67 protein-coding genes, 3 tRNA genes and 1 riboswitch (1 of these 71 running past the window's edge) are annotated in these 55,126 nt (G+C 29.3%); of the genes, 30 read left to right on the top strand and 40 right to left on the bottom strand.

Annotated elements, in window-relative coordinates; genetic code table 11:
• Nucleotides 1-46: 46 nt before the first annotated feature.
• Nucleotides 47-541, top strand: coding sequence for a phosphoribosyltransferase family protein (locus tag SY27_RS06130; protein WP_045968188.1), 495 nt, complete (start codon nucleotides 47-49; stop codon nucleotides 539-541).
• Here the strand turns inward: SY27_RS06130 and SY27_RS06125 are convergent.
• The gene (locus tag SY27_RS06125; RefSeq protein ID WP_317236291.1) at nucleotides 533-1,048 is read right to left on the bottom strand and encodes a shikimate kinase; all 516 of its coding nucleotides are present in this window, start codon (nucleotides 1,046-1,048) and stop codon (nucleotides 533-535) included. The two genes, SY27_RS06130 and SY27_RS06125, sit on opposite strands and share 9 nt — an antisense overlap.
• 129 nt (nucleotides 1,049-1,177) lie before the next feature.
• On the opposite strand from SY27_RS06125, the gene SY27_RS06120 reads away from it, so the two are divergent.
• From SY27_RS06120 to SY27_RS06105, 4 genes are all read left to right on the top strand, one after another.
• Nucleotides 1,178-1,250 (top strand) — tRNA-Lys (locus SY27_RS06120).
• 25 nt (nucleotides 1,251-1,275) lie between these two features.
• A tRNA-Lys gene (locus SY27_RS06115) sits at nucleotides 1,276-1,348 on the top strand.
• 43 nt (nucleotides 1,349-1,391) lie between these two features.
• Nucleotides 1,392-1,473 (top strand) — tRNA-Leu (locus SY27_RS06110).
• A gap of 290 nt (nucleotides 1,474-1,763) precedes the next feature.
• Nucleotides 1,764-2,264 (top strand): ecotin, encoded by a 501-nt coding sequence (locus SY27_RS06105; RefSeq protein WP_045968184.1) that lies wholly within the window; start codon nucleotides 1,764-1,766, stop codon nucleotides 2,262-2,264.
• 148 nt (nucleotides 2,265-2,412) lie between these two features.
• Here the strand turns inward: SY27_RS06105 and SY27_RS06100 are convergent, their stop codons facing one another.
• The 6 genes from SY27_RS06100 to SY27_RS06075 all read right to left on the bottom strand — a co-directional run bounded on the left by SY27_RS06100 (nucleotide 2,413) and on the right by SY27_RS06075 (nucleotide 6,030).
• Nucleotides 2,413-3,003, bottom strand: coding sequence for a TetR/AcrR family transcriptional regulator (locus SY27_RS06100; protein ID WP_045968182.1), 591 nt, complete (start codon nucleotides 3,001-3,003; stop codon nucleotides 2,413-2,415).
• Nucleotides 3,004-3,019: 16 nt separating this feature from the next.
• On the bottom strand, nucleotides 3,020-3,766 hold the full coding sequence (locus SY27_RS06095) for a nitrile hydratase (RefSeq protein ID WP_045968180.1): 747 nt from the start codon (nucleotides 3,764-3,766) through the stop codon (nucleotides 3,020-3,022).
• A gap of 265 nt (nucleotides 3,767-4,031) precedes the next feature.
• Nucleotides 4,032-4,559, bottom strand: coding sequence for a DUF4252 domain-containing protein (locus tag SY27_RS06090; protein ID WP_045968179.1), 528 nt, complete (start codon nucleotides 4,557-4,559; stop codon nucleotides 4,032-4,034).
• A 4-nt stretch (nucleotides 4,560-4,563) separates the two neighbouring features.
• On the bottom strand, nucleotides 4,564-5,088 hold the full coding sequence (locus SY27_RS06085; RefSeq protein ID WP_045968177.1) for a DUF4252 domain-containing protein: 525 nt from the start codon (nucleotides 5,086-5,088) through the stop codon (nucleotides 4,564-4,566).
• Nucleotides 5,089-5,096: 8 nt separating this feature from the next.
• A complete protein-coding gene (locus SY27_RS06080; RefSeq protein ID WP_045968175.1) occupies nucleotides 5,097-5,534 on the bottom strand; it encodes a hypothetical protein in 438 nt (145 codons plus the stop codon).
• A complete protein-coding gene (locus SY27_RS06075; protein WP_045968173.1) occupies nucleotides 5,515-6,030 on the bottom strand; it encodes an RNA polymerase sigma factor in 516 nt (171 codons plus the stop codon). Before SY27_RS06075 ends, SY27_RS06080 begins: the two co-directional genes overlap by 20 nt.
• Nucleotides 6,031-6,209: 179 nt before the next feature.
• On the opposite strand from SY27_RS06075, the gene SY27_RS06070 reads away from it, so the two are divergent.
• Complete coding sequence (locus tag SY27_RS06070; RefSeq protein WP_045968171.1) at nucleotides 6,210-7,643, top strand: S41 family peptidase; 1,434 nt, start codon at nucleotides 6,210-6,212, stop codon at nucleotides 7,641-7,643.
• Nucleotides 7,644-7,716: 73 nt separating this feature from the next.
• Here SY27_RS06070 and SY27_RS06065 read toward each other — a convergent pair whose 3' ends face one another.
• From SY27_RS06065 to SY27_RS06040, 6 genes are all read right to left on the bottom strand, one after another.
• On the bottom strand, nucleotides 7,717-8,703 hold the full coding sequence (locus tag SY27_RS06065) for a T9SS type A sorting domain-containing protein (RefSeq protein ID WP_045968169.1): 987 nt from the start codon (nucleotides 8,701-8,703) through the stop codon (nucleotides 7,717-7,719).
• A 26-nt stretch (nucleotides 8,704-8,729) separates the two neighbouring features.
• On the bottom strand, nucleotides 8,730-9,692 hold the full coding sequence (locus SY27_RS06060) for a T9SS type A sorting domain-containing protein (protein ID WP_045968167.1): 963 nt from the start codon (nucleotides 9,690-9,692) through the stop codon (nucleotides 8,730-8,732).
• 12 nt (nucleotides 9,693-9,704) lie between these two features.
• Nucleotides 9,705-10,994 carry a YncE family protein gene (locus tag SY27_RS06055; RefSeq protein WP_052705170.1) on the bottom strand — a complete coding sequence of 430 codons (1,290 nt, stop codon included), beginning with the start codon at nucleotides 10,992-10,994 and terminating at the stop codon, nucleotides 9,705-9,707.
• A gap of 58 nt (nucleotides 10,995-11,052) precedes the next feature.
• Nucleotides 11,053-12,126: a YncE family protein gene (locus SY27_RS06050; RefSeq protein WP_045968165.1), complete on the bottom strand. Its 1,074-nt coding sequence runs from the start codon at nucleotides 12,124-12,126 to the stop codon at nucleotides 11,053-11,055.
• A gap of 5 nt (nucleotides 12,127-12,131) precedes the next feature.
• A complete protein-coding gene (locus SY27_RS06045) occupies nucleotides 12,132-13,955 on the bottom strand; it encodes a TonB-dependent siderophore receptor (RefSeq protein WP_045968163.1) in 1,824 nt (607 codons plus the stop codon).
• A 104-nt stretch (nucleotides 13,956-14,059) separates the two neighbouring features.
• Nucleotides 14,060-16,006 (bottom strand): TonB-dependent siderophore receptor, encoded by a 1,947-nt coding sequence (locus SY27_RS06040; protein WP_045968161.1) that lies wholly within the window; start codon nucleotides 16,004-16,006, stop codon nucleotides 14,060-14,062.
• A 77-nt stretch (nucleotides 16,007-16,083) separates the two neighbouring features.
• Nucleotides 16,084-16,299, bottom strand: a riboswitch (cobalamin riboswitch).
• 62 nt (nucleotides 16,300-16,361) lie between these two features.
• Here SY27_RS06040 and SY27_RS06035 point away from each other — a divergent pair.
• The gene (locus SY27_RS06035) at nucleotides 16,362-16,886 is read left to right on the top strand and encodes an energy transducer TonB (RefSeq protein ID WP_052705168.1); all 525 of its coding nucleotides are present in this window, start codon (nucleotides 16,362-16,364) and stop codon (nucleotides 16,884-16,886) included.
• Nucleotides 16,887-17,040: 154 nt separating this feature from the next.
• Here the strand turns inward: SY27_RS06035 and cobC are convergent, their stop codons facing one another.
• From cobC to SY27_RS06005, 6 genes are all read right to left on the bottom strand, one after another.
• Nucleotides 17,041-17,565 (bottom strand): alpha-ribazole phosphatase, encoded by a 525-nt coding sequence (gene cobC / locus SY27_RS06030; RefSeq protein ID WP_045968159.1) that lies wholly within the window; start codon nucleotides 17,563-17,565, stop codon nucleotides 17,041-17,043.
• Nucleotides 17,550-18,332: an adenosylcobinamide-GDP ribazoletransferase gene (locus tag SY27_RS06025; RefSeq protein ID WP_045968157.1), complete on the bottom strand. Its 783-nt coding sequence runs from the start codon at nucleotides 18,330-18,332 to the stop codon at nucleotides 17,550-17,552. Before SY27_RS06025 ends, cobC begins: the two co-directional genes overlap by 16 nt.
• Before the next feature lie 7 nt (nucleotides 18,333-18,339).
• Nucleotides 18,340-20,016, bottom strand: a complete 1,677-nt coding sequence (cobT, locus tag SY27_RS06020; RefSeq protein WP_045968155.1) for a nicotinate-nucleotide--dimethylbenzimidazole phosphoribosyltransferase — start codon at nucleotides 20,014-20,016, stop codon at nucleotides 18,340-18,342.
• Between the two features lie 231 nt (nucleotides 20,017-20,247).
• The gene (locus tag SY27_RS06015; protein ID WP_045968153.1) at nucleotides 20,248-20,895 is read right to left on the bottom strand and encodes a diphthine--ammonia ligase; all 648 of its coding nucleotides are present in this window, start codon (nucleotides 20,893-20,895) and stop codon (nucleotides 20,248-20,250) included.
• Between the two features lie 5 nt (nucleotides 20,896-20,900).
• The gene (locus SY27_RS06010; protein WP_045968152.1) at nucleotides 20,901-21,407 is read right to left on the bottom strand and encodes a bifunctional adenosylcobinamide kinase/adenosylcobinamide-phosphate guanylyltransferase; all 507 of its coding nucleotides are present in this window, start codon (nucleotides 21,405-21,407) and stop codon (nucleotides 20,901-20,903) included.
• A gap of 182 nt (nucleotides 21,408-21,589) precedes the next feature.
• Nucleotides 21,590-21,952 carry a DUF5522 domain-containing protein gene (locus SY27_RS06005; protein WP_045968150.1) on the bottom strand — a complete coding sequence of 121 codons (363 nt, stop codon included), beginning with the start codon at nucleotides 21,950-21,952 and terminating at the stop codon, nucleotides 21,590-21,592.
• Nucleotides 21,953-22,033: 81 nt separating this feature from the next.
• Between SY27_RS06005 and SY27_RS06000 the strand changes: the two genes are divergently transcribed.
• Complete coding sequence (locus SY27_RS06000) at nucleotides 22,034-23,170, top strand: ABC transporter substrate-binding protein (protein ID WP_045968148.1); 1,137 nt, start codon at nucleotides 22,034-22,036, stop codon at nucleotides 23,168-23,170.
• Nucleotide 23,171: 1 nt separating this feature from the next.
• Entirely contained in the window at nucleotides 23,172-24,194 is a 1,023-nt protein-coding gene (locus tag SY27_RS05995; RefSeq protein WP_082084310.1) for an iron ABC transporter permease, read from the top strand.
• 166 nt (nucleotides 24,195-24,360) lie between these two features.
• On the opposite strand, the gene SY27_RS05990 is transcribed toward SY27_RS05995, so the two are convergent.
• Nucleotides 24,361-24,696 carry a helix-turn-helix domain-containing protein gene (locus tag SY27_RS05990; protein ID WP_045968146.1) on the bottom strand — a complete coding sequence of 112 codons (336 nt, stop codon included), beginning with the start codon at nucleotides 24,694-24,696 and terminating at the stop codon, nucleotides 24,361-24,363.
• Between the two features lie 95 nt (nucleotides 24,697-24,791).
• Here SY27_RS05990 and SY27_RS05985 point away from each other — a divergent pair, with 95 nt between their 5' ends.
• The 4 genes from SY27_RS05985 to SY27_RS05970 all read left to right on the top strand — a co-directional run bounded on the left by SY27_RS05985 (nucleotide 24,792) and on the right by SY27_RS05970 (nucleotide 27,177).
• Nucleotides 24,792-25,415: an FMN-dependent NADH-azoreductase gene (locus SY27_RS05985; RefSeq protein WP_045968144.1), complete on the top strand. Its 624-nt coding sequence runs from the start codon at nucleotides 24,792-24,794 to the stop codon at nucleotides 25,413-25,415.
• Nucleotides 25,409-26,224: a DNA alkylation repair protein gene (locus SY27_RS05980; protein WP_045968141.1), complete on the top strand. Its 816-nt coding sequence runs from the start codon at nucleotides 25,409-25,411 to the stop codon at nucleotides 26,222-26,224. The genes SY27_RS05985 and SY27_RS05980 overlap by 7 nt, the downstream gene beginning before the upstream one ends.
• Before the next feature lie 196 nt (nucleotides 26,225-26,420).
• Nucleotides 26,421-26,774 (top strand): hypothetical protein, encoded by a 354-nt coding sequence (locus SY27_RS05975; protein WP_052705166.1) that lies wholly within the window; start codon nucleotides 26,421-26,423, stop codon nucleotides 26,772-26,774.
• Between the two features lie 151 nt (nucleotides 26,775-26,925).
• A complete protein-coding gene (locus SY27_RS05970) occupies nucleotides 26,926-27,177 on the top strand; it encodes a hypothetical protein (protein ID WP_045968139.1) in 252 nt (83 codons plus the stop codon).
• Between the two features lie 198 nt (nucleotides 27,178-27,375).
• Here the strand turns inward: SY27_RS05970 and SY27_RS05965 are convergent, their stop codons facing one another.
• Both SY27_RS05965 and SY27_RS05960 read right to left on the bottom strand, forming a co-directional pair.
• Entirely contained in the window at nucleotides 27,376-27,732 is a 357-nt protein-coding gene (locus SY27_RS05965) for a hypothetical protein (RefSeq protein ID WP_045968137.1), read from the bottom strand.
• Nucleotides 27,733-27,746: 14 nt separating this feature from the next.
• On the bottom strand, nucleotides 27,747-28,193 hold the full coding sequence (locus tag SY27_RS05960; RefSeq protein ID WP_045968135.1) for a hypothetical protein: 447 nt from the start codon (nucleotides 28,191-28,193) through the stop codon (nucleotides 27,747-27,749).
• Between the two features lie 356 nt (nucleotides 28,194-28,549).
• Between SY27_RS05960 and SY27_RS05955 the strand changes: the two genes are divergently transcribed.
• From SY27_RS05955 to SY27_RS05915, 9 genes are all read left to right on the top strand, one after another.
• Nucleotides 28,550-28,924, top strand: coding sequence for a VOC family protein (locus SY27_RS05955; protein WP_045968133.1), 375 nt, complete (start codon nucleotides 28,550-28,552; stop codon nucleotides 28,922-28,924).
• Between the two features lie 363 nt (nucleotides 28,925-29,287).
• A complete protein-coding gene (locus SY27_RS05950) occupies nucleotides 29,288-29,620 on the top strand; it encodes a metalloregulator ArsR/SmtB family transcription factor (protein WP_045968131.1) in 333 nt (110 codons plus the stop codon).
• Nucleotides 29,610-30,107: an SRPBCC domain-containing protein gene (locus SY27_RS05945; protein WP_045968129.1), complete on the top strand. Its 498-nt coding sequence runs from the start codon at nucleotides 29,610-29,612 to the stop codon at nucleotides 30,105-30,107. The genes SY27_RS05950 and SY27_RS05945 overlap by 11 nt, the downstream gene beginning before the upstream one ends.
• Nucleotides 30,108-30,124: 17 nt before the next feature.
• On the top strand, nucleotides 30,125-30,787 hold the full coding sequence (locus SY27_RS05940; RefSeq protein ID WP_045968127.1) for a DUF998 domain-containing protein: 663 nt from the start codon (nucleotides 30,125-30,127) through the stop codon (nucleotides 30,785-30,787).
• Complete coding sequence (locus SY27_RS05935; RefSeq protein WP_045968125.1) at nucleotides 30,765-31,139, top strand: iron chaperone; 375 nt, start codon at nucleotides 30,765-30,767, stop codon at nucleotides 31,137-31,139. The genes SY27_RS05940 and SY27_RS05935 overlap by 23 nt, the downstream gene beginning before the upstream one ends.
• Before the next feature lie 98 nt (nucleotides 31,140-31,237).
• Complete coding sequence (locus SY27_RS05930; protein WP_045968123.1) at nucleotides 31,238-31,846, top strand: hypothetical protein; 609 nt, start codon at nucleotides 31,238-31,240, stop codon at nucleotides 31,844-31,846.
• Between the two features lie 56 nt (nucleotides 31,847-31,902).
• On the top strand, nucleotides 31,903-32,286 hold the full coding sequence (locus SY27_RS05925; RefSeq protein WP_045968121.1) for a VOC family protein: 384 nt from the start codon (nucleotides 31,903-31,905) through the stop codon (nucleotides 32,284-32,286).
• 611 nt (nucleotides 32,287-32,897) lie between these two features.
• Nucleotides 32,898-34,331 (top strand): hypothetical protein, encoded by a 1,434-nt coding sequence (locus SY27_RS05920; RefSeq protein ID WP_045968119.1) that lies wholly within the window; start codon nucleotides 32,898-32,900, stop codon nucleotides 34,329-34,331.
• Between the two features lie 676 nt (nucleotides 34,332-35,007).
• A complete protein-coding gene (locus SY27_RS05915) occupies nucleotides 35,008-35,424 on the top strand; it encodes a hypothetical protein (protein WP_045968117.1) in 417 nt (138 codons plus the stop codon).
• 461 nt (nucleotides 35,425-35,885) lie between these two features.
• On the opposite strand, the gene SY27_RS05910 is transcribed toward SY27_RS05915, so the two are convergent.
• Nucleotides 35,886-36,344: a tungsten formylmethanofuran dehydrogenase gene (locus SY27_RS05910; protein WP_045968115.1), complete on the bottom strand. Its 459-nt coding sequence runs from the start codon at nucleotides 36,342-36,344 to the stop codon at nucleotides 35,886-35,888.
• 313 nt (nucleotides 36,345-36,657) lie between these two features.
• Nucleotides 36,658-37,410, bottom strand: coding sequence for an arylamine N-acetyltransferase (locus tag SY27_RS05905; RefSeq protein ID WP_045968113.1), 753 nt, complete (start codon nucleotides 37,408-37,410; stop codon nucleotides 36,658-36,660).
• Nucleotides 37,411-37,781: 371 nt separating this feature from the next.
• On the opposite strand from SY27_RS05905, the gene SY27_RS05900 reads away from it, so the two are divergent.
• Together SY27_RS05900 and SY27_RS05895 are read left to right on the top strand one after the other, a co-directional pair.
• Complete coding sequence (locus SY27_RS05900) at nucleotides 37,782-38,561, top strand: ABC transporter ATP-binding protein (RefSeq protein WP_045968111.1); 780 nt, start codon at nucleotides 37,782-37,784, stop codon at nucleotides 38,559-38,561.
• Between the two features lie 142 nt (nucleotides 38,562-38,703).
• Nucleotides 38,704-39,468, top strand: a complete 765-nt coding sequence (locus SY27_RS05895) for a dienelactone hydrolase family protein (protein ID WP_045968109.1) — start codon at nucleotides 38,704-38,706, stop codon at nucleotides 39,466-39,468.
• Between the two features lie 62 nt (nucleotides 39,469-39,530).
• Here SY27_RS05895 and SY27_RS05890 read toward each other — a convergent pair whose 3' ends face one another.
• The 3 genes from SY27_RS05890 to SY27_RS05880 all read right to left on the bottom strand — a co-directional run bounded on the left by SY27_RS05890 (nucleotide 39,531) and on the right by SY27_RS05880 (nucleotide 41,873).
• Entirely contained in the window at nucleotides 39,531-40,508 is a 978-nt protein-coding gene (locus SY27_RS05890; protein ID WP_045968107.1) for a hypothetical protein, read from the bottom strand.
• Nucleotides 40,509-40,518: 10 nt separating this feature from the next.
• The gene (locus tag SY27_RS05885) at nucleotides 40,519-41,070 is read right to left on the bottom strand and encodes a hypothetical protein (protein WP_045968106.1); all 552 of its coding nucleotides are present in this window, start codon (nucleotides 41,068-41,070) and stop codon (nucleotides 40,519-40,521) included.
• Nucleotides 41,071-41,303: 233 nt separating this feature from the next.
• A complete protein-coding gene (locus tag SY27_RS05880) occupies nucleotides 41,304-41,873 on the bottom strand; it encodes a pseudouridine synthase (RefSeq protein WP_045968104.1) in 570 nt (189 codons plus the stop codon).
• Between the two features lie 192 nt (nucleotides 41,874-42,065).
• Between SY27_RS05880 and rmuC the strand changes: the two genes are divergently transcribed.
• From rmuC to SY27_RS05860, 4 genes are read left to right on the top strand one after another with little or no spacing between them, the layout of a single operon-like run.
• The gene (gene rmuC / locus SY27_RS05875) at nucleotides 42,066-43,436 is read left to right on the top strand and encodes a DNA recombination protein RmuC (RefSeq protein WP_045968102.1); all 1,371 of its coding nucleotides are present in this window, start codon (nucleotides 42,066-42,068) and stop codon (nucleotides 43,434-43,436) included.
• A gap of 5 nt (nucleotides 43,437-43,441) precedes the next feature.
• Nucleotides 43,442-43,816 carry a hypothetical protein gene (locus SY27_RS05870; protein ID WP_045968100.1) on the top strand — a complete coding sequence of 125 codons (375 nt, stop codon included), beginning with the start codon at nucleotides 43,442-43,444 and terminating at the stop codon, nucleotides 43,814-43,816.
• A 3-nt stretch (nucleotides 43,817-43,819) separates the two neighbouring features.
• Complete coding sequence (locus SY27_RS05865; protein ID WP_045968098.1) at nucleotides 43,820-44,857, top strand: isoaspartyl peptidase/L-asparaginase family protein; 1,038 nt, start codon at nucleotides 43,820-43,822, stop codon at nucleotides 44,855-44,857.
• A complete protein-coding gene (locus tag SY27_RS05860) occupies nucleotides 44,847-45,398 on the top strand; it encodes an acyl-CoA thioesterase (RefSeq protein ID WP_045968096.1) in 552 nt (183 codons plus the stop codon). Before SY27_RS05865 ends, SY27_RS05860 begins: the two co-directional genes overlap by 11 nt.
• A 7-nt stretch (nucleotides 45,399-45,405) precedes the next feature.
• Here SY27_RS05860 and SY27_RS05855 read toward each other — a convergent pair whose 3' ends face one another.
• Complete coding sequence (locus SY27_RS05855; RefSeq protein ID WP_045968094.1) at nucleotides 45,406-45,702, bottom strand: DUF721 domain-containing protein; 297 nt, start codon at nucleotides 45,700-45,702, stop codon at nucleotides 45,406-45,408.
• Nucleotides 45,686-46,123: a hypothetical protein gene (locus tag SY27_RS05850; protein ID WP_045968092.1), complete on the bottom strand. Its 438-nt coding sequence runs from the start codon at nucleotides 46,121-46,123 to the stop codon at nucleotides 45,686-45,688. The genes SY27_RS05855 and SY27_RS05850 overlap by 17 nt, the downstream gene beginning before the upstream one ends.
• Nucleotides 46,124-46,212: 89 nt before the next feature.
• On the opposite strand from SY27_RS05850, the gene SY27_RS05845 reads away from it, so the two are divergent.
• Complete coding sequence (locus tag SY27_RS05845; RefSeq protein WP_045968090.1) at nucleotides 46,213-47,283, top strand: serine hydrolase; 1,071 nt, start codon at nucleotides 46,213-46,215, stop codon at nucleotides 47,281-47,283.
• Between the two features lie 34 nt (nucleotides 47,284-47,317).
• On the opposite strand, the gene ftsY is transcribed toward SY27_RS05845, so the two are convergent.
• The 11 genes from ftsY to SY27_RS05795 form a co-directional block, all read right to left on the bottom strand.
• Nucleotides 47,318-48,298, bottom strand: a complete 981-nt coding sequence (ftsY, locus tag SY27_RS05840) for a signal recognition particle-docking protein FtsY (protein ID WP_045968088.1) — start codon at nucleotides 48,296-48,298, stop codon at nucleotides 47,318-47,320.
• A gap of 96 nt (nucleotides 48,299-48,394) precedes the next feature.
• The gene (locus tag SY27_RS18490) at nucleotides 48,395-48,547 is read right to left on the bottom strand and encodes a DUF4295 domain-containing protein (protein ID WP_008253891.1); all 153 of its coding nucleotides are present in this window, start codon (nucleotides 48,545-48,547) and stop codon (nucleotides 48,395-48,397) included.
• Nucleotides 48,548-48,555: 8 nt separating this feature from the next.
• Nucleotides 48,556-48,738 (bottom strand): 50S ribosomal protein L33, encoded by a 183-nt coding sequence (rpmG, locus tag SY27_RS05835; RefSeq protein ID WP_045968086.1) that lies wholly within the window; start codon nucleotides 48,736-48,738, stop codon nucleotides 48,556-48,558.
• 26 nt (nucleotides 48,739-48,764) lie between these two features.
• Complete coding sequence (gene rpmB, locus SY27_RS05830; RefSeq protein WP_045968084.1) at nucleotides 48,765-49,001, bottom strand: 50S ribosomal protein L28; 237 nt, start codon at nucleotides 48,999-49,001, stop codon at nucleotides 48,765-48,767.
• A 79-nt stretch (nucleotides 49,002-49,080) separates the two neighbouring features.
• The gene (locus SY27_RS05825) at nucleotides 49,081-50,328 is read right to left on the bottom strand and encodes a competence/damage-inducible protein A (protein ID WP_045968082.1); all 1,248 of its coding nucleotides are present in this window, start codon (nucleotides 50,326-50,328) and stop codon (nucleotides 49,081-49,083) included.
• 15 nt (nucleotides 50,329-50,343) lie between these two features.
• Complete coding sequence (locus SY27_RS05820) at nucleotides 50,344-50,688, bottom strand: Hpt domain-containing protein (RefSeq protein ID WP_045968080.1); 345 nt, start codon at nucleotides 50,686-50,688, stop codon at nucleotides 50,344-50,346.
• Between the two features lie 9 nt (nucleotides 50,689-50,697).
• Entirely contained in the window at nucleotides 50,698-51,309 is a 612-nt protein-coding gene (locus SY27_RS05815) for a fumarylacetoacetate hydrolase family protein (RefSeq protein WP_045968078.1), read from the bottom strand.
• A 53-nt stretch (nucleotides 51,310-51,362) separates the two neighbouring features.
• Nucleotides 51,363-52,136, bottom strand: a complete 774-nt coding sequence (locus SY27_RS05810; RefSeq protein WP_045968077.1) for a 3'-5' exonuclease — start codon at nucleotides 52,134-52,136, stop codon at nucleotides 51,363-51,365.
• Entirely contained in the window at nucleotides 52,120-52,371 is a 252-nt protein-coding gene (locus SY27_RS05805; protein ID WP_045968074.1) for a DUF2306 domain-containing protein, read from the bottom strand. Before SY27_RS05805 ends, SY27_RS05810 begins: the two co-directional genes overlap by 17 nt.
• Before the next feature lie 25 nt (nucleotides 52,372-52,396).
• On the bottom strand, nucleotides 52,397-53,710 hold the full coding sequence (locus tag SY27_RS05800; protein WP_045968073.1) for a dihydrolipoamide acetyltransferase family protein: 1,314 nt from the start codon (nucleotides 53,708-53,710) through the stop codon (nucleotides 52,397-52,399).
• Between the two features lie 81 nt (nucleotides 53,711-53,791).
• Complete coding sequence (locus SY27_RS05795; RefSeq protein ID WP_045968071.1) at nucleotides 53,792-54,922, bottom strand: glycosyltransferase family 2 protein; 1,131 nt, start codon at nucleotides 54,920-54,922, stop codon at nucleotides 53,792-53,794.
• A 130-nt stretch (nucleotides 54,923-55,052) separates the two neighbouring features.
• Between SY27_RS05795 and SY27_RS05790 the strand changes: the two genes are divergently transcribed.
• Nucleotides 55,053-55,126, top strand: partial view of a CocE/NonD family hydrolase gene (locus tag SY27_RS05790; protein ID WP_045968069.1) — the 5' end (the start) only. Its footprint extends 1,777 nt past the window's final position; 74 of the gene's 1,851 nt are visible here — the first part of the coding sequence; it begins with the start codon at nucleotides 55,053-55,055; its stop codon lies beyond the right edge, outside the window.

Below are 55,126 nucleotides of genomic sequence, written 5' to 3'. Positions count from 1 at the left end.
TTTCAAATAGCCCTTTCTTATTTAATTATAAAAACAATACAACAATATGCAAAATATCATTTTAAATCACCAAGAAATCCAGCATAAGATAAAAAGGATTAGCTATCAAATATTTGAAACTTTTGTTAATGAAAAAGAAATTATTATAGCTGGAATTTCAAAAAGCGGATATGTTTTAGCTGAAAAAATTTGTGAAGAATTAAGAATAATTTCAGATTTAGAAATAACACTTTGCGAAGTGAACATTAACAAACAGAATCCACAAGAAAAAATTACTACTTCAATTTCGAGTGAATTATATCAAAACAAAGGCTTAATTCTTGTAGATGATGTATTGAATTCTGGCACAACCTTAATTTACGGAGTAAAGCACTTTTTAGAAGTTCCTTTAAGTAAATTTAAAACCGCAGTGTTAGTTGATAGAAATCACAAAAAATATCCTGTAAAAGCCGATTTTAAAGGATTGTCTCTTTCTACATCTTTACAAGAACACATTCAAGTTGTTTTTGAAAAAGACAATAGCTATGTATATTTAAGTTAATCTCAAGATTATTTCATTTGTAATTTCTTCTATAGATTTTTCATCAATAGATATTATATACTTTGATTGCAAATAATAATAGCTTCTATCAAACAGATGCTTTCGTATGTAATCATCTAATTCATCTTTTGACAAACTAGCTATTAAGGGTCTATTCTTTTTTTCGTCTTCAAGCCTATTTGAAAGCGTTTTAATAGACCCTTTTAAGTAAAATGATACTATATCTTCATTTTTTAAAACTTCATGATTATTTGCATAGCATGGAGTTCCTCCACCAAGTGCCAAAATAAACGTATCATTATTCTGTATAAAATCTCTAAAAACCATACTCTCTTTCTTTCTAAAATAGATTTCTCCTTTTCTTTTAAAAATATTTTTCACAGTATCTTCTTCTCTATCTTCTATTATTTTATCAAGATCATAAAAGGGAATTCCTACATTTTTAGCAACTTCTTTACCAATTGTAGATTTACCTGATCCCATGTAACCAATTAAAACGATTTTCATAATATAAATAATTATCTAAAAACTAAGGAGTTAAAATATATTTTTAAAAAAAATGTAAATTTATGCAAAAAAATCCTTGGAAAATAAAATATACCCCTTATATTTGCACCCGCATTGAAGGAAATAAATGACTTGGTAGCTCAGTTGGTAGAGCACATCACTTTTAATGATGGGGTCCTGGGTTCGAGCCCCAGCCAGGTCACAATTTTTTTAACACTTCAAGCATAGACTTGGTAGCTCAGTTGGTAGAGCACATCACTTTTAATGATGGGGTCCTGGGTTCGAGCCCCAGCCAGGTCACAGAAAAAGTTAAGCAAAAAATGCTTAACTTTTTTTTATTTATGGCCATGTGGAGGAATTGGTAGACTCGCCATCTTGAGGGGGTGGTGTCGCAAGACGTATGGGTTCGAATCCCATCATGGTCACTTAAAGCTATATGGTAAGAAATACTGCCATATAGCTTTTTATTTATACGATAACAACCAACTACTTATATACTATTAGTTTTTATTTAAGTTTAAAACTCCGTAGAAGCAACTTAACAGTGTTCATAATCTTCACAATGTTAAGGATTGCATAAAACTAATTTCAGAACCAAATAAAACGGATAATTTTATCAACTAATTAGATTTAGATTCTTGTTAAAAAATACATCATATTTTCAAGTATAATAATTTCTGGCACAAATATTGAAATCAGTCATAAAAAAATAATTATGAAAGCACACAAACAAATCAGTTTCTTTTTTATCGTATTTTTATGTTTAAGTAGTATATCCGTTATAGGGCAATCATCCGTTTCTAAAGTTGACTTGTCTATTTATCCAAAACCTGAAAAAGGCTACAAACAAATGGTCATTGAAGTTCCTCATTCTAACAATGATGACGCTAAGAAAATAGAATTTACAGTTGGTAAATGGATAGAGGTTGATACATGTAACAAACATGGTCTTCAAGGATCTTTAGAACAGAAAGATTTAAAGGGCTGGGGATATTCTTATTATGTATTCAAATCAAATGGAAATAGTATATCGACTCAAATGGCTTGCCTAGACAGCAATAAAGTTGATCGATTTATTACTGCTCCACCTCAAATAACAAGATACAATGGCAGATCTCCTATTGTTATCTATGTTCCTGAAGGATTTGATGTACAGTTTAAAATATATAAAGCAGAAGCGGATATATATCAAGCTAGTGAAGTTATACGTAAATAAAATTACTTCTTAAAGCGTCAAAATAAAAAAATTATTCCATGATGAATAGCTAAAATAATTCAAGACCAGAGATCACTTCAACGGTTTTTTAAAGATTTCTAAAAGCGGGGTATCATAAAAAGATCCTTGTGTAAACATACAATCTTAACTATTTAAGATTATTTAAATAAGTTTTAAGTTCTTTTAAATAAGTATGGTAACACTCATCATTATTAGATATTTTACTCAAATTTCTGATACCCCAATAACTTGATAATACAAAATGAGCAACTTGCTTTGTATTTATATTATTACTTAAACAATTGCTTTTAATTGCCTCTTTTAAGGCATTTTCCATACTTTCCTGCCATTCTAATACAACTTCATTAAGCACTTTTGTGAATTCGGAATTCCAAGGTGTCATTTCTTGTACCAAATTTCCAATAGGACAACCATATTCAAATGTTAAAACTGGATTTTTTAATAAAAGTGATTTCATTACCAAATAGATTTCTTCAATTGGTTCTGAGGTGTTTTCTAATGGACGGATCAAAGAATTATACATCGTTGGTTTAACAATCTCATTGATAATGGAAATTCCCATTTCATCCTTTGTTTTGAAATGATAATAGAACGCTCCTTTAGTTACTTTTGTTGTGGCTATAATTTCATCTATACTTGTTGTTTGATATCCTTTTTTATAGATTAATTCAAATGCTTTTTCAAGTATTGTATATCTTGTATTTGATGCTTTTGTCATGAAAAAATATTAATAATTAAAAATTAGTATCTAATCTATTTTTATTCGCTAATTTATTAAATCCCATTTTATAAAGTATATCTGCTCTTGTATTTTCTTTATGTTTCAACTCTTCTATAGTTTGTATAATATCATCTTTAAAATCAATTCTTGAATATTTCTTATGAGTAGCTTTAATAAATTCATTTGGAAGTTGAAAATAATGAGACCCAATAACATCCATAGCAGCTCCTTTTGATAACAAATAAGCTTCATTTCCAAATTTCACTTTATCTACATTAGGATATAAATGCAAATCAATAGCTTTTTTTACAAGATTTGCATTATTAGTATCCATCCCATTTTTCAGAACAAAATTTTTAGCATAGTCTCCACCATAATTAGCAAAACATTGTTGACTGCAAATATGATTGTGTTTATCTGTTAATCCTGAATCGTGTAAAATAGAGGATATAAATAATAATTCATTGTCTGTTTTTATTCCTTCAGAAATTGCTATTCCTGCACTCCAAAAAAAAGTTCGATAACAATGTTTTAAAAGAATAGGATTATAGATATCATTTGCTTCCTCGATAGCTAACAGCGCTAATTTTGAATCTGGAATTGTCAAATCGTTAAAGTTAAATTTAGCATACGAATTCAACCCTAATTGAGTTAAAACTCTCTTTATATTTTCATTTAATGTAGACTTTATAAGTGAAATCTTAAATCTTGAAATTTCATTTTTATTCAAAATCCCTAATTGTGTAAAATTATCTTGCATTGCTTAATTGATTAGTTATTTTACAAAAATACACAAAACATACTAATTAGTATGTTTTGTGTATTAAAAATTAGTTAATATAAATCACTAACAAAGTGGACAATCTCGATACAAAATTTGGAGTTGATACTTAACTATATTTAAAAAACGGGTTCAACTATAAAAAGTTAAACCCGTTGAAATTCTGTTTACGTATAATTTGAAAATTATATTGACAATTACTTTTACTTTATTCCAATAAAAAAAGCCCAAAACTGGGCTTTTTTTATTTCAACATATTTTGCAATGCCTTAAATTCATCTAGCTTCACGTCTGATTTATTAATTAAGCTAATCAAGTTCATAATCCGCGTAGGATTCATATCATCACCTAAGATTCTAACTACTGCAAATCCGTTTTCTTTACTATTTGCAAATAGTACAAATTCATTAATCTTTTCTTCATCACCTACATAATAAAGCGCTCCTCCTTCACTTCCTGAACCTATCTTTAAAAGTTCTTGATATGCTTCATCTTTAAGTAATCCTTTAACTTTCTCTTTCTCTACATCATAAACTTTTACATTTAATGAATCTTTCTTAAAAGCCAAAATATTCATCTTTTCAAAAGAGCTTAGTGTTTCTTTATCTTTTTGAGACAATGTTAATTTCTCTGTATTAATTATTGAAGGTGTAACATCTAAAGAGATAAAGTTTGAAGATTCAGAGTTTTCTACGAAATATTTCTGTAAACTTCCTTTATTGTTACAACTAAACAATACAATTGCCATTATACCTAATATAATTTTTTTCATTTTTCTATTTTTTAGATGCTTTTTTCAATTCATTTCCTCCAGGAAGATTCATCTTCTCAGTTAATGCTGAAATTTCATCTAAGTTAAAATTCCCAGTTAAAGATAGAACAATTGCTTGATTTTCTTTATCTTCAGGAGATTCTATAAACATTAATAATTCTTTAACGATATTAGCTGAAGCTCCTGATTTTACATAAATATTAACTTTTTTTCCGCCATCACTAATTCTCATTAATTCTTCAAGAGGGTTTGATTTTAAATAGCTTGCAACAGTTCCTTTCATATCACTAGCTACTTTTACATTTCCTGTCATAAATACCTTTAAATTATCTAATTTTTTAACTAGTTCTATAAATTGCTTTTCGGTTCCTTTTGCATCAACTTCAATTTTCCCCATTAACTCAAACATCTTCTTGTTCACAATGATTGTTTTTACTACATCGCTATCTTCATATTTATCAAATGTTGATTGAGAAAATCCTACTGATGCAAACATCATAAATACTATACCTAAAATTATTTTTTTCATTTTCTTAATTATTTAAAAATTGTTTTTTTTGTTTTTTCATACTCTTTTAAGATGACAACACTTTCTACTCCGTTATTTACTTCTTCAGAAAGCATTTCGAGGGCTTTTTGTGTTTCTACAAATGCTTCTTCAGGATTAGTATATGTTCCTAAATCAACATCTGAGGAATTATTATAAAAATATCCCACTGTTCCAAAAAAAGCAACAATTACAGCAGCTACTCCTATCCACTTCCCATATGAATGCTTTCTAGATTGTAATGGTAGGGCTTTAGTATATTGTTGTTCTTTTTGATTTTCGAAATAACAAAACAAAGGTTTATACTGAACCAAATGTGATGCTACTTCTTCAGAAGAAAAATAGGCCTTTAATTGTTTCTCTTCTGCTATACTTGATGTACCTTCTAGGTACTTTTCTAATAATATTTCAACTAACTTTAATTCCATGATTGTGTTTTTCTAACAATTTCTCTCTTATCACTTTTCTAGCTCTTGAAAGAGCTACTCTAACTGTTGCTTCGTTCATATCTAATATGGATGCAATTTCACTAAATTCATATTCTTCTACATCTCTCATTTGAACGATAATTTTCTGTTGTTCTGGTAGTTCATCAATAATTTTCTCTACCCAATTCCAGCTATCTTTATCTTCTACTTGTTTATCAACTCCTGCTGAATTATCTCCATAATTACTATGTACTAATTGCAAATTTGATGCCCTTTTTGATTTTAACTGGTCTAAACAATAGTTCTTTGTAATTGTCATTGCCAAAGCTTCTACACTATTATATTTTAATAGACCATCATTTTTATTCCACAAACGAACTAATACTTCTTGAGTTGCATCTTCTGCTTCTTCAATACTTATTAACAACCTCTTTGCTATTCTAAAAATTTTATCTTTAAAAGGAGAAATGATATGTATAAACTCCTGTTGTTTCATTTTATTTAGTTGGTTTTAAATACAGACGAATGTAAATTAATTTTGTTACATTAAAAAATAAACCTATTTTTATTAATCAATACAATTTTCGGTCTAAAATGAGCTAAAGTCCTATAAATAAAAAGAAACGCTCATTATAATTTAATTATTTCAACCCAAATAATAAAAAACATTAACTAATGAAAAAAAGAATTTATTTATTATCTAGCCTATTTCTAGCGCTCTTTATTACTTTCAGTTGTAGTGATGATTTTGATGATAATCCGCAACGAACAAGTGTAAATGATTTTATTTGGAAAGGATTAAATCAATATTACTATTGGCTTGAAGATTCACCTGATTTGGTTGATAATCGTTTTTCAACAAATAGTGATTATCAAAATTTTTTAAATTCTTTTTCACCTCCAGAATCTTTATTTGAACATTTAGTGGTTGATAGACAGATTGATCGTTTTAGTGTTATTTTTTCAGATTATGACGCACTTGAACAAACTTTATCTGGAACACAAAAAAGTAATGGTGTTGACTATGAATTACGTTACAAAACAGGTAGCTCAACAGAATTATTTGGATGGGTGAGATATATTTTACCTAATTCTGATGCTGCTTCAAAAAACATACAAAGAGGAGATTTTTTCTACGCTGTAAATGGAACCTCATTAACTGTTGATAATTACCGCTCTCTTCTTAACAATGATACTTATACTTTGAATTTAGCTGATTATGATAATGGAAATATTACTTCAAATGGAAATACTGTTTCACTTACAAAAACTGCTTTTTCAGAAAATCCTGTATATTTAAAGAAAACATTTACTGTTGGAACTAAAAAAGTGGGGTATTTAATGTATAATGGTTTTTATTCTCAATATGAAACAGAATTAAATAATGCTTTTGGTTATTTTGCTTCAGAAGGAATTAGCCATTTAATATTAGATTTACGTTATAATTCTGGTGGTTCTGTAGATACTGCTACAAGACTTGCTAGTATGATAACTGGCCAGTTTAACAATGAAATATTTGGAAAACAACAATGGAATTATAAAATTCAAAATATATTTAATAATAATCCGGAAGAATTGTTAAATCGTTTTACAACTACTTTAGGTAACGGTTCGAGTATTCAGAGTTTAAATTTAGACAAATTGTATGTGTTGACCTCGAAAAGAACTGCATCTGCCAGTGAATTAATTATTAACGGATTAGCTCCGCACATAAACGTAGTACAAATAGGAGACGCTACAACAGGTAAAAATGTAGGTTCTATTACGCTTTATGATTCTCCAAATTTCAGAAAACAAAATGTAAATCCTAATCATCGTTATGCGATGCAACCTATTGTTTTAAAGATAGCAAATAAAAATAATTTTAGTGATTATACAAATGGGTTACAACCTAGTATTAGTCAATTAGAAGATTTAAATGATTTAGGTGTTCTTGGGGAAGAGAGTGATCCTTTGCTAAATACTGCTTTAAATTATGTAGATGTTAATGGTCGTTTTTCAATTAATCAGCCAGAACATACTTTCAAACATTTTGGAGATGTTAAATCCATACAACCTTTTGGTAATGAAATGTATTTAGAAAAGATGCCTGATTTTTTACTAAAATAATTCTACAATTATAAAAAAACGTCTATAACTTATAGCTATAGACGTTTTTTATGTTTAAAAAGTAAGATTGTTTTTAATTAACCATTATTCTTTTTGTTATTTTCTCATTATTTACAATAACTTCAAAAATATAAATTCCTGATTTTAAATCTGATACTATTATTTGATTGTAATTTCCTTTAGGTAGGTTTTTCACAATTCGTCCTGAAAGATCAAAAACAGTAATTGTTGTTTGTTGGTTAGAATTCATGTAAACAACATCATTTGCTGGATTTGGATACATTGAAAATTCAACAATATCCTCTTTTTCACTTTTAGACATTACTCTTAAACTAGAGCCTTGATTTATAACACCTACAGCATCTAAATCAAATCCACTTGAATTGAAAGGAGTTGTAAAGGGATCGTTTATTTTATTTCCAAAACTATCATAAGAAGCGTAAGCTGCATTTATACTTCCTACAACGTCAATAATTTTTACATGCGTAACATTATTTTTATCTAATAATGCATTATTTGGCACTTCTGACAAGTCAAATGGTGTACCATAATTTATTTTATATTTTCCTGCTAAATTATGAATATATCTACAATCAACAGATCCAAAACCTCCAATTTGAGTTGCTGTTTGTGTTTCACTATGAGATGGAAATCTAAAGAAATTAACCCCATCAGAGCTTACCTCAACAAATGCTAGTTCTAAAAAGGTATCCGAGAAGCTATTTTCAAAAACAGCAAAATCATAACCTGATCCATCAATAATTGGTTGTTCAAATGTAACAATTGCAGATCCACCATCTCCAAGACTTACTACACCTAATGTACTTCCACCTGGTGCCCCTAAAGCATCACTTGATGTTCCAAAAGAAGCTAATGGACTTGACGGATTTGAGATATCTTGTTTTCCTCTCACAATTGTTGCTCCTGTAGCCCAAGCTACTATGGAAGGGCTACTTGCAGCAATAGCTGTTGAGCCTGGTTGTCCTGCTGGAGGAGCATAAGATTGTCCATTTGAAATTGTTGCAACGCATAGCGTAATTAAAAGTAACGTTTTTTTCATTTTTTTTAAATTTATTTGGTTGTTTTTTATTGAATAATCATTTTCTTAATTTCTCTTTTATCATCAATTAATACTTCTATTAAATAACTTCCTGATGGCAAATTTGAAATATCTACAGTTGTATAATTTCCTTTTGGATAGCTTTTTATTTTTCTTCCATATAAATCATAAATTACAATAGCTGCTTGTTCTTCTAACTTTATGAATATAGTATTAGTTGCTGGATTCGGATAAATTGAAAATAAATGGAGATTAGATTCGTTCAATCCTAATGTTTTTTGATTTATTACACCAACTGCATCCAAGTCAAATCCTCCAGATTGAAAAGCTGTTGGATAAGAATCATTTATTGCATTGCCAAAGCTATCATAAGTAGCATATTGGGCTTCTATACTTCCAACTACATCGGTGATTTTAATATGAGTTATATTGTTTTTATCTAATAATGGGTTATTAGGTATTTCATTTAAATCAAATGGTGTTCCGTAATTTCCTTCATACTTTCCTGCTATATTATTGAGATATTCTGCGTGTGGAGTTTCAAAAGTTCCTATTTGAGTATTTGTTTGTGTTTGACTATGCGTTTGAAAACCAAAATAATTAACACCATCTGAACTTACTGTTACAATTGCTAATTCTAAATAACTAATACTTCCATTTTCAAAAACAGCAAAATCGAATCCGTTTCCATCAATTATGGGAACATCAAATGTAATAATTGCTTCTCCTCTATCTCCTAAACTAACAATAGCACCATTAGGCATTCCAATAGCATTTGAACTTTCACCTGCTGAAGCATATCCTAAAGTTGGATCAGATATTTTTTTATAACCTCTATTAACTTGGACTTCGGTTGCCCAAGCCACAAAAGAAGAATTATTTTTATGAATTGCTGTAGAACCAATTTGTCCATTTATTGGTGGATAAAGTTGCGAATAACTGTTTAATCCGATTAATAAAAGACTAGTTAAAAAAATAATTCTTCTCATTTTTATTTGTTTTTATTTAACAATCAGTTTTGATATTTGCTTTTTGTTTTCAGAGTTTATTTCTACAATATAAATTCCTTTCTCAAGGTTTGAAACATCAATTCCTGATGTATTATATAGTTGGGTTTTCACCACTTTCCCTGTTAAATCAAATATTTTAACAGCTACATTTTTATTTGAATTAATATAAAATGTTGTTGTTGCAGGATTTGGATATAGTGAAAAAGATGTATTTGCTAGATTATCTTCTAAACCAAGGCTACTTTCTTTAGATTTATAGAAATTATTTGGAATATTTTCAACTGTATTTGTAATTACAAAATCTCCTGTTACATTGTAAATATGAGCAAATCCTGTAGCCGCATATCCATTAGCATCTGCAACATATATTTTATCATCAATTAAATCTAATCCATAAATTCCTAAATAATCTGTTACTGGTGTTGTGATAAAAGAGGTTGTAGGTAATGTTGTGTTTGTAAATGGCATTTTAAAAATATCTGAACCAATTGTGTAGTATAAATTATCTGCATCAGCAATTAAATGTGATGGATGCGTAATATTATCAAATGGTAAATCACTTACTATACTATTATCTGTCAGGTCTATTTTTACTAGTTTCCCAGTAGTTTCTGTTTGTCCTGACCAACTTGGTAATCCACGACATAATACATATAAAAAATTATCTTTAACTATCATTGAGCTTGGAAGATCTCCAACTATAATTGAGGAAACATTTTGATTGCTTATTTCAACAACAGATATTGTTGTTCCATACCCATAACCTCCTTGATGTGCAACATAAAGTTTATCATTTATAACTTCTATTGTTTCAACACCTTCAGCCATTGGTATAGTAGATTCGACCAAATTAGTAGTTAAATTGATAACAGCTAAATAATCATCGGTAGTAACACTTCCATCTCCCCAACATGTTACATATCCTTTATTATTATGAAAAGCTATATATCGCGGATTAATTAATCCTTGATCTATCGTGGCTAAAACTTCAAACGTTTCATAGTTTACAACTTTTATAGCGCTTGACCCATTTAGAACAATATAAGCTTTATCATCAATAAAATTCATGCTCTGAGCAACATCTCCCAAAGGATCATTATTATTCGCTAGTCCAAAGATGTCACCTGTAACCTGATTATTGGTTGTCATAAAACTAACAGATGCTGCGTTGCTTCCATAATTTCCTTCATTTAGAACTAAAATACCGTCTAAGTAAGATTGAGAAAAACCAAGAAAACCAACTAAGAAAGTTATAAGAGATAAAATGTAATTTTTTTTCATTGTATATTAATTTAAAATTCCTTTAATACTATATTAAATAAGGATGTTGTTTGTTTTTTTAATTATTAAAATAAATTCCTGTTGGAGAAACTCCAACGCCAAAGCTGTTTATTAAAGTTCCTGTTAAAGAATAAACATGTAGTTTCCCATTAGAAGAATAATCATTAGCATCTCCTAAGTAAATTTTCCCATTATTAACGGCAAGACTATACACTCCATAAGCTCCTTGATTCACCGTATTAAACAATTCAGTTGTAGGTAATGAAGTATCATTAATTCCCATTTTATATATCTTAGAATCTACTGTGTAATAAAAATTATTTGATTCATGATACAAATTAGAAGGATGCACAATACCCGAAAAAACTTTTCTTTGAGTTGTATTATCTAATGTATTTATTATGACTAATTCTCCTGTTGTTTCTGCTGATACTATTGACCAACTTGGAATTCCTCCACATAAAACATATAGATTGGTTCCTATTAATTCTAAAGAATTTGGAATATCTCCAACAGGTATAGATGTAACATTATTATCTGATAAATTTACTACCGATACTGTATTCCCTTCTCCATAACCTCCTTTATGTGCTACATATAGTTTAGTTCCATTTGAAATAATACGTTCTGGACCTTCACTAACAGAAATTGTTGAAGAAACAGTGTAAGTATTTAAATCTATAACAGCAATATAATCATCTGTACTTGATCCACCATCTCCCCAATTTGTCACATATCCTTTACCATTTGAAAAAGCAATATATCTAGGATTACTTAATCCTGTTGTAATACTCGCAACATGCAACATTGTATAACGATTTACTACTTCAATTTTTTGAGAATTGTTTACCACTACAAATGCTAATTCATTATAAAATCCAATACTTTGTCCTGTATCTCCTAATGTAAGAGTTGAATTTATCGTATTGAAAACATTATTTCTTAATGTAGAAAGATCGTTTGATAGATAAGTAATTTCACTATTATCTGTATTGAAATTTCCTTCATTCAGAATTATTATTCCATTATCATAAGCACCTAGAGGTTCGTCTCTTAACTCATCGTCACTACTACAAGAGAAGAATAATGCTGTTAATAAAAATCCTAATAAATACAGTTTTTTTAATTTCATATTATTTAAAAGTTAAGGGTTAAGTTTATTGTATAATTTCGACCTGGCATTGGTCTTGAAAGTACATTTTGATATGGTTTATTTTCTAAGTTTAAAACTTGAAAAGAAATTATTCCTTTAATTTTTGTACCCATTGTATAATCTAAAGAAGCATTCGATAATCCATATTCTTTTAGAGTATAAAAATTATCCGAAGATGTAAATACTTTTCCATTAAAAACATAATTATAGTTCAGGTTAATTGATTTTACGTTTAATGTTAAACCTGTACTAAGTTTATGATAAGGAACATAAATAAGTTGTTTATCTGTTTGTTCATTTATAGATTCTGTGTATGCATAATTCCCATTGAATTGAAACAAACCAATTCTTGTTTTTTTCATCCAAGTCAATGCTGTTTCTACTCCATAAATTTTCACTTTATCTGTATTTATGGGTTGCCAAACTCCCGATGCATTTGGAACCCATCGTAACATATCTTTTAATTTAGTATAAAATGGAGAAAGTTTAATTTCAATTTCTTTAATTTTAAATATGTTATTAAGTTCATATTGTAAAGAGTGTTCTGGCTTTAAGTTGGGATTACCTAATCCTTCCCAATACAAATCATTGAATGAAGGAATTCTAAAATTTTTAGAAGAATTAATAGCAAGACTATAAAAAGAAGAAGGATTATATTTCACTCCTATTGAGTACAGTATAGGACTTTCATAATTAGAGGTTATTTCTGTCCTAACGCTTGCTTCATAATCTAGTTTCTTATCTATTTTATGAGTTAGTAAAAAACTAAATGATGTAATGTCTCTATTAATTTTTAAAACATTTGTTCCTTTTCCTGTGCTTTGTGTATGACTAACAATTGGATTAATCTTTATTTTAGAAGACACTTTATACACTAAATCATATTTAAAAACAGCGTTTTTTGCTTCTCCAAAGGAAAATAAATCACTATTTTTATTTTCAAAATATTTATATTTTTCAGTTAAAAATGCAAATTGAGTAGTAGAAATTATAGCATTATTTTCAAATTTCCATTCTATTAAATTTCTAGTATTAAAATCTTGATATTTACTCTTTGAAGGTGATGCTATTGTTCCTGAAAAAAAACGTTCTCCATCAAAAAAATGAGTTGCAAATTTTAGTATATTTTTCTCATTTATTTTATACCCAAATAAACTATTAAAGCTATTATTTTGATAGTTCCCATTCTCATTCTTTTTATTGTATCCAATATATTCATAGTCATTTTCCGATTCATTTCTTGAAAAATTTATATTCGCTGAAATCTTATCTGATCCAACATCTAATTTGCAATGTAATCCAAGAGTAGAATAACTTCCATAATTTAAACGCAATGTATTTGATATTCTATTTTCAAAGTTTAAATAGGAATTTAAATGAATTGTACCGCCAATTGCTCCACTTCCATAAATCACACTTCCACCACCTGTTCTAACTGAAATAGAGTTAAAATCGAAACTATTTATAGTGTTAAAATCTGTTTGACCGTTAAATTGTGAATTAATATTAATACCGTTCCAAATTACAGCCGTTTGTTGAGCAGTTGTTCCTCTAAACGAAGGAGAAGACACCATTCCTTTTCCATTTTCTTTAAAATAAATTGTGGTATTATTTCGTAAAAGATCTGTTAATGATGTGTTGTTCCGCTGTATAATACTATCTGATAAATTAAATATAGAATGAGCCAAAGAAAAGGTCTTCAATTTACTATCGATTAAGACTACCTCTTTCAATTTCACAATAGAATCTTGTTGCGAAAAAGCAATAGAAGTATAGATAAAAATGAATAAAACGAATATGAATTTCATAAAATCACTAATCTTTTTAAAACGATAAAGAAAGCATTCTTAACTAATTTGAAAATAAAAACAGAAACGCCTCTTTGTAATAAAGAAGCGTTTTATATTAATCTTTAAAATTGAAGATTTAAACCTAATTTGAAATTTCTTCCTCTTGTTGTAAATCCACTTACTTCAACAAAATCTTCATTAAATAAGTTGTTTACAGCTCCAAAAACAGAAAGTCTATTTGGTAAAATATCAAAAGATATATTTGTATGAATTAATTGATAAGAGCTTAAAACTACATTTTTAGAAGAAAAAGTAGCACTATCATAATATCTATCTGCTCTTTGGTCTACATACTGATATTGTGCATTCCACTGAATTCTTTTTGTAAAATTCACACCAATTGATGCATTAGCTTTATGCTTAGGTAGTCTAATATTTTCTTCTTCCGAAAATTGCAAGTATGTATAATTCCCTGTCAATTGTACATTTTTTATTGGAAAAATTGTAACATTAGTCTCAATCCCTTTTGTGTTTACTAACAAATCGTTATTAATATAATTTGAAGTAAAAGTGACCAGATTTGTATAAAAATCTACTCTGTTTTTTGATTCTCTATAAAAACCTACTGCATTAATAACTACTTTTTTATTTAGTAATTCCGTTTCAAAGCCTACTTCTACTGTTGTATTTTCTTCTGGTTTTAATTCTGAATTTCCATATTGAGAAAACAATTGATACAAAGAAGGTGTAATAAATGCTGTACTTAATGATGAGAGAATACGAACTGGTAAATTTTTAATTTTATAAGATGGATTAATATTATAAGTTAGATTTTCACCATAAACATTATGCATATTTAAACGCGCTCCTACATTAACATTTAATCCAAAATCAGAATTATATACAAATGTTGTATAAGGATCTATCATGTTAAATTTAGTGTTCTTATTTAAAACATTTACTGTATAAATAGACGAAGGAGTTGTTACATTATTCATATCCATAAATTGAAACTGACCTCCTAGAACAAAAAATAATTGCTTATTTATTACATATTTATTAAAAACATCAGCATTAAAATGACGTGATTTATAATCATAATTATTTAATGTTGAATTATATGCTGTATAACTATTATATAATCTTTCTAAATTTGAAAAACTACTATTTATGTGTAATTCACCTTTGTTATATTTATATATAGAATTCAAGCCTGTTCTGAATTGCTCACTTAAAAATGAATTTTTGTCTTCATCTGCAAACGAACCTGAATCATATTTATTCTTTATTTTATCATATCCAAAAAATGAAGAAATACTTAATTTATCAGTCAATTGATATCCTATTTTTTGTAAAGCATTTACTCTAGAAAAATGATCGATTTCAAAATTTTCTCCTAAAGCTTCACTCAAACCTGTAGTTTCTGTACTATTAAATGAAGTATATGATGTTAGCTTTTTTGAACCTGCACTAAATGAAAAACCTTGATTAAAATCTTGAGCAGAAGTTTTATCATCTTTTACAGAATTCATTGTTCCCAAATTAAAATAAGCTCCTCCAGAAATATTTTCCTTTCTTGCTTTTTTTAACGTAATATTTATCACTGCTGTTCCAGCATTTGAACCATAAAGCGTACTTGATGATCCTTTCATAACCTCAATACTATCTACTTGATCTACTGGCAATAATCTTAAATCATAGGTCATACTTGAACCCGAAGCATCTGTAACAGGAACGCCATCTATCATGATTAAAACTTGACGACTTCTTCCTCCACGAATGTAGTACTCAACATTCATTCCGTTACCTGTTTGATTTCCATTGATTTCAACACCTGCAACCTGATTTAAAACTGTTGCTACAGATTGCCCTTTTCGTCTTTGTAAATCATCCGCAGTAATTTTGTCTATAATTTTACCCGATTTTTCTTTGCTTTGAGCAAACTTAGTATCAGACACAACCACTTCATTTAACTGAGTTACCCTTAAAGAGTCCTTCTTTTCTTGTGCAAAAACAATACTCGTTAAGAATGTTGCACACACACTCCATTTAATAAACTTAATGTTCATTTTAGTTAATAATAGATTTTAATAAATAGGAAGAAAAGCATAGAATTTACCCATACTCAAACCTTTTTTCCCGAAAGTTTGTTACTAACGAATGTGGCAGGTCTCCTGGCTTGCGTCTTGTTATTCACCTTCCCAAGACATTGATAGAAATCAATTAACTCAGTGGTATGTAGATAATAACAAGCTTTGTAGCTTACAGTTGCGGGTACAGCTTAGGCATTAAACCTAATTCCCTTTTAATGTTGTTCTAAAAAAAGATTTTTAAAACAACAACCAAAATTCGAGTGCAAAAGTACATATATTTTAGCATATTACAAGATTTAATACTATTTTTGAAATTATATATATTTAAAATATGAAATCTGTATTTACATTTTTTGCGCTTTTATTAGTTTTAAATAGTTTTTCGCAAACTACAAACGAACCTGCTATTGACAGACATAATTCTGAGCCTGTTGTGGTTCAACCAACTGTTGTAGAAGTAAGTGATTTTGATGAAGATTTAATATTACCTTATGCTTTTATAGACAAAACACCATCTTTTGTAAATTGTAAATACACTACCGAAACTGAAAACAAAGCTTGCTTTCACGAAAAACTACAAGAACATATTAAAAAACATTTAAAATATCCTAAAGCTGCAAAACAAAATAAAGTTGAAGCAAAAGCAATTGTACAATTTGAAATTTCAAAAGAAGGAAATATTACCAATTTAAAAACTAAAATCAAAGCTACAAATCAAGATTTTTATACTCTTTTTGAAGAAGAAGCCATTAGAATTATATCAAAGCTTCCAAAATTCATTCCAGGTGAGCAAAAAGGCAAAATTGTAGCAGTGAGATATGCTTCAATAATTACTTTTAGTTTAACTGATAAATAAAATTTGTTTTTTTTATTCCTTTTTATAAAAAAGCTTTTCATTTCTTTTTCTTTTTCCTCATTTTACGCACCAAAATGATAAAACCAATAATCACATGAATAGCAATTATTGTATATAGTGCAGCCATAAATTCTTTTGAATCCGTATTCATATTTTAAAGTATTATTTTTATAATTTGTCCAAAGGTAACTTTATTTTGAAAAGCCTCTTTTAAAGGTAAATTTTGTTGGTAACATAAGAAACTTCTAATTACACCCGCATGCGTTACAATTGCGACTTTTTTGTGCTGTTGCTTTTTTAAATCTTCAATAAAAGAAAGTGTTCTTTCATATAGCATTTCAAAAGATTCTCCATTTGGCACTTGAACCGAAACAAAATCTTTCATCCAAGGGTTTAACTCTTCCTGAGGAATATCATTCCAATTTTTAAGTTCCCAATTACCAAAATCCATTTCCATTAAACGTTTGTCTTTTTCAATTTTTTCATTCGAAAGAAAATCAGCTAAAACGGTGCATCTTTTTAATGGACTTGAAATTACTTTCATTTCTTCAGAAGGAAGTTGGTCTTTTATTTCTTGAAACAAATGCTCAAATGGTTCTTGAATAGCCACATCGGCTTGACCATAACAAATGCCTTTTTCACAGACAGTTTCTGTATGTCGTATTAAATAAACTTCCATAAAATTACTATTGAAATATAAAAAACAACTTCACAAACTTGTTGAGTAGCACCCAAACAATCGCCTGTATAACCACCAATCCATTTTTTGAAATAACGCGCTAAATACCATCGAAAGATAAAAACAGGCAAAAGAACAAAAACAATCTTATAATTATAAAAAACAAAATACAGTAAAGGTAAAAATCCGAAAAAAGCAGTTCCAAAAACTTCTTTCCATGAATAACTCTTTGCAATGGGTTTGCTTTTACTTAATTCATCTTCACGAACATACTCATGAGTAAAAATAATGGTTGCTGCTGCCCAACGGCTTACAGCATGAGCCGCTATAAAAATTAAAAGAATTGTAACAATATTCGATTGAGCTGATAAAATTTCAACTAAAACACTATATTTTAAAACCAATAAAAGTAAAATTCCAATAGCTCCATAAGCACCAATTGCACTGTCCTTCATTATTTTCAGAATTTTCTCTTTGGTCCAGCCACCACCAAAACCATCACAAACATCTGCAAAACCGTCTTCGTGAAAAGCTCCTGTTGTTAAAACACTAGCAATCATACTCAGCAGTACAGCAATAGTGATGGGCAAAATTTGAGAAAAAGCAATAAATACAAGTCCTGAAAGCAAACCTACAACCCAACCAATCAAAGGAAAATAACGAGTAGCTTTGTTCAAATAATCAGGATCGTGTGTGATTTTTTTTGGGCAAGGAATTCTGGTATAAAACATCAGTGCTGTAAAAAATATATCGATTTCTTTTTTCATTTTTAATTTATTTATTACTTACACCTGAACTTTCAAAACTAGCCATTTCATTTAAAAAAACAATAGCCGATTGTATAATAGGAAAAGCAACCGCACAACCACTTCCCTCTCCTAATCGCATATTTAAATGTAAAACAGGTTCAATTTCTAAATAATCCAACAATGTTTTATGTGCTTTTTCTTCCGAACAATGACAAAAGATAGTATTAGCTTTTATTGCTGGCTTCTTTTTATAAGCAATTAAAAAGGCAACACTCGAAATGAATCCATCTACTAAAATGAGCATGTTATTTTGATACGCTTGCAACATTCCGCCTGCCATTTGTAAAATTTCAAATCCTCCAAAATGAGCTATAAGTTCTTCTAATTCATTTGAACCTGTATAATTTTGAATTGCTTTTGAAAGAATATTTATTTTGTTTTCTAATTTTTCATTAATAACGCCTGTTCCTTTTCCTACACACTCTTCAATTGAAAAAGAAGTTAAAACAGTCATTAAAACGGAAGCAGTTGAAGTATTCCCAATACCCATTTCACCAAAACCAATACAATTAGAACCTTTTTGATGAATCTCATTTACAACAGTAGCTCCGTTTTGAAAACACAACTCCATTTCCGTGTAACTCATAGCTGCCGTTTGCAAAAAAGATTGCGTGCCTTTGGCTACTTTTTTATTAATGAGGTTGATATTCGTTGGAAAATCATAATTCACTCCTGCATCCACTATTTCTAAAGCAATGTTGCTTTGCTTGCAGAAAACATTAATAGCTGCACCACCTTCCAAAAAGTTAGTTATCATTTGACGCGTTACTTCTTGTGGATAAGCACTTACACCGTGATTCGCAATTCCATGATCGGCAGCAAAAACAACAATATGTGGATTTTGAATTTGTGGTGTTTCCGTTTTAAAAGCCAATCCTATTTGTAACGCTAATTTTTCTAAAAGTCCTAAAGCACCTTCAGGTTTGGTTTTATGGTCTATTTTGTATTGTAATTTCTGAACTAAATCCTCACTTTTAAAAGTTGTTTCTTTTTCAATAGTAAAAGTTGTTTTAGTTACTTCTTGTATTTCTTTCACTTTAATTACATTAGCAACAGTTTTTTTCTCTTTCCAATGTAATTGTTGCAACATGGGTTGATTTCCATAATCTGTTGCGGGTTTTCCTATACAGAAATACCCTAAAGGTTCAATGTGTTCTGGAATATTTAAAATGCTTTTGAAATCGTAATAATTTAAAATAGAAACCCAACCCATAGAATAGCCTTGTTCGGTTAAAGACAACCATATATTTTGCGCAGCACAAACCGCACTAAACTTTATAGCTTCATTACTACCCACCGTTCCAATGGTAAATGAATCTAAAACAGAACGATCATACGCAATTACCATTCCGATAGGTGCTTCTTCTATAGCTTCTAGTTTTAATTTTAAATAGGACTCTTTTTGTGCTTCATCATCCGTTTCATTGGCAGCTTTTTCATGATAAGCCAAAAACAATGTTTTAATTTTCTTTTTAATAGTGTCCGATTCAATAATATAATAACGAGTAGCATCCGTTAAACCTACAGATGGTGCGTGATGACCAGCTTCAATGGCTTTTTCAAGCACTTCATTTGGCACTTTATCTGTTGTAAAATGACGCGTGTCTCTCCTTGAGGCTATTATTTCGTATAAATCTTTCATTATTATTTTTAAAGTCTTATTCTGAACGTTTGTCTATTTTAAATGTTCTCGATACATTTTTTATTCCATTACATTCCATAAAAAACACTCGAACTGACGTAGTCCTTGTTATAAAATTATCCAATTCACACAATCCACGTCACTTCGAGTGCGAAGCGTATCGAGAAGCTAATTCCGTACACGAAAATCAACAAAATCTGCGTGAACTATTATTTCTTATCAGTCTTTTATTTAATTTTCATCCCAAACTACAAAACAGTAATTCTCATAAGTTTTGACTTCAAATTTAGGCAATTGAATTTGGTTTCTAAATAATGGACAATTTATAACTAGGGTGTGAAATTCTCCATTTTCTCCGCAAGGATCAATTCCTTTTGCTTCTAATTCTAAAGCTAATTCTTTCGTTAGTATTTTCCCTAAATAGGTCTCTCCCATTTCTAAATTACAAGAAACAATCATCGTTTCAATTCCCGCATTGAGCATTTGATTCACTAATGCAATTCTATCTTGTTGCCACAAGGGTAAAAAAGCCTTCAAATTTGCTGTTTTACATACTTTTTCTTCCCATTCACGATGTGATTCTAAATCAATATCTCCAAAAACAACTCCTTCTATTTGATACTCTTCTTTAATTTTATGTAACGTAGCAATATAATTTTCTTCATATTGTGACCATGAAGCTGGAACAGCTACTAAAGGTACGTTTATTTGAGTGGCTTGCTGTTCTAAAATAGCCAATGGAATACCATGCGAACGTGATACTTTTCCATTTTCATTCATCATGTTTAATAAAACAGTTGGTTGTAAACCCTCTTTAACAGCTTGCATTAGAGCATAGCAACTATCTTTTCCTCCGCTCCAAGAACTTAAAACTTTCATATCTTTTATTTAATTGGCACAGGAATTCCTGAAACCATTAAAACTACTTTATCTGCTTTTTTAGCTAAATATTGGTTCATCCAACCTTGTAATTCAGTGAATTTCCTACCCACGTGTGTAGCTGCATGAACACCCATTCCTATTTCATTGGTTATAACAATTAAAGTAATATCTTCTTGTTGTAATACTAATTCAATTTCTTTTTTAGCCTGTTCTAAACACAATTCCACATCGTTTTTAGTATCTACAAAGAAATTAGTTAGCCAAAGCGTTACACAATCAATCAAAGCTACTTTTCCTGAAAAATCAATCTCGCTTAAGTGTTTTTCTTTTTCAATATTTATCCAATTTTCATCTCTATCTTTTTGATGACGATCAATTCGCTTTTGAAAATCTCCATCCCAGTTGCGCGCTGTTGCAACATACATTGGATTTTTTGATAAAGACATTGCTAAATCTTGTCCGTAACCGCTTTTTCCTGAGCGTTCTCCTCCTGTTATTAAATAAAACATTGAGTTAATTATTAATGGTTGATGATTGATTATTAATGGATTTGGATTGTGTAGACATTATTTTTTTAGTTTGATTATGTTTCTCATTAGTTTTAGAGTTACTCTTATTTATAAAAACAAGTTGCTATGTTTGTTTTTTTATATTGTCATTATTTACTAATTAATAATTCACCATTAAATAATTAATACGGACAATGTCTACAACCGTTAGCACAGCAACTACCTCTTTTTAAATGAAACCATTTGGTAAATACATAATTTCCATTTTCTAAATAATAATCTATATTTTCTACTAGATGAGTTGTTTTAGGCAAATCTTTTGCCTTATTAGTTAGGCTGTTTTCAGGTGTAATAGTTGCAACATATTCGTCTATTTTTTTAATTGTTGCTTGTTTTAAACAAACAGGACACAAACAATCTGCTATTTGATCCAATGAGAAAATAGGAGGCAATTCATTACACCAACATGAAATTTCTGTCGATGGATTGCCACAACCAAAGGGAATTTGGCAAACACTACATATTTTTTCTCTAACCGTATTCATTGCGTAAAGATACTATTTTTAAACTTTAATAAAATTGAAGCCTATAATTTTTCATACATTTGCGCAAACATAATTAATGCCATGAAATTGCTTTTTAGAGTCTTATTTTTAACTAGTTTTATAATTATTAGTTGCCAAGAAAAATCAACTACAAAAACTAAAATCACGCAACATTCTGATAATCAAATCAAACATGCAACTGGTTTCGCTATTCATAAATATGAAGGGTATTCTATTGTTAAAGTAACAAATCCTTGGCCAAATGCTGAAAAAGCCTTTATTTATGTTTTAAAAAACAAAAACGGAATTATTCCTGATAGTTTAAAAGAGTATACAACCATTACTACTCCTGTAGAAAAACTAGTTGTTACATCTACCACAATCATCCCTTTTTTAGAAATGTTAGAAAGTGAAACTAAGCTTATTGGTTTTCCTCATACTGATTATATTTCATCTCCAAAATCGAGAGCTTTAATTAAAAGTGGACAAATTAGAGATGTAGGTCAGAATGAAAATTTAAATATTGAATTACTTTTTGATATGCAACCAGAAGCAATTGTAACTTTTGGAATTGACAATACAAATAAGATGGTTGATAAATTAACTTCTAATGGATTGAAAGTGTTATTCCAAGGCGATTGGATGGAACAATCACCACTAGGAAAAGCTGAATGGATTAAATTTTATGCAGCACTATTAGGAAAAGAAAAAGAAGGTGAAAAAATATTTAATTCTATTGAAGACAATTATAATAATGCTTTAAAACTAGTTAAAGACAAACAACCTAACAAAACCGTTTTATATGGTTCCATGTATAAAGACCAATGGTTTGTGGCAAAAGGAAATAGCTGGATTGCACAATTTTTACATGATGCAAAAGCAAATTATTTATGGCAAGATTTACCTGGAATGGGGAGTGAACCTTTATCTTTTGAAAGTGTTTTTGAGAAAGCAGAACATGCTGATATTTGGATTACCAATGGTTCTATTGAAACGATAGCACAATTACTAAAAGAGAACCATCATTATCAAAAATTTGATGCTTACACTGCAAAACAAATTTACTCATTTGAAAGCGAAAAAGGAGAAACAGGTGGCACCGTTTATTATGAATTGGCTCCAAGTAGACCTGATTTAGTTTTGAAAGACTATATTAAAATTTTTCACCCTGAAGTAATTCCTGATTATCAATTTACCTTTGCTAAAAAGTTAGAATAACGTGACTAGAAAATTTTCCATATTATTTATAAGCTTAATTGCATTATTACTTTTTCTAACTATTCTTAACATTAGTTTAGGCTCTATAAAAATACCTTTTAAAGAAGTTTTCAATTGCTTAGTAGGGAATGAAGTTTCAAAAACATCTTGGGAATATATCATTCTTAATTTTCGTTTACCCAAAGCTATAACTGCTATATTAGTAGGTATTGCACTCTCAATAAGTGGCTTATTAATGCAAACCCTATTTCGAAATCCACTAGCAGGTCCTTATGTATTAGGTCTAAGTTCTGGTGCAAGTTTAGGTGTCGCTACAGTCCTATTAGGTTCTAGTATTTTGCCTGCTACTCTTGCTTCCTTATTTTTATCGTCTTATGGATTAGTAATAGCTTCTGGATTAGGAAGCGCTATGGTTTTAATGGCTGTTTTATTTGTTTCCCAACGTTTAAAGGACACTATGTCTATTTTAATAGTAGGTTTAATGTTTGGTAGTATCACAAATGCTGTAGTTTCAATTCTATCTTATTTTACAACGGCTGAACAATTACAGAAATATACTTTCTGGACATTAGGCAGTTTGGGGAATTTGAGTTGGAATGATGTTTCTTTACTTTCTATTATTACGTTTATAGGTATTGTATTAAGTTTTTTAGTTATTAAACCTTTAGACGCTCTTTTATTAGGTGAAAAATATGCCAATAGTTTGGGAGTCAATTTTAAAAGAACACGTTATATTATTCTTTTTGCAACGAGTATTTTAGCAGGTAGTATTACTGCCTTTGTTGGTCCTATTGCTTTTATAGGTTTAGCAGTTCCTCATATAGCTAAATTACTTTTCCAAACGAGTAATCATTTTATATTATTTTGGAGTACATCACTGTTAGGAGCCATTATTTTGTTGTTTTGTGATATTGTAGCCCAATTTCCTGGCAATGACCTTACACTGCCTATTAATGCCATTACTTCTATCATTGGTGCTCCTATTGTAGTTTGGTTGTTAATCAGAAAAAGAAGAATTGCATAATTACTATAATAATTCATACAATTCACAATCAAAGTAATGTAGAGTTTCAACCATTAATTTGAATGTACCAAATAGTTCCCAAAATGTATCGATAATTCTCTAATTATGCTTTTATATAAAACGAAAGAACAATACACACACAAATTATCATCTATTTAAATTAGTATTATTCGTTTTTATCTAGAAGCAATTTCCCCCAATCGTTTAATTTCCATAGAACATCAACCAATTCTCGACCTAAATCCGTTAATTGATATTCAACTCTAGGAGGTAATTCATTGAATGATTCTTTAGTCAATAAACCATCCGAAACCATTTCATTCAAATGTTGATTTAACACTCTTCTATCAACTTTATCAATTCCTCTTAAAAATTCACTTGGTCTTTTTTTACCTTCATTAATTTGCCAAATAATAGGAATTTTCCACTTTCCACTAATTGTGTTAACCGCTTTTTCTAACGGACAAATTTTATTTTCAACAACTAATTCCTTTGTATCCATAATATTGACTTTTTTATCCCCTATTGACAAAAATATGCGGTATTGATTACTTTGTTTCAAGATCATAAATTTGACAAAATTTAAACTACAAATCTATGAAAATATTAAGAATCGATTCAAGTGTAAGAATTCAAAATTCAAAAACAAGAATGCTAACCGACTATTTCTTGGAACAGTTGAAAAACCACAAAAAATACTCATTGAAAAGTAGAGACGTTGGCATTCATCCGCCAAATTTTCCAACTGACGAATTCATTAAAGCAAATTATACCTCAGAGAAAAACAGAACGCAAGAAATGAAAAACATACTTGCATTGTCCGATATATTAATAGATGAACTAACAAATAGCGACAAAATAATAATAGCATCTCCAATGTATAATTTCTCCATTTCTGCAACTTTAAAAGCATATATTGACAATATAGTAAGGGTTGGACGAACATTCGAATTAGACGAAAATGGAGCAATGAAAGGACTGTTAAGCGGTAAAAAAGCTTTAGTAATCACATCAAGAGGTGCAATGTCCTATAAAAACGGAGAAATACTTGAATCTTTCGATTTTCAAGAAAATTATTTAAGAGCATTGCTAAATTTTATAGGAATAACAAACATCACTTTTGTAAACACAGAGGCACAAGATTTTGGAACAGAAGATTTAAAAAATAGTAACTTTGAACAATCTAAAAAACAGTTATCAGAATTGGCTAAAATATGGTAAGCGAAGAAATCAAAAATAGAAAAGGTGCAAAAAAAGCACAGGACATTCCAGATAACGTACTAAAATTACTCAACGAAGGTAAAATTCCAACGGTTAATCTTACAGAATGGTTAGCCATCAATCAAGTTAAATTGATTCAAAACACTTTCCAAAAAATTGGATTAGAAGAAAGTATTGATACTATCACAAAAGCAATTGAGCTACAAAAAAAACCTTCTACAATGAGTTTAATAAAACTTATCGGACTACATCTTTATGAATATTGTAAACAATCTAAAACTATAACTTCAACAATTAGCCTTTTAAGCAATCACGAATCAGATACGTTAAGATGTTATGTCACATATCTAATAGCTTTGGATAGTGATTTGAATATTTCAGAAAAGCTTAACCAATCCAGAAAACTAATTGCCGACAAGCATTTTGGAGTTAGAGAAATTGTTTGGATGGCTTTAAGACCTGAAATTGAAAAAAATCTTACTGAATCCATTAAAATATTAAGCAGATGGACTAGCGACTCGGATGAAAACATTAGACGTTTTACAACGGAGTCAACAAGACCAAGAGGTGTTTGGTGCAAACATATTGAAGAATTAAAAGAAAATCCTGAACAAATGTTACCCATTTTAGAAGAATTAAAATCAGATCAATCAAAATATGTTCAAGATAGCGTTGGAAATTGGTTAAACGATGCCAGTAAGTCTAAACCTGAATTTGTAATCAAGTTATGCAAAAAATGGAAATCAGAATCGCCAACAGCAGAAACAGAAAAGATAATAAAGCGAGCATTAAGAACAATTATGAAATAAAACCGATAGTATTAGACTTTCAAAAGTTTCACCTCTATTCACATACGTCATTACACAAACCAACTACAACACTATCAGTTATTTAATTTAGCTTATTTCTAAATTCTTCTTTAAAAAGTGCATCCGTAATTTTGCACTTGTAGTCTTTTATTATACATTTACGTAACAACTATAAGCCCTAAAATAGTGCGAACGAATGAAAAGAACACTTGAAGAGCAACAAATTGAATTTTCAAATCAAAAATTTCTTGCTACACCAATAATTGGATTAATTGTTTGGACAATTATTGGAATTTCTGGAGTATTTTTTTCTGATTTTATAACGGTTTGGACAATTTTTATTGAAACTGGAAGCATTGTATATTTAGGTTTATTTCTCTCAAAATTTACAGGTGAAAATTTCCTATATAAAAGTAAACCAAAAAATGAATTCGATACACTTTCCCTTTTTATTGACAGACAAGCTATTCTAGTCTACTCAATAGTGATACCATTCACAATTGTTTTAATATACATTTTAACTAATTCTCAATACAAGAAAAAGGGATAAAGATGATATCGTAACAAAAACTATAGAAATGCAACTAATTACTAAAAAAAGATATTACAAATAAAATGACTGAATATATATTACCACATTTTGGAAAATTAAAAATAGAGAATTTAGTCTAATTGTTACTAAATTTAAAAAAAACACTTAATTGAATCTAAAAAAAAGTCTCATATTAGGAATCATTGGAATTCTAATTCTATCAAAATTTTGGATTGGGTTATACTCTCACGATGAATTTGGAGGGAAGCACTTATTTATAAAACATAGACCTATTTGGAAAACTTATTTCTATTCACCTCAAGGAATGAGTGATATGAAAATTTCAGAAATGTCAGTTGACAAACGAACTGAGCAAATTCTTTTTAATGAATTTGTTTATAATCAAGGTTTAAGCAGATAATATATTGATTTTAAAATACCATGAGTAAGATAAACTGATTGGTTTTCAATAATTACACATTTAATTATAACGAGATTCATAATATTTATTTGCATTTAACAAATCTAGAAAAACATCCTTCTATGAATGCATTAGCAAATATCTGATTTTGCCATTGACAAATTAGAAATGACCACAATTATACGTTTATGTTCTATTTTATATACTCTCTATCTCTGATAATATTAATTTCAATTTTATTCTCGCTATCAATATTCCAAAAAATTTACCGAATAAAGAAGAGCTAAAAACAAACAGTAAAGCATATAAAGTTTGAGTAAACCAAGTAAATGTTGAAAAATTGAAAATAGTTAGTTTTAAAATGATACATAATAAGATTGAAGAACTCATAAAAAGAGCTCCTGTATTACAACCGCACGAATTTTTATATTTATTTATTTTAATACTAAAATATAAATTTAAAGACTCGTCTTTTAAAAATCGAATATCAAACTTTGAATTTCTATTAATCATCAAGTAATCTTTAAGTTCATCTAAACTTTGAATTTCTATCATAAATTCACAATAATTTATTTACATTTATTATTACATTCAATTTTAGCGAGTTCATTTGCTTCCTTTATATCTTTAGCAACTACTTTAGCTTCAGTAGTATTTTTACAATCCTTATTACATCTGCAAAAGTATGTGTATTCAAATTCACCAGTTGGCAAATCTTTTTTATTTTTTAGTTCTAAATAGCAAGATTTAAACCATTTATCAATCCATGGAATCCAACCAAATACATAACCTATACTCCAAGCAATAAAAACACATATAGTTGTTGTTATTTTAACCAATATTTGTTTAACTACCCAAGTAATTATTTTGATTAATATCATTATGAACCAACAAAACCATTTCCAAGGCCACCTCTTTTTTTTACATTGCTTTTGTTGTTGATTAACCCAATTTTCTACAGGTTCAATGATTTCTTGAACTATCCAATTTTCTGAAGTTGAACAAATTAATGGCATAATTTTATTTTTTAGATTATTACTATTCAAAAGTCCTGTTTTTCAATCTTTAAATCACAAGGTATTCACCCCTTTTTAATAAGGTTATATAACCTTATCTTATATTGACGAAACTTTTATATATAGACATGATAATTTTGATACAGAATACTCAATTGACTATCGAGACTTAATAGGATGCCCAACAAAATGTATAAAAACCATCATTTTTAACATTTAAAACAAAATGATTTTTATAATTTTAAGTCTTTATTTAATCGAAAAGTCAATACGTAAAAAATAACTCTTTTTTAATTTATTATACCATTAGCCGACATTTCAATTGATAACAACTTAAACAAACAAAATTGATAAACATGGAAACAAAATTTGAAGCAGGAATTAACATTGCAATAAAAATTCCAAAAAGCAAATACGACAAAACAGTAGCTTTTTATAAAGATATTTTAAAATTGGAAGTCCAAGAAAAACCTATAAGCAACCCTACTGTTTCTAGGACACACGAAGTAAAATTTGGCAATAATATTATATGGTTAGACTGTGTAGACAACTATACCCATTCGGAAACTTGGCTGCAACTTACAGTTCCCGATGTAACAGAAGCAACAAATTATTTAATATCTAACGGTGTAGAAACTTGTGACGAAATCGAAGAACTTCCAAAAGACATGCATTGGATTCAAGACCCAGCAGGAACAGTATTCAACTTACAAAAAAGAGAACTAAAATAAATTTGGGAACAAGAATCTTTCTTTAGTAAAAAGAATTTTCACTTTTAGTAAAGACCTTTTTTGGATGTAAAAGGAGGTCTTTATTTTTTCTATAAGAATGATGATATGGAACTGATATTCGAAAATAGACTTTTCCATCACTTTGAAATACGCAGCCTTATCAATATCTTATTTCAATTCATTCAAAAATTGTTTGTTTTAATAGAACCTAATAAATCCAAACGATGATAAACAATGAAATTTGAAAACCCAATACTCTTTTTTATTTTTTTTGAAATTCATCTATAATAATTTTCACAAAATCATAAAAATATTTGTGTAGCTAAATAACTTCATATATATATGTAGTCAAATGACTTCGCAATGAAACTAAGAAGAGATATTTTTCAAGCTATTTCCGACCCAACAAGACGAGCAATCTTAGTATTGCTTACATCACAATCTATGACAGCAGGTGATATAGCGTCAAATTTTGATGTAGCAAGACCAACAATTTCAAAACACATTCAAATATTAAATGAATGTGAACTTGTTGAAGCAAATCAAAAAGGAAGAGAAATATACTATCACCTAAAAATTGATAAAATGAAAGAAATAGATAAATGGTTAGCACAATTCAGAGAAATATGGGAAAACCGTTTCAATAATTTAGACAACTTATTATCAACAATTAAAAACAAGAAAAATGAAAACTAATTTGCAATTCGATTTCCTTGTAGATAAGGAAAAAAACACAATTACGATTAATCGAGAATTTTTAGCAGAACGACAACTCATTTGGGATTGCTATACAAAAAGTGAGCTTTTAGATCAATGGTTTGGACCTGAACCCTTATCAACTAAAACCAAATCTATGGATTTTAGAGAAAATGGACATTGGCATTATGCAATGATTGAACCAAATGGAACAGAATATTGGGGTTGGACAAAATATCTTACAATTAAGCCTATTGAATACTACACAAGTTTAGATGCTTTTAATAATGAAAAAGGCGAAATAAGCAAAGAACTACCACAAGCAAAATGGGAAGTTACATTTACTGATAAAGGCGATAATACAATAGTAAAAACTGTAATAGTGTATAATTCTCTTGAAGATTTAGAAACTATAATCAAAATGGGAATGCAAGACGGAATGCTTTCCACTCTGGAAAGATTAGATAAATTTCTATTAAATCTTTAAAAACCAACTCTAAAAACATGAAATCACAGAAGACAAACTTTAGTAACATTTCAGTGTTTTTGAGCATTCTTACTATTGTTATAACAATCATTGCTCATTTTGCTAACCCCGAAATCAACCCATCTTGGCAACCAATTAGCGAAACAGCGCTTGGTAATTATGGTTGGTTAATGAATATTGCATTTTCATTAATGACTTTTAGCATTGTGTCTTTCATTATACAATCAAGAAAATGTTACACAAATCTTGGAGGAAAAATTGGAAAAACATTTTTAGCTATTTCTGCAATCGGATTTTTATTGGCAGGTCTTTTTAACACTGACCCAGCAACTCTTCCTCAGGAACAAGGAACTACAAGCGGATTAATCCATAGTGTAGGAGCTGGATTTTTAGGATTCTTAATAATGGCTTCATTGCTATTCGCTTGGGTTTTTATTAAAAATCCGAATTACAAAAAATATAAAGGTCCAATATTAATAATGACAATTCTACTTTGGATTTCAGAAATATACACAATAATAGATATGACTACAGAATTACCAAAGAACAATGGAAATTTAGGTCCGAATGTACTAATTGGTTGGTCAGGAAGAATAGTTCTGTTATTCTGTGTGTTATGGTTAATTACAATATCATTACAAACTAAAAAATATAAAAATGGACAAGCCGAAAACGGTTGATGACTATTTTAATACTCAACCTGAAAAAACGAAAAAAGCACTTATAGAGTTAAAAAAGTGTATTCTTAAAGTTAAACCAAATGCAACTGAATTATTCAATTATAATATTCCAGCATATTCATTAGTAGAAGGTGGAAAAAGAGAACAGCAAATTATGATTGCAGGCTATAAAAAACACGTTGGTCTTTATCCACACCCCACTACTATGGAAAAATTCGACTTGGAATTAAGCGAATATAAAAAAGGAAAAGGTTCGGTTCAATTTCCATTAGATAAACCTATTCCTATTGACCTAGTTGAAAGAATGATTAAATACCGAATCCAATTATTAGAAAATAAAAACAATCACTAAATCCTTTCTTATGTAAACCCTTCTAGTATTATACTATTTAGCATTTTCAAAATAAAATTTAACTTATACAAAACTTAATAAATTAAAACAATTTAAAAATGAAAAAAACATCACAATGGATACTTGGGTTTTATGCTGGAATAATTACTCTAGCATTTTCAATGCTTCTTTACTCTTTCAAAACAATGAATGAAACCTTTGATGAAATTACTGTAAAACGCATTAATATAGTAGATGAAAATGGTATTAATAGAATAGTTTTATCCAATCAGGAAAAAATGGAACCACCTATAATTTTAGGTAAAAAATACAAACGAGCTCTTAATCCAGCAGGTATAATCTTTTATAATGAAAAAGGAGATGAATGTGGTGGAATAGCACTTTCAAAAAATCCAAAAACCAGTACTTATGCTTTAGCCTTAGATTATAATAATGCAGATGCTATTGGACTATTATCTCAACAAAGCAACAATGATAATACCTATAGATCTGGGTTAATCATTAATGACAAAGACACATCGGGTAAAATAGGAAGTAACATAAATAGAATTAATTTAATGAGTAATAATGGTAATTCTAGCCTAGTAATTAATGGACCCGATGAAAAACCAAGAATTATTATTTCAGTAGATAGCATTGGAAATCCATTGTTTAAAATGTTAAACGGAGAAGGTAAAATTATTCAAGAGATTAATTCCTTTGATTAAAACGTACTATGAATTAATGATATTTTTTTTAGAATTTATAAATATTGAGACTCAAAATGATAAAAACAGAACCTATAATTGCAGTTAAAAATGTACACGAAAGTTCAGAATGGTATCAAAAACTATTAAACTGTAAAAGTGGACATGGTGGAGACACATTTGAAATTTTGACAAACGATAACAATGAACAAATTTTATCATTGCATAAATGGAGCGCTCACGAGCATCCAACCTTATCTAACCCGAATATAAAAGCAGGAAACGGACTCATTTTATACTTTGTTGTAGATGATTTAAACCTAATTTGGAAAAATGCAAAAAAGCTTAATGCAAAAATAGAAGAAGAACCTCATTTGAACATTAATTCTGGACGAATAGAATTTTCAATTCGCGATTTAGACGATTATTTTATATCTATCTGTGCAAACAAAACTAACTAAGAAACATAGCTAAATAAAATCTTAAAATTCAACTCTACTGAAAAAACGTAACAATTAGAGATAAAATAAAGTGACATTTTACTGGAAAAAATAATACTTTTTAAAAGCATTACCTTTAATAATAAACTCTTTAATATTCTTCAATATCTATTTTTTTGATTAATCTACTATAGATTAATTTTCTATTGCATTTTTATCTATGTTCTTTGGAATAGATTTAAGTTGACTTATTTCAAAATCAATTTCATAAAAAAGGTATCGAGAACCTGTGTACTAAAACAAAATTTCTCGACACAAATCATAACTTCTTCTATTTCAATACATTTTAAACTAAAATTAAAATATTTTTTTTCTAAAAAACAAGTAAAAATACCTGTATATATTTACAAAACAATGTTTAGATTTGTGTAGAAATGATAACAACAAAAACCTATACTGCTGAATTATTGATAATTAGACGCGTAAAATCTATTTTCATCAAATAGTTGTATTGGTCATCAAAAAACAAACTAATATCAAAACAAGCTTTAATTTTATATTCATTCAAATCCCTATACAATTCATTATATACAAACAAATCCTAAACATTTAATTAATTTAAAACAGAAAACATGAAAAAATTTAAAAATCTAACGGGGCTGTTACTTTTTGTTTTACTCTCCACCCAATCCTGTAAAGATCCAAAAAATCAAAAAGAAGAAGAAGAAAAAGAGGAAACAGTAGCAACCTACATTAAAGAAGAAGATAAAGCCTGCTTAGCTCCTTCTAGTTGGTTTACAGTAGACACAATTACTGGAAAAAGAAAAACACCAGCACCTAGAGAAGACAAAACTAGTGTTTTTGGAGACAATACTACCGTTAGTAACTGTGATTTTCATCAATGGTCTTGGCAAAAGTTTCTTTGGTTAACCAATGATGTTTCGGGGCAACCATTATTCCTTGAGGAATTATTTCAAGTTACCTCTCAAACAGTACGTATTCCAACTACAAACAATAAAATTGTTTTAACTGCATCAGACAAAAAACAAGCAACTAGTGACATTCTAAATACAAACAAATCGTTTAGTTCTAATGTTACTAGTTACCCTGTGTACTACTCCATCCATGTGAACGATAGTTTATACAACAGTATTTGGAAATATGCTAAAATGAAAAAAAGCGATTATTCCAATGCTACTTTCCCTGTGGGTTCTTTAGAATTAAAAATAGCATGGGTAAGTGCTGATGCCATTCCAGATACTACTGGTTATTTTGTAACAGATGCAGTTGTAGAAGGAAAAGACACAAAAATTGCACTACTAGGAATGCATGTTGTAGGCATAGTCTATAACCATCCTGAGTTTGTTTGGGCTACTTTCGAACATCATGACCTTGCACCTTATTATGATTGGAAAGCAACCACAACATCCGATGTTCCTGTAACTTCAAAAACCAACAAACTTTTATTCGATGTTCATGCAACAGCTACACTTGCAAATATTACAAGTAATGCTCCAAATGCAGATAGCACTAGTGTTTTTGCAGTAAACCAATATGGAGTACCACGTCAGGCTGGTGATACTTTTCTTTCAACAAGTCAAGAAGAACCTTTAAATTATGACAACATCGCAGCTATTAATACATCTGTAAAAGAGAAACTAACAGACGTTTGGAAAAATTATTTTTACAATGGTTCTATCTGGATTAATACCGAAGGACACAATTACCCAACCGAACAAGCAAAATTATTAGTTTCATTAGGTAGTGCTTTAAGCAACTCTGCTCCTGGTAAATTACCAAGAGGTTCTGTAGCTGCCTACAATATTACTATGGAAACTTATGAACAACTTGGCTTTTCTCCAACAAGCATTCACGGTCAAAATGTAGAAGGAATGGGTAACTGCTTCTCTTGTCACTCAGCAAGTAGAGGTTCATCGCTAAACATTAGTCATATCTTCAATGGAGCAGTTGACTATGAAAGTAAAATTAGCGTAACACAAACAAAACAAAAACATTTAGACGAAATAAAACTGTTTATCAAGAATATGAAAGCGTCTAAAAAATAATACCCAATACTAACTATATACTTTAAAAAGCAACTTTTCAAACAAGTTGCTTTTTTTATTATAACAAACACTTTTACACACATGCAACACAAAACCACCACTTCCTCTGTTCGATTTTTTTTAACGTAGAAAATTGGAGTAAAACTTCTCAATACGCTTTGTACTCAAAGAAACGTATATCCAGAACCACAAACTTGTCATGCTGTAAGCATCTCATTAGCAACTCCGTAATACTATACATTAGTTTGGACATTTTCATGAAAAGAATATTGCGTTTTTTTATAACTTCTCAATGCAATTTTCTTTCCTAAGATTAGGAATAAAATCACTCCAACTGACGAAAATTTATCATTAAAAAGAATTTCAATTAGCAAGACACAAAATACTTTAGGTTTAAACCAAATTTAATTAGTAGTAAACCTAGTTTAATTAACATTAAGCAAAATTTAATTACTATTAAACCAAACTCAATTAGTAATAAGCATAATTTAATTAGTAGTAAACAAAACTTAATTACTATTAAACCAAACTCAATTAGTAATAAGCATAATTTGATTAGTAGTAAACAAAACTTAATTACTATTAAACCAAACTCGATTAGTAGTAATACATATTGCTATTTAGCAAGTATTAACTTAGATTTGTAAATAAGTGATACGCTTATAAAAAATAGTTAATGATAAAAAATTTAATCCTAAAACTATGGATTTGGAGAACCTTTGTTATCTATAAAGGTAAGTTGCCTACAAAATCGGAAATGAGTAATCCAAAAATGGAATATGAAGGTTTTTCAGGAGCATTTATCTGGGAAGACGAAGGTCTATGGGAAACAAATCATCTTTTAGCCAATGCTTTTAAATATGTAATTCATCATAGAATGACATTAATTATAGGGTCAAAAAACGATGTAGGTGTTATGCGCTCTAAAAAATTTGACAAACAAATTTTTGAAATGGCTAAAAAATATTTTCCTAACTGGATTGGGTTTGATATATCTAGATGTTCCTACAACACTGATGTAGCAGACAGGATGATGAGAATTAGAAAAGTTGCCAATTGGAAGTTTCAAAAATTATTGAATGAGGAAAATTAAAAAACTTTCCACTAAAACGAAAATTGTCCCCCTGTAAGGGTCGCATTAAAAACTCAGTATTATTGAGCTACAAATGGGATCCTTTCAGGATGACAAGATTGTGGAATTTAATAACTAATAATTGTACTATAAATTTGTTTTTTGTTTGTATTTCCTCTGTTCGAGTGGTTTTTAAGAAATGCTATTAGCAATTGTATAAACCGTGTATTGAGAACTACAAACTTGTCATGCTGTAAGCATCTCATTAGCAACTCCGTAATACTATACATTAGTTTGAACGTCTTTATAAAAAGAATGTTTAGTTTTTTTATAACTTCTCAATACGTTTTGCACTCAAAGAAACGTAGCTTGTATTTAGCACTCCGTCAGTTCGAGTTTTTACTTAAAAAAATCAATACATTGTTGGTAATATAAAACCTATCTCACAAATCTTTTCATTGAATATAAAAGTCTTATGTCTTTTATTGTTCTGAAATTTCTTTTAATTTATCTAATGCTTTTGGATAAGTGTTATTGAAGTAATCTAAATATTCATCAATAGTATCCATCTCCACAGTTACAGTTGTAATACCATTACTTTCTTGAAAGTTATAATTTTCGTGTCCGCCTGCCCATTTTTCTACCTGTTCACCTGTTGTTATTTCAATACCTTCGTTCAAAAATCCGTAATGACGAATGGAAATAAAACTAGCAGGTTTGTGTTCTACAATTTCCGACACCATTCCTCCTTTTTTCCCGTTTTCATCTATTCCTACAAAAAGGATTTTGCTTCCTTTGTCCCAACTTCCTTCATAAGTAGAAGTAGGATTAAAAGTTGCTGTCCAATATTCGTAAGTAGCCTTATTCTTCAAACCCAGCATTGTTTCATATACTTTTTGAGCGGATGCGTTTATTTCTTTTCTAAATTGTATTTTTTGCATTGCTTGTTTATTTTTTTAAGTTTAAAATCAGTTTGATACAATTGCATCTAATAGTTTGGTAGTTATGTAAATTTATAACAAAAGTTTACAAGTACAAAACTACTCGTGTAATTTTCAGAGACTTGAGCGAAGTGAACAAACGAAGTAAAAGTCTAAATACAAGCCTAGCAATTGTTACAGATGGTTGTTATAAGGTGTTTTTTATATTTATAATGTGTTTATTGTGATAAATATTAAATATGTAAGTCCATGAGGATTTTTGTAAGTATGCAAAAACTAGTAAAATAAATTATATACTTGTTGTCAAGTGACTTTATTCTATAATGTTAAATAAATTCCTTAAATGCTGTCTGAATTCTATTTCATTTTTAATTTCACTTTCAGTTGTTGAACCCGATTCTGTGATTTTTAATTTATTTCCGGTTATAGTAATTCTTCCGTTTGTTGTTGGCAATGAGATTAATCTTTTCTGTGTAAAATGAGAATCGGGACTAGTTTGGTGATATTTACACATTTCTTGATAATCATTAAAATCCTTTTTTTCTTTCTGAAAAATGTACTCGGGTGTTATTTTTCCATTTTCCACTTTATTTACACGAAAATATTTTTCATCATATTTATCTATAAGGTAAGTCCCACATTCGTCATTTTGAATTTTACCAATATCTATTTTTAGAGGTTCAAAAGTAAAATCGCCAAATCCTACATCACTTAAGTATTCTTCACCATCAATTTTAACAATAATTGCAAAATGGTCAAATTCTTCTCCATATCCTTTTTCTTGACTATAAACTCTTGCAGATATACGCTTGGCTTCAAAATTCAATGCAAGTAACAGTTCAAAAAACAATCCGTTAAGTTCATAACAAAATCCTCCGCGATTATTGAGTACAATCTTTTTATAAATTCGATCAATGTTTAATTCAATCGGAATATTATAATGTATGTCTAAATTCTCAAAAGGAACATTTAAAAGATGCTGTTTTTGTAGTTTTTTTAATAAATCTAGATTAGGTTTAGATTTTCCTGAATATTTAATTCTATCGAGATATTTTTCTTTGTCCATTTTCAATATTTTTTAATTTGTTACCAACTTATTTATTATGTATGATAAAGCGTATTATTTACAACCGTAACCTATTCATTTTAAACTCGCAACGCATATAAACACGTATTTTTATGTTTTTGTGTGTATTTATACGTACTAAAAGAGAGCGAAGTGTATCGCTAAATTATAAAAAACCTCAATATTCTTTTCATAAAGATGCCTAAAACTAATACATACTATTATGAAGTTACTAATTAGGATGCTTACAGCACGACAAGTTTGTGGTTCTCCATATTATTCAATAGATAAATCAAAAAAATAAAGAGATTACGGTTATTTCTATTTTTAAATATTTTAGCTTTGCTATTAAAGTCAATAAGAACTTTACCATGTCAAAAAAAGTATTACATAGCGAAAACCTTTCTATAGGATATACTACAAAATCCAATACCAGAACAATTATTGAACAGTGTGATATTAGTTTAGAATCTGGCAAATTAATTGCGCTAATTGGTGCTAATGGAATTGGGAAATCAACATTAATAAAAACAATTACTGGAATTATTCCTCCTATTAAAGGAAATATTTTTATTAATCAAAAGAGAATATCAGACTATCATCCTAAAGAGTTAGCTCAAGAACTTAGTATTGTTCTTACAGAGTCATTACCTCCTAGTAATTTAACGGTTTATGAAATTGTAGCTTTAGGCAGACAACCTTATACAAATTGGCTAGGTACTTTAACACCAGAAGATAAAGAAAAAATAGAAAATGCAATTGCATTAACGGACATTGGTAATTTTATTGAAAAAAGACATTTTGAAATTAGTGACGGACAACTTCAAAAGGCATTAATTACAAGGGCTTTGGCTCAAGATACTGCTATTATTATATTAGATGAACCTACTACTCATTTAGACTTAGTTCATAAAGTATCATTAATTAAACTACTTCAAAAATTGACTCACGAAACAGGGAAAACAATTTTATATTCTACGCATGATATTGATTTAGCTATACAATTGTGTGATGAAATGATTGTTTTAACCGAAAATAGATTAGTTAAAGATCAACCTTGCAATTTAATTGAACAAGATGTTTTTAATGAATTGTTTCAAAATGAATCGGTTGTGTTTGATAAAACAATAGGTAAATTTAAAGTCGTTTAGTTTTAAAACTCTTTTGTCTTTTGTTTTAGAAAAACTGATAAGATTTCATTATTTTTATAAAAATTTACAATCTGAAACTAAATTAAAAAAGAAGTTATACGAAATAATATTACTTTATAATCAGAACAATAAATAAGCACCAATGAAAAAATACGCAATTATCTTACTATTCTCTATTAGCTTTACTATGATGGCTCAACTTGAAACAATTAACTACTCAGACACTAATCAAAAATTAGAAGGCTTTTTTGCTAAAGCTCAAAAAGACAATCCTAAAAATGCTGGAGTTATTATACTTCCTGCTTGGATGGGTATTGATGCGCATGCGAAAGAATCGGCAGAGAATTTATCTAAATTAGGCTATCATGCATTTGTAGCAGATATTTATGGAACAAATAACAATCCTAAAGATACTTCTGAAGCTGGAAAATTATCTGGTTATTTTAAAAACAATTATAAAGATTATCAAAAAAGAATTCAATTGGCTATTGATCAACTAATAAAACAAGGTGCAAATGCAGATGAAATTGTAGTAATAGGATATTGTTTTGGTGGAACAGGAGCTATTGAAGCGGCTAGAGGTAATTTAAATGTAAAAGGAGTTGTTTCTTTTCATGGTGGTTTAGGGAAAGATCCTATGCGTGAAACAAAATTGATTCATTCAAAGGTTTTGGTTTTACATGGTGCTGATGATCCTTATGTTCCGCAAAAGGATGTTGTTGCTTTTCAGGATGAAATGCGAACTGCAAAAGCCGATTGGCAAATGAATTTTTATGCTAATGCTGTTCATGCTTTTACTCATAAAGATTTAGATACTGACAATAGTAAAGGTGCTGCTTATAATGAATTAGCCGATAAAAGAAGTTGGCAAGCGATGCAAGATTTTTTTAATGAAATTTTTAAATAAATAAGGCATAAAAAAAGAGTTGAAATTATAATTTCAACTCTTTTTTTATATACTATGTTTTTCTATAACCAAAAATTCATTTGATTACGTTCTATTATATCTAACTCTGAAGTAGCAAGATCTGTAGGAAATAAAATAGCTTCTGGTGCATTACCATAAAAACCTTTTGCATTAGTTGCTCCCCATGAACCTAGATAAAAAGCACCTCCTGTTTGAGAATATGATGTAGCTGATGCATTATTCAATGTTGTTACTACATTATTTAAACGAATTGTTTTATAGGCTGTTCCACGTACAAAAGAATATTGCTTATAAATATTTAAACTTGAGGAATTATAAAAACGTCTATTTGTTGCACAACATTCTTCTGATGCATCAAAATAACAATATTCATCACTCCAATTAATATGTATAGACCATCGCCAATTTGAAGCTGATCTCATTCCAAAAGAATGCTGATCTGTATTTTGAGTAGGTTTACATAACAGCATAAATGATCCATTTATTCCAGAATTAATTAAATTTTGAATAGGCTGATTAACCACCAAACAATCTGGTTCAACTGCTCCATTATAAAGAATTGAAGGTAAAGTATTTGAAGATCCTGCGGAATTTAAAACTAATCTAGGCTGATTAGCATTAATCGTTTGAATAGCATTGTAAGCGTTTGCTCCTTGGTCATACCATGTTGTAACAAATACGTTACTTGCTCCGACAAAAGCTGAATAGGTTATTTTTTGTCCAACAGTTAAAGAGCTAGATCCTTGCGAGGTAATAACAACTTGACTATCATTTGCAACAATATCATTATTATTAAAACTAACGTTTGCTTCTGCATTATCTGTACTTCTTCTAATCTTAACTGCAAATCCTGTATAACCTCTGCTTAGTTTTCTTAAACTATATGCAAAAGAAGGTGATACAGATACTTGATCTAATAAATATGGTACGTGGTATCTGTTTGCAGGTAAAGACTGTCCAAAAAACGTCAGTGTAATTAAGCTTAAAACTAAGCTATAAAAGTATTTTTTTATCTTCATTTTTCTACACTTAACGTAAATCGCCACTTAATACTGCTACATTTGTTGCTCTTACTTCAATACCTGCTTTCGCCCATCGTCCAGATGTTGCTTTAGCACCCCAACGGTTATTTATAGTCATTCCTCCACTTCCTACAAAAACTACTTGACCTGTTCCCGCTTGGGTAATACTAACTTGAAATCCTACTGGTAATGTGTTAGGCACTGTCAATGTTATATTTGAATTAGATGTAAAATCTAAAATTCTACCGTTATCACTAGCCGACAATGTATATGTTGTACTTGAAACATTTACAATTGAACCTACATTAACGGGCATCCATGAATTACTTGCAGAACTGTAATAATAATATAAATTAACATCTGTATTATAAACCATTAATGATTGTGGAGGTGATGTAATTCCATTAATTTGTACACTTGTTAATCTCGGTATTAAAATACCTTTATCTGTTCCATAAATATCTAATATTGAATTTGAATTTGGTGCAGTTGTTCCAATACCAACTTGGGCAACTATTGATTCTGTAATCAATAATGCCATAATAATAATCGTTCTCATAAAGTAACTAATAGCTTAAATAATTGAGTGCAAATCTATTGAAAAAATCAAGAAAAATCATAATTAAAATTTCTCATTTTTAAAAACTACCCTATGATTAGTATTGTTAATACTATATTTAATTTATATACTGTTGATAATAAAAATAGCTTTAAAAAAAACAGCATCAAAAATTTGACACTGTTTCTTACTTTAACAGTATTTTTTTTAAGATTATTGACTAATTTACTTCCTTATAGCGGAAAAACATTTACTTTTTTAACATCTCCAACGTTTAATCCTTCAAGATAATTTTCTCCCACACGAATACGAATCAGTCTTAATGTAGGAAAGCCAACAGCAGCAGTCATTTTTCTTACTTGACGAAATTTACCTTCTGTAACTGTGATTGAAACCCAACTAGTTGGACCATGTCTATCATCTCTAATTCTTCTACCTGGTCCTATATAATTAGGTAAATCGATAATCAATTTAGCAGAACAATTTCGAGTCAGATATTTTGTACCGTTTACTCCTATCTCTACTCCTTTTTGTAATTTTTCTACCGCTTCTTGTGTAATAATACCATCTACTTGAGCGTAATATTCTTTTTCTACAGTTTTTCTACGTACTTGTTCGCTTACTTTTCCATCAGTAGTTAATAAAAGTAAACCTTCTGAGTCTTCATCCAAACGACCTATTGCCATGGTTCCTTCTGGAAAAGGATATAATTCGCCCAGTAGTTTTTTCTTTCGTTTCAATTCATACACAAACTGACTCAAATAGCCGTGTGGTTTATGCAACATAAAGTGTTGGTGTTCCATGCATTGATATTAATGGATTGTTATTTTGAAGATTGTTTCAAAAATAAAGAAAATGAATATAAGTTCAAGATATTATTATTGATATTTAAAATCGCTTTTTATAAATACATAAATATTTTAAAATCATCAATCAGAATCTTTATTCATTAAAAAGTAATTCCTTAAATTTACAGTTAAAATTAGTTATTTTTTATGTCACAGATTATTATAGTATTAGCCGCTTTTATCATCGCCTTAGCTATTGGTTTTTACCTTGGTAAATTACTTTCTAAAACGCAATCTCAAGCCGAAAAATCAAGCTTAAATGAGCGAAACAATGGGTTACTGAGTCAAATTGAGCAATTTAAGCAGCAGTTTCAGTCTGAAAAAAATCAGTTTGAAAAAACAATCTTACAAATAACTACTGAAAAAGAAAGTATTCAAAAAGAGAAAGAGGCTTTGGCTATTCATTTAGCGAAAAAGGAGAACGATTTTGATAATTTACTAGAGCGCAATAAAGAGCAAAAACAAGAGGTTAATGAATTACAAGAAAAATTCACTAAGGAATTTGAAAATTTAGCCAATAAGATATTAGAAGAAAAAACAAATAAGTTTACAGAACAGAATAAGGAGAACATGAAAATTATTCTGAATCCACTTCAGGAAAAAATTCAATTGTTTGAAAAGAAAGTAGAAGACACACACAAAGAGAGTATTGATTATCATGCTGCTTTGCGCCAACAGATTCTTGGTCTTAGAGAAATGAATGATAAAATGAGTAAAGAAACAGTAAACCTTACTAAAGCATTAAAAGGCGATAGTAAAATGCAAGGAAACTGGGGCGAACTGGTTTTAGAACGTGTTTTAGAAAAATCAGGATTAGAGAAAGGGCGTGAATATGAGGTTCAACAGAGTTTTAGCACTGAAGAAGGTGGCAGAGTAATGCCTGATGTGATTATTAATCTTCCTGATGGAAAGAAAATGGTTGTTGACTCTAAAGTATCTTTGACTGCTTATGAACGTTTTGTGAATGAAGATGATGATGACTTGAAAGTGGCTATTTTAAAGGAACACGTTACGTCTGTAAAGCGTCATGTGGATCAATTAAGTGATAAAAATTATCAGGATATTTATCAAATGGAAAGTCCTGATTTTGTGTTATTATTTATTCCTATTGAACCTGCTTTTGCTTTAGCTCTTAATGAAGATAGCACGCTATATAACAAGGCTTTTGAGAAAAACATTGTAATTGTTACTCCTTCTACTCTTTTGGCTACGCTACGTACTATAGATAGCATGTGGACAAATCAAAAACAGCAAGAAAATGCTATTGAAATTGCAAGACAAGCAGGTGCATTATATGATAAGTTTGAAGGGTTTGTTTCCGATTTGATTAAGATTGGTAAAAAAATGGATGAGGCTAAGGGTGAATATGGCAATGCTATGAATAAGCTTGTTGATGGAAAAGGGAATTTAGTAACCAGTGTGGAGAAATTAAAGAAAATGGGCGCTAAGGCCAAAAAAGCTCTTCCTGAAAATATTATAAAAAGAGCCACAGAAAACGAAATTGATTTAATAAATTAAAAAATATGTCTATACTAAAAAAAATACTTGTTTATGGTGTTTTAACTCTTGTATTATCTATCATAGGTTATTTCACTTTTGTCTATTATATTCCATATAGCGAAGGTGTTAGATCTGGAGAGTTGATTAAAATAAGCCATAAAGGATATATTACAAAAACTTGGGAAGGGGAAATTAGTCAAGGAATATCGGGTGCACAAATTTTCAATTTTTCTATAATGGATAATCAACCTGAGGTAATACAATCTTTAAAAGATTTACAAGGAAAATATGTAAAAGTAGAATACGTAGAACGCTATCGTACTTTTTTTTGGTGGGGCGAAACTCGTTATTTTATTACCAAAGTTACTCCTGAAAAATCGCCTCATTTTAATAAATAAAACATGAAAAAATACATTTTAATTCTCATTTCAATTGTTTTTATTCAATGTAAAACTATTGACAAGGCTGATAATCTCCTTGAAAATCAAAACATTGCAATTGTGATTCATGGTGGAGCAGGTACTATTTTAAAGAAAAATATGTCTCCTGAACTTGAATTAGAATATAAAAAAGTTTTAGAAATAGCAGTTAAAGAAGGGTATTCTATTCTAAAAAATGGTGGAACAAGTATTGACGCAGTAGAAAAAACAATAAATATTTTAGAAAATTCTCCTCTTTTTAATGCTGGTAAAGGGGCTGTTTTTACTAATGATGGGAAAAATGAATTAGATGCATCTATTATGGATGGCAAAACATTAAAAGCGGGTGCAGTTGCTGGTGTAACAACTGTAAAAAACCCTATAAACCTTGCCAGAGCTGTTATGGAAAAATCAGAGCATGTTATGCTTGCGAGAGAAGGTGCTGAGTATTTTGCAAAACAAAACGGATTAGAAATTGTTGATCCTTCTTATTTTTATGTAGAAAACAGATATCAATCATTATTAAAAGCAAAGGAAAAAGAAAAAATAGAACTTGACCATGATGGAAAAGCTTCTTTTTATGATTCCAATATAAAAGACTCCAAATTTGGAACTGTTGGTTGTGTTGCTTTAGACAAAAATGGGAATATTACTGCGGGAACTTCTACTGGTGGTATGACAAATAAAAAATGGGGACGTGTAGGTGATTCTCCAATTATTGGAGCTGGTACTTATGCAAATAATAAAACATGTGGTGTTTCTGCAACTGGTTGGGGAGAATTTTTTATCAGAAATGTAGTAGCTTATGATATTTCTGCTTTAATGGAATATAAAAATATGAGTATTGAAGAAGCTTCGAGAGAAGTAATTCAAAAGAAGCTAACCCAAATAGGTGGTACAGGTGGGATTATTGCTCTTGATAAAAAAGGAAATATTGTAATGGAGTTTAATACTTCTGGAATGTATAGAGCAGCTATAGATAAAAATGAAAAGTTAACCATAGGTATATATGAAAAATAAAGAAAGTAACTCTGTAAACGCTTCAAAGGTAACATTTACTGAATTAATGTTACCGTCTCATTCTAATTTTAGTGGTAAAATACATGGAGGTTACTTGTTACAACTTATGGATCAGATTGCATTTGCTAGTGCTTCAAAATATTCTGGTTGTTATTGTGTTACAGCTTCTGTTGATGTCGTTAATTTTTTAAATCCTATTGAAATAGGTGAATTAGTCACATTAAAAGCATCTGTAAATTATGTTGGTAATTCTTCAATGCTTGTTGGTATAAGGGTTGTTTCTGAAAATATTCAAACTGGAAAAGTAAAGCATTGCAATTCTAGTTATTTTACAATGGTTGCAAAAGATAAGGATGGAAACACTACAAAAGTTCCTCATTTAGTTTTGTCAAATTCGGAAGAAATTAGACGTTTTTTTGATGCTTTGAGGCGTATTAATCAAAAGAAAAACTTAATTACTCTTGAAGAAAAATTTGATCATTTATCTGAGTCGTCATTAGAATTACTAAAAAAACATAATGTAATTGTGAACATGAAATAGTACTATATTATCTTAAAACTAAATATTTAATTAGTTCTTTCCCCATTTCATCATTAATCATTTTTATTATTTTTTCTTTTCCATAAGACAATTCTTCTCTTAAAACTGATGACGTTAGTTTTACGTATAAGGTGTTGTTTTTTAACTCAACTGCTTCTGTGTAGCTAACAACTCCATTTCCCATCATTTTTTGCCAAGCATCTTTTACATCTACTTTATCAATTCCTGTTTCTAATTTATTTTGTGTAATGAAGTTTTTTAGAATGTCTTTTATAGGAAGCTCTTCATTAATTCTTTTTGCCATTGTCTTCTAGTTTTATATCGTTTCTTTTTTTGTAATAATACTCTATTCCTTCTTCATTTTTTACTATCAACTTTTCTGGAGACAATGTTAATATTTCTTCTTCCCAATTTGAAAAATCTGTTTTATTCATAATAAAATAAGAATCTTTTCTCTTCTCAATTGAGAATTGTTGTTTTATGTTATTTACTAAAAAATTACCATTATAAAGTAAAATCACTTTTCTCTTAACTCCTTTTCCATTATTATATTCTACTTTTTCAACTTCTTCATTGATTTTATATTCTTTCGAAGTTCCTTCTGGTAATATTACTTTTTCTATTTCCCAATATCCTTTAATATTCTCTAAATCAGAATCCTTAATAGACTTTGTACAAGATAGTGTTATAAAAGTTATAAGGATATAAAATATGGCTTTTTTCATTTTCTAAAATTTGAAATAAAATTACATTTTTAAAATAAATTAATTAAACTATTTAATACTTTTATTGTCAAATAAGACAAATATACACCATGAAATACGCTATCAATTTCTTTATATTATTTATTTTCATTAGTTGCAGCTCTTCTGATGATACCAATTCTGATACAACAACTTCTGAAGAAATAATGTATTTTCCTCCTAATGCTGGAATGTCATGGGAAACAAAAAGTCTTTCTAGTTTAAATTGGAATGAGAATAATGTGCAAGCATTACTTAACTACTTAGAATTGAAAAATACAAAAGGTTTTATAATTCTTTATAATGGGAAAATTGTATTAGAGAATTATTTTAATGGACATACAAGTACTTCTCCATGGTATTGGGCTAGTGCAGGAAAAACTTTAACCGCTACAATAGTTGGTATTGCTGAACAAGAAAATTATATAAATAGTAACAACAAAGTATCTGATTACATAGGAACTGGCTGGACTAGCACCTCTATAACAAAAGAAAACTTAATTACTTGCAAACATCTTTTAACTATGACTTCTGGATTAGATGATGGTTTAGGCGATAATGTTTCACCTTCAAATCTTCAATATAAAGCAGATGCTGGAACAAGATGGGCGTATCATAATGTTTATGTAAAATTACAAGATGTGGTAAGCGAAGCAACTGGTGAAACTTGGAACAACTATTTTACTACTAAATTAAAAACACCCATTGGTATGACTGGATATTGGGCTCAAAGTAATGATTTTAGTGTTTATTGGAGCAACACTAGAAGCATGGCCCGTTTTGGGTTACTCGCTTTAAATAAAGGAAATTGGAATGGCACTCAAGTTTTAAACACGAGCTATTTTAATAACGCCACAACAACATCGCAAAATATTAACATTGCATACGGTTATTTATGGTGGTTAAATGGGAAAACTTCATATCATTTACCACAAACACAGTTTGAATTTCAAGGAAAATTAATTCCAAATGCTCCAAATGACATGTATTGTGCTTTAGGAAAAGACGATCAAAAGATTTATGTAGTTCCAAGTAGAAAACTAGTTATTATTAGAATGGGAAATGCAGCAGATGGTTCAAATTTTGCATTATCAGGATTTGATAATGAATTATGGGAGAAAATAAATGCGGTTATAAACTAAAAAGAGGATTCTAAACGAATCCTCTTTTTAGTTTTTATTTAAAAAATGAATCTACAAATTCTACTTTATTAAAGACTTGTAGATCATCAATTCCTTCTCCAACACCTATATATTTTACAGGAATTTTAAATTGATCTGAAATTCCAATTACAACTCCACCTTTTGCAGTTCCATCTAGTTTTGTAACTGCTAAACTCGTCACTTCTGTTGCTGCTGTAAATTGCTTTGCTTGTTCAAATGCATTTTGACCTGTTGATCCATCCAAAACTAACATTACATCATGTGGTGCATCTTCAACCACTTTTTGCATTACACGTTTTACTTTAGAAAGTTCATTCATTAAATTTACTTTATTATGTAAACGTCCAGCAGTATCAATTATAACAACATCTGCATCTTGAGACACGGCTGATTGTAGTGTATCGAAAGCAACTGATGCAGGATCACTACCCATTTGCTGACGAACGATTGGCACTCCTACTCTATCTGCCCAAATTTGCAATTGATCAATAGCAGCAGCTCTAAAAGTATCTGCAGCTCCTAAAACTACTTTATATCCTGCGTTTTTAAATTGATTTGCTAATTTCCCTATTGTTGTTGTTTTTCCAACTCCATTAACTCCTACAACCATGATTACGTATGGTTTTTTACTTGGAGATATAGCGAAATTGGCATTGTCATCTGTGTTATTTTCAGATAATAGTCCAGCTATTTCTTCTCTAAGGATCTTATTGAGTTCGTCTGTTCCAAGATATTTATCTGTAGATACTCTTTTTTCTATTCGCTCAATAATTTTCAACGTAGTATTTACACCAACATCGGAAGACACTAATATCTCTTCAAGATTATCTAAAACCTCATCATCAACAGTCGATTTTCCAGCAACAGCTTTAGTTAATTTTGAAAAGAAAGAAGTTTTAGATTTCTCTAATCCTTTATCTAAAGTTTGCTTTTCTTGCTCACTTAGGCTAGGGTCCTTTTTTTCAGAAGAAAAAATTCTTTTAAAAAAACTCATTTTTATAGTACTTATAAATTTAGTAACAAATGTAAAAATAAAAAAGCTACTTTCAAACGAAAGTAGCTTTTCTATATATTATTTAAAAAAAAAGAATTATTTCTTTTTTAAGAATTCATCAACTAATTCAGGAGCCATAACTGATTCTACGAATGTATATGCACCTGACTTTGGAGATTTAACCATTTTAATAGCTTTAGTTAATCTCTTAGAAGCTGTTTGTAAAGTTGCTACGGTTTTCTTTGCCATGACTTATATTATTTAATTTCTTTATGAACAGTTACTTTCTTTAAGATTGGATTAAATTTTTTAATCTCTAATCTATCTGGAGTATTTTTTTTATTTTTAGTAGTAATGTAACGAGAAGTTCCTGGAACACCAGAAGCTTTATGCTCAGTACATTCTAAAATAACCTGAATTCTATTACCTTTCTTTGCCATCTTGATATATTATTACGATTTACGGATTATTTTACAAATCCATTTGCTTTTGCTTGTTTTAAAGTAGCAGCAATACCATTTTTATTGATTGTCTTTAACGCAGCAGTAGATATCTTTAAAGTTACCCATCTATCTTCTTCAGGAATATAGAAACGTTTCTTAACTAAGTTCACAGAAAATTTTCTCTTAGTTTTATTCATAGCATGAGAAACATTGTTTCCTACCATTGCTCTTTTACCTGTAAGTTCACAAACTCTTGACATTATTTATAATCTTTATTTCGTTATTCAAAATCAGGGTGCAAAGAAACAAAATTGAATCGAATTATACAACTAACTTTTGTTATTTTTTTAAAATTTCTTTATAAAGTAATTCAAAAGCTTTGTTAACCGCTCTACCTATAACCTTTTCTCTTGGTTGTCCGAAATTAAATTCCTCAGAATAAACACCTTCTGGTGTTGCTAAAGCAATAAAAACTGTTCCTATTTCTGCTTCTGAATCTCCTTTATTTGGACCTGCATTTCCTGTTGTTGCAATTGCATAATCTGATGCAAATATTTTTTGAGATTGAAGCGCCATGCTTTCTACAACTTGCTTGCTAACTACAGAATATGTTTCTATTAATTCTCTTGGAACACCTAAAATATTAATCTTTGTTTCAGTAGCATAGCTTATTATACTTCCTTTAAAGTAACTTGATGCACCTGAAATTGCTGTTAAACTTTGCGCTATTTTTCCTCCTGTGCAACTTTCTGCTATGGATAACGTTTTCTTTTTACTTGTAATAAGTTCTGCTATAACATTTTCTATAGGTTGATCATCTTCAGTTCCTACGATTATTTCTCCTATAATTTTGTATAGTTCTTTTATTCTATTTTCGATTTCGCTTTTTAAACCTTCTTCATTATTCCCTCTTGCCGTTAATCTTAATCTAACTTTTCCTGGCGATGGCAAATAAGCTAATTTTATATAATTAGGTAAATTATTTTCCCAATCTTCAATTTGCTCTGCAATTAAACTTTCACCTCTTCCATAAGTCATCACTGTTTTATGAACGATAGAAGATCTGTTAAATTCATTTATTAATTTTGGAACAATTACCTCATCAATAAGGTATTTCATTTCATAAGGAACACCTGGTAAAGAAATAAAAACAGTATTCTCTTTTTGCATCCACATTCCTGGTGCTGTTCCCATTTTATTAAAAAGCACAGTTGCTTTAGAAGGAACTAAAGCTTGTTCTTTGTTTATTTGACTAATAGGTCTTTTATAGAAACCTTCAATTAAATATTTAACATGTTTTAATACCTCTTGATCTTCAATTAATTTATCTTCAAAATAATCACAAAATGTTTTTTTTGTAATATCATCTTTTGTAGGTCCTAATCCACCTGTTATGATAACTAACTCAACTTTATTTTGTAGTTTTTCAAGTGTTTCTAAGATATGTTCCTTTTCATCAGATACAGAAAGCATTTCGTAAGTAGCAATTCCTATTTTGTCTAAGGCTTTTGCAATATAAGATGAATTGGTATCTATAATTTGACCAATTAATATTTCATCACCAATGGTAACAATTGTAGCTTTCATTAAAATGTGGTGTAATTAAATTTTGAAGTCTTTTTTTAGCTCTTTTATTGCTAGGTCTACTCGTTCTTTTAAAGATTTATAAACTTCTTTAATTTCTTTCTTTTTCCCTTCTGATTTAGCCCATGTCATAATTTGAAGATTTTCTTCATAAGCTAAATCCATTCCAAGTAAATCTAATGAGGGTTTAATTTTATGAGCCGCAGCATACGCTCTTGAGTAATCTTTTTCTTCAACACCAACTTTTATTGACTTTATTTCTGCTGGTACTTCTAATAAGAAAAGATTTACAATTTGAAGTGCAAAATCGATATCGTTTTCGGAAATTTCATACACTTTAGATAAATTGTATTGCAATGCCATAAATTATATTTATTTAACTTGTATTTTAAACATCTGGTTCTTTTCTATATATCCTTCTAAAACATCACCTTCTTTGACAGATGCAACACCTTTAGGAGTTCCTGTAAAGATAATATCTCCTTTTTTTAGTGTAAAAAATTGCGATACATAAGCAATAATTTCATCTATTTTCCAAAGCATCAAAGAAGTGTTTCCTGCTTGTACAACATTATTATTACTCCTTAACTCAAAGTTAACATTTTCTAATGATGCAAACGATTTTTTCGGTAAAAAGGCACCAATAATCGCCGAATGGTCAAATGCTTTTGCTTTTTCCCAAGGTAGCCCTTTGCTTTTTAGTTCACTTTGTAAATCACGTGCTGTAAAATCTATACCTAATCCTATTTCGTCATAGTATTTATGAGCAAATTTTGAGTTAATATATTTCCCTACTTTATTTATTTTAACTAAGATCTCTACTTCATGATGAACATCTTTACTAAAGTCTGGAATATAGAATGGATTTTTTTTAGGCAGAACAGCTGTATCTGGTTTTAAAAAAATTACTGGTTCACTAGGTTTTTCATTGTTCAGCTCTGAGATATGGTCTGCATAATTGCGTCCAATACAAATAATTTTCATTTTATTATGTTGCCTAAGTTTAAAAATTACAAAACGACTTAAAAATAGCTTTCTTATAATTTTGTGTTTAATTTTCTTAATTTTATTGCTGTTAGCACTTTCTTTGTATATAAAGGAAAATCTGCGTTTTGTAACCAACTAAAATAACCTGGTTCTTTTTCTAAGATTTCTTCTACAAGTACTCCTTTATGTTTTCCAAAAGAGAAAACTTCTTTTCCTTCTTTATTTAATGCTATAAATCCTGCAAAATCAACTGATTTTTTGCGTGTTGTGAATTCAGATAATGTTTTTATATCATTTTCTAAATCTTCGTATCTATCTAATTGTGCTTTTAAAATTTCATACGTTGCCATTGTATCTGCTTCCGCACTATGCGCATTTTCTAAGCTTTCATTACAATAGAATTTATATGCAGCGCTTAATGTACGTTCTTCTTTTTTATGAAAAATTGTTTGCACATCAACTGAAACTCTATTTTTCATGTCAAAATCTACTCCTGCACGAAGCATTTCTTCAGCTAATAAAGGAATATCAAATCGATCTGAGTTAAAGCCTGCCAAGTCTGAATCTTTAATCATATTATATACATGAGACGCTAATTCATTAAAAGTAGGCTCGTTTGCAACTTTTTCATCAGTAATTCCATGAACGGCTGTCGTTTGTGGAGGAATTGGAATTGTAGGATTTACTAACCATGTTTTACTTTCTTTATTTCCATTTGGATATACTTTAAAAACTGAAATTTCTACAATTCTATCTCTAGCAACATCAATTCCTGTGGTTTCAAGATCAAAAAAGCAAATAGGTCTATTAAGTTTTAATTCCATTATATTTTTTATTTTTAAGAAGGTAAAGTATAACAACTTCTGCAATTACTAAGTTAAAAATCCAACCTAACCAAGATACTATTCTGTAAGTATCCATTGGTGGTGTTTGGAGCAAAAATACAATAATGTATTTAAACAATCTAAGAGAAATAGCAGATAATGTTAAAGCAAAGCTACGTATAGCAAATTTTTGATGTTTTTTGAAAATAAAAATGACAGGCAATAAACCTGTCATATATATTTATTAAATATTATTTAGACTAAACATCTCTGTTTATATCCCAAGCTTCTAAATATTCTGCTACTCTTTTTACAAAGCTTCCACCTAACGCTCCATCAACTACTCTATGATCATAAGAGTGTGACAAGAACATTTTTTGACGAATTCCAATAAAATCGCCTTCTGGTGTTTCAATAACTGCTGGAACTTTTCTAATTGCTCCAAGTGCTAAAATACCAACTTGAGGTTGATTTATAATAGGAGTTCCAAAAACAGAACCAAATGTTCCTACATTTGTAACAGTATAAGTTCCTCCTTGTGTATCGTCTGGTTTTAATTTTCCATTTCTTGCTCTGTTTGCTAAATCATTTACTGCTTTAGCCATTCCTACTAGGTTTAACTGATCTGCATTTTTAATTACAGGAACAATTAAGTTTCCGTTTGGTAAAGCAGCCGCCATTCCTAAATTAATATTCTTCTTTTTAATAATGAAATCTCCATCTACAGAAATATTCATTCCAGGGAAGTCTTTTAATGCTTTTGCTACTACTTCTATGAAAATAGGTGTAAAAGTTAGTTTTTCACCTTCTCTTTTCTCAAAAGAGTTTTTAACTTTCTCTCTCCATTTTACGATATTAGTAACATCAACTTCGATAAAAGATTGCACATGAGCAGAAGTCTGAATAGATTCTACCATATACTTCGAAATTAATTTACGCATTCTATCCATTTCTACAATTTCATCTCCACCATTAACAGATACTGGTGTAGCTGATGAAACTGTTTGAGATTGAGCTACTGGAGCTGCTTTTTGTGCCGCAACAACAGACGAAGAAGCAACAATAGGTTGATTTCCTCTATTTTTTATATAATTTAATATATCTTCTTTATTTACACGTCCGTCTTTCCCTGAACCTTGAATTGTTTCTAATTCTTGAAGAGAAATTCCTTCTTCCTTTGCAATATTTTTTACTAATGGTGAGAAGAATTTATCTGAACTTGAAAAATCTTGTGGTGCGGAAACCGTTTCTTTTGCAGCCTCAATTGTTTTTTCTACTATAGCTACAGGAGCAGCCACAGCCTCACTTTGAGTTGCTTCAACTTGACCTTCTCCTTCTGTTTCAATTATTGCAATTGTTTGCCCTACTTGGACAACATCATCTGTATTAAAAAGAATTTCTATAAGTGTTCCTGCAACTTCAGAAGGTACTTCACTATCTACTTTATCAGTAGCAATTTCAAGTACTGCTTCATCCATTTCAATTTTATCTCCAACGTTTTTCAACCAGTTGGTCACAGTTGCTTCTGCAACACTTTCTCCCATTTTGGGTAATTTCAATTCAAACTTTGCCATATTTTTAAACTATAGTTGTGTTTTTCTATTTGATTTGCAAAAATACTAATTTTTCCATCTGTTTATAAAGAATATCATAAATTATTTTAATACAATTACTTCTCCTCTATCATTTGAATTATTACTACCAATTATATAACTTGAATTACTAAAATAATTCTTAAATGTTATTTTCTTTGATTTATTCTCAGTCATAAATTTTATTATTTCTTTATATGAAAATGAATTTGTATCAAAAATAACTTCAATATTTCTTTCTTCGTTTCTTTTAAATTGATTAAAAGAATCTAATCTGTTAATTGGCTTTGATACATTTAATTTTGCATCTGATTTTGTAAAAAACACATATTCATCAATTATGTTTATTTTATTTTTTTGTTGGTTTTTCTTAGAAAGACTAAATAAGAAAGTTCCAACACGCATTATTACATCAAAAAAAACAGATTTTTTAAAATGTTTCTTATAAAAAAACTGCATTGCTTCTTGAAATCGCTTCATATAAGTTCCATCTCTAACTGTGCTTTCTCCTTTATAATGTATTACACTTGTTTCGTGATAGTAATAATTGCTTTTTCCTAGCTTTTTAATCATATAGCTTAAATCTATATCATCAGAATACATAAAGCAACTTTCATCAAATCCGCCTACTTCGAGATATAATTCTTTTTTCATTACCATAAAAGCACCAACTAATATATCAACTATTCCAGATTGATCTTCTTTAATATGTTGAGCATAATATTGGTTAAACCATATTGATTTTGGGAAGATTTTATACAATCTAAATATTTTAGTAAAAGCAATCCATGGTGTTGGGACTCCTCTTTTAGATTCTGGTAAAAACTCTCCTGTTCCATCAACTAATTTACAACCTATAATTCCTGTGTTATCGCTCCAATTTTTAATATTTAAAATCTTTTTAAATGTGTCTTCTGCAACAACAGTATCTGGATTTAAAATACAAATATATTCTCCTTTAACTTCAGCAACTCCTATATTGTTTCCTTTTGGAAAACCTAAATTCTCTTTATTTTCAATCAATTTCACATTTGGAAATCGATTTTTCATCATTTCGCAACTACTGTCAGATGAATTATTGTCTATTACGATAATCTCTCCTTGAATACCTTCAAGTGATTTCTGGACACTTAGAACGCATTGCTCTAAAAAATAGCGTACGTTATAGTTAAGAATGATTACGGATAATTGCATTTTGCGAATATAGTTATTCTTACAAACTTTTTAAAAACTAATATATAATCATACCATTAAATTTATTCAAAAAAACTTAATATCTTCGAAGAACTAAATAAACATCTATTAATTCACTAATATCTATTAAATGAAATTTTTAATTAAAACCTTATTATTGATTTTGTCTTTAAGTGCTTTCTCACAAGAAGATTTGGCATCAAA

The sequence above is a fragment of the Flavobacterium sp. 316 genome (genome assembly GCF_000967805.1).
Classification (GTDB): Bacteria; Bacteroidota; Bacteroidia; order Flavobacteriales; family Flavobacteriaceae; genus Flavobacterium; species Flavobacterium sediminilitoris.
Note: the sequence above shows the minus strand (reverse complement) of the source record. Positions and strands in the feature narration are given on the sequence as shown.

What these genes read in the sequence shown, in the direction of transcription:
- SY27_RS06130 (WP_045968188.1), top strand. Translation starts at nt 47, where the DNA reads ATGCAAAATATCATTTTAAATCACCAAGAAATCCAGCATAAGATAAAA.
- SY27_RS06125 (WP_317236291.1), bottom strand. Translation starts at nt 1,048, where the DNA reads ATGAAAATCGTTTTAATTGGTTACATGGGATCAGGTAAATCTACAATT.
- SY27_RS06105 (WP_045968184.1), top strand. Translation starts at nt 1,764, where the DNA reads ATGAAAGCACACAAACAAATCAGTTTCTTTTTTATCGTATTTTTATGT.
- SY27_RS06100 (WP_045968182.1), bottom strand. Translation starts at nt 3,003, where the DNA reads ATGACAAAAGCATCAAATACAAGATATACAATACTTGAAAAAGCATTT.
- SY27_RS06095 (WP_045968180.1), bottom strand. Translation starts at nt 3,766, where the DNA reads ATGCAAGATAATTTTACACAATTAGGGATTTTGAATAAAAATGAAATT.
- SY27_RS06090 (WP_045968179.1), bottom strand. Translation starts at nt 4,559, where the DNA reads ATGAAAAAAATTATATTAGGTATAATGGCAATTGTATTGTTTAGTTGT.
- SY27_RS06085 (WP_045968177.1), bottom strand. Translation starts at nt 5,088, where the DNA reads ATGAAAAAAATAATTTTAGGTATAGTATTTATGATGTTTGCATCAGTA.
- SY27_RS06080 (WP_045968175.1), bottom strand. Translation starts at nt 5,534, where the DNA reads ATGGAATTAAAGTTAGTTGAAATATTATTAGAAAAGTACCTAGAAGGT.
- SY27_RS06075 (WP_045968173.1), bottom strand. Translation starts at nt 6,030, where the DNA reads ATGAAACAACAGGAGTTTATACATATCATTTCTCCTTTTAAAGATAAA.
- SY27_RS06070 (WP_045968171.1), top strand. Translation starts at nt 6,210, where the DNA reads ATGAAAAAAAGAATTTATTTATTATCTAGCCTATTTCTAGCGCTCTTT.
- SY27_RS06065 (WP_045968169.1), bottom strand. Translation starts at nt 8,703, where the DNA reads ATGAAAAAAACGTTACTTTTAATTACGCTATGCGTTGCAACAATTTCA.
- SY27_RS06060 (WP_045968167.1), bottom strand. Translation starts at nt 9,692, where the DNA reads ATGAGAAGAATTATTTTTTTAACTAGTCTTTTATTAATCGGATTAAAC.
- SY27_RS06055 (WP_052705170.1), bottom strand. Translation starts at nt 10,994, where the DNA reads ATGAAAAAAAATTACATTTTATCTCTTATAACTTTCTTAGTTGGTTTT.
- SY27_RS06050 (WP_045968165.1), bottom strand. Translation starts at nt 12,126, where the DNA reads ATGAAATTAAAAAAACTGTATTTATTAGGATTTTTATTAACAGCATTA.
- SY27_RS06045 (WP_045968163.1), bottom strand. Translation starts at nt 13,955, where the DNA reads ATGAAATTCATATTCGTTTTATTCATTTTTATCTATACTTCTATTGCT.
- SY27_RS06040 (WP_045968161.1), bottom strand. Translation starts at nt 16,006, where the DNA reads ATGAACATTAAGTTTATTAAATGGAGTGTGTGTGCAACATTCTTAACG.
- SY27_RS06035 (WP_052705168.1), top strand. Translation starts at nt 16,362, where the DNA reads ATGAAATCTGTATTTACATTTTTTGCGCTTTTATTAGTTTTAAATAGT.
- cobC (WP_045968159.1), bottom strand. Translation starts at nt 17,565, where the DNA reads ATGGAAGTTTATTTAATACGACATACAGAAACTGTCTGTGAAAAAGGC.
- SY27_RS06025 (WP_045968157.1), bottom strand. Translation starts at nt 18,332, where the DNA reads ATGAAAAAAGAAATCGATATATTTTTTACAGCACTGATGTTTTATACC.
- cobT (WP_045968155.1), bottom strand. Translation starts at nt 20,016, where the DNA reads ATGAAAGATTTATACGAAATAATAGCCTCAAGGAGAGACACGCGTCAT.
- SY27_RS06015 (WP_045968153.1), bottom strand. Translation starts at nt 20,895, where the DNA reads ATGAAAGTTTTAAGTTCTTGGAGCGGAGGAAAAGATAGTTGCTATGCT.
- SY27_RS06010 (WP_045968152.1), bottom strand. Translation starts at nt 21,407, where the DNA reads ATGTTTTATTTAATAACAGGAGGAGAACGCTCAGGAAAAAGCGGTTAC.
- SY27_RS06005 (WP_045968150.1), bottom strand. Translation starts at nt 21,952, where the DNA reads ATGAATACGGTTAGAGAAAAAATATGTAGTGTTTGCCAAATTCCCTTT.
- SY27_RS06000 (WP_045968148.1), top strand. Translation starts at nt 22,034, where the DNA reads ATGAAATTGCTTTTTAGAGTCTTATTTTTAACTAGTTTTATAATTATT.
- SY27_RS05990 (WP_045968146.1), bottom strand. Translation starts at nt 24,696, where the DNA reads ATGGATACAAAGGAATTAGTTGTTGAAAATAAAATTTGTCCGTTAGAA.
- SY27_RS05985 (WP_045968144.1), top strand. Translation starts at nt 24,792, where the DNA reads ATGAAAATATTAAGAATCGATTCAAGTGTAAGAATTCAAAATTCAAAA.
- SY27_RS05980 (WP_045968141.1), top strand. Translation starts at nt 25,409, where the DNA reads ATGGTAAGCGAAGAAATCAAAAATAGAAAAGGTGCAAAAAAAGCACAG.
- SY27_RS05975 (WP_052705166.1), top strand. Translation starts at nt 26,421, where the DNA reads ATGAAAAGAACACTTGAAGAGCAACAAATTGAATTTTCAAATCAAAAA.
- SY27_RS05965 (WP_045968137.1), bottom strand. Translation starts at nt 27,732, where the DNA reads ATGATAGAAATTCAAAGTTTAGATGAACTTAAAGATTACTTGATGATT.
- SY27_RS05960 (WP_045968135.1), bottom strand. Translation starts at nt 28,193, where the DNA reads ATGCCATTAATTTGTTCAACTTCAGAAAATTGGATAGTTCAAGAAATC.
- SY27_RS05955 (WP_045968133.1), top strand. Translation starts at nt 28,550, where the DNA reads ATGGAAACAAAATTTGAAGCAGGAATTAACATTGCAATAAAAATTCCA.
- SY27_RS05950 (WP_045968131.1), top strand. Translation starts at nt 29,288, where the DNA reads ATGAAACTAAGAAGAGATATTTTTCAAGCTATTTCCGACCCAACAAGA.
- SY27_RS05945 (WP_045968129.1), top strand. Translation starts at nt 29,610, where the DNA reads ATGAAAACTAATTTGCAATTCGATTTCCTTGTAGATAAGGAAAAAAAC.
- SY27_RS05940 (WP_045968127.1), top strand. Translation starts at nt 30,125, where the DNA reads ATGAAATCACAGAAGACAAACTTTAGTAACATTTCAGTGTTTTTGAGC.
- SY27_RS05935 (WP_045968125.1), top strand. Translation starts at nt 30,765, where the DNA reads ATGGACAAGCCGAAAACGGTTGATGACTATTTTAATACTCAACCTGAA.
- SY27_RS05930 (WP_045968123.1), top strand. Translation starts at nt 31,238, where the DNA reads ATGAAAAAAACATCACAATGGATACTTGGGTTTTATGCTGGAATAATT.
- SY27_RS05925 (WP_045968121.1), top strand. Translation starts at nt 31,903, where the DNA reads ATGATAAAAACAGAACCTATAATTGCAGTTAAAAATGTACACGAAAGT.
- SY27_RS05920 (WP_045968119.1), top strand. Translation starts at nt 32,898, where the DNA reads ATGAAAAAATTTAAAAATCTAACGGGGCTGTTACTTTTTGTTTTACTC.
- SY27_RS05915 (WP_045968117.1), top strand. Translation starts at nt 35,008, where the DNA reads ATGATAAAAAATTTAATCCTAAAACTATGGATTTGGAGAACCTTTGTT.
- SY27_RS05910 (WP_045968115.1), bottom strand. Translation starts at nt 36,344, where the DNA reads ATGCAAAAAATACAATTTAGAAAAGAAATAAACGCATCCGCTCAAAAA.
- SY27_RS05905 (WP_045968113.1), bottom strand. Translation starts at nt 37,410, where the DNA reads ATGGACAAAGAAAAATATCTCGATAGAATTAAATATTCAGGAAAATCT.
- SY27_RS05900 (WP_045968111.1), top strand. Translation starts at nt 37,782, where the DNA reads ATGTCAAAAAAAGTATTACATAGCGAAAACCTTTCTATAGGATATACT.
- SY27_RS05895 (WP_045968109.1), top strand. Translation starts at nt 38,704, where the DNA reads ATGAAAAAATACGCAATTATCTTACTATTCTCTATTAGCTTTACTATG.
- SY27_RS05890 (WP_045968107.1), bottom strand. Translation starts at nt 40,508, where the DNA reads ATGAAGATAAAAAAATACTTTTATAGCTTAGTTTTAAGCTTAATTACA.
- SY27_RS05885 (WP_045968106.1), bottom strand. Translation starts at nt 41,070, where the DNA reads ATGAGAACGATTATTATTATGGCATTATTGATTACAGAATCAATAGTT.
- SY27_RS05880 (WP_045968104.1), bottom strand. Translation starts at nt 41,873, where the DNA reads ATGGAACACCAACACTTTATGTTGCATAAACCACACGGCTATTTGAGT.
- rmuC (WP_045968102.1), top strand. Translation starts at nt 42,066, where the DNA reads ATGTCACAGATTATTATAGTATTAGCCGCTTTTATCATCGCCTTAGCT.
- SY27_RS05870 (WP_045968100.1), top strand. Translation starts at nt 43,442, where the DNA reads ATGTCTATACTAAAAAAAATACTTGTTTATGGTGTTTTAACTCTTGTA.
- SY27_RS05865 (WP_045968098.1), top strand. Translation starts at nt 43,820, where the DNA reads ATGAAAAAATACATTTTAATTCTCATTTCAATTGTTTTTATTCAATGT.
- SY27_RS05860 (WP_045968096.1), top strand. Translation starts at nt 44,847, where the DNA reads ATGAAAAATAAAGAAAGTAACTCTGTAAACGCTTCAAAGGTAACATTT.
- SY27_RS05855 (WP_045968094.1), bottom strand. Translation starts at nt 45,702, where the DNA reads ATGGCAAAAAGAATTAATGAAGAGCTTCCTATAAAAGACATTCTAAAA.
- SY27_RS05850 (WP_045968092.1), bottom strand. Translation starts at nt 46,123, where the DNA reads ATGAAAAAAGCCATATTTTATATCCTTATAACTTTTATAACACTATCT.
- SY27_RS05845 (WP_045968090.1), top strand. Translation starts at nt 46,213, where the DNA reads ATGAAATACGCTATCAATTTCTTTATATTATTTATTTTCATTAGTTGC.
- ftsY (WP_045968088.1), bottom strand. Translation starts at nt 48,298, where the DNA reads ATGAGTTTTTTTAAAAGAATTTTTTCTTCTGAAAAAAAGGACCCTAGC.
- SY27_RS18490 (WP_008253891.1), bottom strand. Translation starts at nt 48,547, where the DNA reads ATGGCAAAGAAAACCGTAGCAACTTTACAAACAGCTTCTAAGAGATTA.
- rpmG (WP_045968086.1), bottom strand. Translation starts at nt 48,738, where the DNA reads ATGGCAAAGAAAGGTAATAGAATTCAGGTTATTTTAGAATGTACTGAG.
- rpmB (WP_045968084.1), bottom strand. Translation starts at nt 49,001, where the DNA reads ATGTCAAGAGTTTGTGAACTTACAGGTAAAAGAGCAATGGTAGGAAAC.
- SY27_RS05825 (WP_045968082.1), bottom strand. Translation starts at nt 50,328, where the DNA reads ATGAAAGCTACAATTGTTACCATTGGTGATGAAATATTAATTGGTCAA.
- SY27_RS05820 (WP_045968080.1), bottom strand. Translation starts at nt 50,688, where the DNA reads ATGGCATTGCAATACAATTTATCTAAAGTGTATGAAATTTCCGAAAAC.
- SY27_RS05815 (WP_045968078.1), bottom strand. Translation starts at nt 51,309, where the DNA reads ATGAAAATTATTTGTATTGGACGCAATTATGCAGACCATATCTCAGAG.
- SY27_RS05810 (WP_045968077.1), bottom strand. Translation starts at nt 52,136, where the DNA reads ATGGAATTAAAACTTAATAGACCTATTTGCTTTTTTGATCTTGAAACC.
- SY27_RS05805 (WP_045968074.1), bottom strand. Translation starts at nt 52,371, where the DNA reads ATGACAGGTTTATTGCCTGTCATTTTTATTTTCAAAAAACATCAAAAA.
- SY27_RS05800 (WP_045968073.1), bottom strand. Translation starts at nt 53,710, where the DNA reads ATGGCAAAGTTTGAATTGAAATTACCCAAAATGGGAGAAAGTGTTGCA.
- SY27_RS05795 (WP_045968071.1), bottom strand. Translation starts at nt 54,922, where the DNA reads ATGCAATTATCCGTAATCATTCTTAACTATAACGTACGCTATTTTTTA.